The sequence below is a fragment of the Streptomyces canus 299MFChir4.1 genome, from assembly GCF_000383615.1.
In the GTDB taxonomy this organism is placed as follows: Bacteria; Actinomycetota; Actinomycetes; order Streptomycetales; family Streptomycetaceae; genus Streptomyces; species Streptomyces canus_C.
Window position 1 is genome coordinate 1 of sequence record NZ_KB911616.1, and the last position, 55,426, is coordinate 55,426.

General features: G+C 71.2%; 53 protein-coding genes and 6 pseudogenes. 23 read left to right on the forward strand and 36 right to left on the reverse strand.

Features of this window, described 5'->3' with window-relative positions; genetic code table 11:
* Positions 1–380 precede the first annotated feature (380 nt).
* Positions 381–881 (forward strand): helicase associated domain-containing protein, encoded by a 501-nt coding sequence (locus H293_RS0139895; protein WP_020123378.1) that lies wholly within the window; start codon positions 381–383, stop codon positions 879–881.
* Positions 882–933: 52 nt separating this feature from the next.
* Here the strand turns inward: H293_RS0139895 and H293_RS0139900 are convergent, their stop codons facing one another.
* Positions 934–1,278, reverse strand: a complete 345-nt coding sequence (locus tag H293_RS0139900) for a hypothetical protein (protein ID WP_020123379.1) — start codon at positions 1,276–1,278, stop codon at positions 934–936.
* A 216-nt stretch (positions 1,279–1,494) separates the two neighbouring features.
* Complete coding sequence (locus H293_RS58690; RefSeq protein ID WP_158694502.1) at positions 1,495–1,800, reverse strand: hypothetical protein; 306 nt, start codon at positions 1,798–1,800, stop codon at positions 1,495–1,497.
* 235 nt (positions 1,801–2,035) lie between these two features.
* Between H293_RS58690 and H293_RS0139910 the strand changes: the two genes are divergently transcribed.
* Complete coding sequence (locus H293_RS0139910; protein ID WP_020123381.1) at positions 2,036–2,227, forward strand: hypothetical protein; 192 nt, start codon at positions 2,036–2,038, stop codon at positions 2,225–2,227.
* Between the two features lie 265 nt (positions 2,228–2,492).
* Here H293_RS0139910 and H293_RS0139915 read toward each other — a convergent pair whose 3' ends face one another.
* Positions 2,493–3,044, reverse strand: coding sequence for an RICIN domain-containing protein (locus H293_RS0139915; RefSeq protein ID WP_020123382.1), 552 nt, complete (start codon positions 3,042–3,044; stop codon positions 2,493–2,495).
* Between the two features lie 630 nt (positions 3,045–3,674).
* Positions 3,675–4,364 (reverse strand): annotated as a pseudogene (locus tag H293_RS50950) (IS256 family transposase); the annotation flags it as partial.
* Between the two features lie 203 nt (positions 4,365–4,567).
* Between H293_RS50950 and H293_RS55775 the strand changes: the two are divergent.
* A pseudogene (locus H293_RS55775) lies at positions 4,568–5,045 on the forward strand (transposase); the annotation flags it as partial.
* A 226-nt stretch (positions 5,046–5,271) separates the two neighbouring features.
* Here H293_RS55775 and H293_RS0139925 read toward each other — a convergent pair.
* The gene (locus H293_RS0139925) at positions 5,272–6,072 is read right to left on the reverse strand and encodes a phosphotransferase (RefSeq protein ID WP_033416227.1); all 801 of its coding nucleotides are present in this window, start codon (positions 6,070–6,072) and stop codon (positions 5,272–5,274) included.
* Between the two features lie 58 nt (positions 6,073–6,130).
* Positions 6,131–6,805: a formylglycine-generating enzyme family protein gene (locus tag H293_RS0139930; protein ID WP_020123385.1), complete on the reverse strand. Its 675-nt coding sequence runs from the start codon at positions 6,803–6,805 to the stop codon at positions 6,131–6,133.
* 87 nt (positions 6,806–6,892) lie between these two features.
* Between H293_RS0139930 and H293_RS0139935 the strand changes: the two are divergent.
* From H293_RS0139935 to H293_RS0139945, 3 genes and pseudogenes are all read left to right on the forward strand, one after another.
* Positions 6,893–7,218, forward strand: a pseudogene (locus H293_RS0139935) (IS3-like element ISMyma3 family transposase); the annotation flags it as partial.
* 219 nt (positions 7,219–7,437) lie between these two features.
* Positions 7,438–7,911, forward strand: a complete 474-nt coding sequence (locus tag H293_RS53130; protein ID WP_028808604.1) for a hypothetical protein — start codon at positions 7,438–7,440, stop codon at positions 7,909–7,911.
* Between the two features lie 77 nt (positions 7,912–7,988).
* On the forward strand, positions 7,989–8,639 hold the full coding sequence (locus H293_RS0139945; RefSeq protein WP_020123387.1) for a hypothetical protein: 651 nt from the start codon (positions 7,989–7,991) through the stop codon (positions 8,637–8,639).
* A 175-nt stretch (positions 8,640–8,814) separates the two neighbouring features.
* On the opposite strand, the gene H293_RS0139950 is transcribed toward H293_RS0139945, so the two are convergent.
* A complete protein-coding gene (locus H293_RS0139950) occupies positions 8,815–9,246 on the reverse strand; it encodes a hypothetical protein (RefSeq protein ID WP_028808605.1) in 432 nt (143 codons plus the stop codon).
* Positions 9,247–9,748: 502 nt separating this feature from the next.
* On the opposite strand from H293_RS0139950, the gene H293_RS0139955 reads away from it, so the two are divergent.
* Positions 9,749–10,267, forward strand: coding sequence for a DUF2231 domain-containing protein (locus H293_RS0139955; RefSeq protein WP_020123389.1), 519 nt, complete (start codon positions 9,749–9,751; stop codon positions 10,265–10,267).
* Between the two features lie 32 nt (positions 10,268–10,299).
* On the opposite strand, the gene H293_RS55780 is transcribed toward H293_RS0139955, so the two are convergent.
* The 9 genes and pseudogenes from H293_RS55780 to H293_RS53135 form a co-directional block, all read right to left on the reverse strand.
* A complete protein-coding gene (locus tag H293_RS55780; protein ID WP_259294638.1) occupies positions 10,300–10,518 on the reverse strand; it encodes a ferredoxin in 219 nt (72 codons plus the stop codon).
* Positions 10,431–11,855 carry an NADH-ubiquinone oxidoreductase-F iron-sulfur binding region domain-containing protein gene (locus H293_RS0139960; RefSeq protein WP_020123390.1) on the reverse strand — a complete coding sequence of 475 codons (1,425 nt, stop codon included), beginning with the start codon at positions 11,853–11,855 and terminating at the stop codon, positions 10,431–10,433. Before H293_RS0139960 ends, H293_RS55780 begins: the two co-directional genes overlap by 88 nt.
* Positions 11,852–12,538: a ferric reductase-like transmembrane domain-containing protein gene (locus tag H293_RS0139965; RefSeq protein ID WP_020123391.1), complete on the reverse strand. Its 687-nt coding sequence runs from the start codon at positions 12,536–12,538 to the stop codon at positions 11,852–11,854. Before H293_RS0139965 ends, H293_RS0139960 begins: the two co-directional genes overlap by 4 nt.
* Positions 12,535–13,524, reverse strand: a complete 990-nt coding sequence (locus H293_RS0139970) for an FAD:protein FMN transferase (RefSeq protein ID WP_020123392.1) — start codon at positions 13,522–13,524, stop codon at positions 12,535–12,537. The genes H293_RS0139965 and H293_RS0139970 overlap by 4 nt, the downstream gene beginning before the upstream one ends.
* A complete protein-coding gene (locus tag H293_RS0139975; protein WP_020123393.1) occupies positions 13,521–13,916 on the reverse strand; it encodes a hypothetical protein in 396 nt (131 codons plus the stop codon). Before H293_RS0139975 ends, H293_RS0139970 begins: the two co-directional genes overlap by 4 nt.
* Before the next feature lie 79 nt (positions 13,917–13,995).
* Positions 13,996–15,396, reverse strand: coding sequence for a sensor histidine kinase (locus tag H293_RS0139980; RefSeq protein ID WP_020123394.1), 1,401 nt, complete (start codon positions 15,394–15,396; stop codon positions 13,996–13,998).
* Positions 15,393–16,097 carry a response regulator transcription factor gene (locus tag H293_RS0139985; RefSeq protein WP_020123395.1) on the reverse strand — a complete coding sequence of 235 codons (705 nt, stop codon included), beginning with the start codon at positions 16,095–16,097 and terminating at the stop codon, positions 15,393–15,395. Before H293_RS0139985 ends, H293_RS0139980 begins: the two co-directional genes overlap by 4 nt.
* Positions 16,098–16,200: 103 nt before the next feature.
* Positions 16,201–18,888 carry a pyruvate, phosphate dikinase gene (gene ppdK / locus H293_RS0139990; RefSeq protein WP_020123396.1) on the reverse strand — a complete coding sequence of 896 codons (2,688 nt, stop codon included), beginning with the start codon at positions 18,886–18,888 and terminating at the stop codon, positions 16,201–16,203.
* A gap of 30 nt (positions 18,889–18,918) precedes the next feature.
* Positions 18,919–19,807: pseudogene (locus H293_RS53135) on the reverse strand (universal stress protein).
* A gap of 213 nt (positions 19,808–20,020) precedes the next feature.
* Between H293_RS53135 and H293_RS0140000 the strand changes: the two are divergent.
* The 11 genes from H293_RS0140000 (at position 20,021) to hypE (ending at position 30,479) form a co-directional block, all read left to right on the forward strand.
* A complete protein-coding gene (locus H293_RS0140000; protein ID WP_020123397.1) occupies positions 20,021–20,527 on the forward strand; it encodes a hydrogenase maturation protease in 507 nt (168 codons plus the stop codon).
* A complete protein-coding gene (gene hypF, locus H293_RS0140005) occupies positions 20,524–22,809 on the forward strand; it encodes a carbamoyltransferase HypF (RefSeq protein WP_020123398.1) in 2,286 nt (761 codons plus the stop codon). The genes H293_RS0140000 and hypF overlap by 4 nt, the downstream gene beginning before the upstream one ends.
* A gap of 6 nt (positions 22,810–22,815) precedes the next feature.
* A complete protein-coding gene (locus H293_RS0140010) occupies positions 22,816–23,109 on the forward strand; it encodes a HypC/HybG/HupF family hydrogenase formation chaperone (protein WP_020123399.1) in 294 nt (97 codons plus the stop codon).
* A gap of 118 nt (positions 23,110–23,227) precedes the next feature.
* Positions 23,228–24,361 carry a 4Fe-4S dicluster domain-containing protein gene (locus tag H293_RS0140015; protein ID WP_020123400.1) on the forward strand — a complete coding sequence of 378 codons (1,134 nt, stop codon included), beginning with the start codon at positions 23,228–23,230 and terminating at the stop codon, positions 24,359–24,361.
* Positions 24,362–24,364: 3 nt separating this feature from the next.
* Positions 24,365–24,829 (forward strand): Crp/Fnr family transcriptional regulator, encoded by a 465-nt coding sequence (locus H293_RS0140020; RefSeq protein WP_020123401.1) that lies wholly within the window; start codon positions 24,365–24,367, stop codon positions 24,827–24,829.
* The gene (locus H293_RS0140025; protein ID WP_020123402.1) at positions 24,826–25,632 is read left to right on the forward strand and encodes an FAD/NAD(P)-binding protein; all 807 of its coding nucleotides are present in this window, start codon (positions 24,826–24,828) and stop codon (positions 25,630–25,632) included. The genes H293_RS0140020 and H293_RS0140025 overlap by 4 nt, the downstream gene beginning before the upstream one ends.
* A 1-nt stretch (position 25,633) precedes the next feature.
* On the forward strand, positions 25,634–26,392 hold the full coding sequence (locus tag H293_RS0140030) for an NADH-quinone oxidoreductase subunit B family protein (protein ID WP_020123403.1): 759 nt from the start codon (positions 25,634–25,636) through the stop codon (positions 26,390–26,392).
* On the forward strand, positions 26,389–27,738 hold the full coding sequence (locus tag H293_RS0140035) for a Ni/Fe hydrogenase subunit alpha (protein WP_020123404.1): 1,350 nt from the start codon (positions 26,389–26,391) through the stop codon (positions 27,736–27,738). The genes H293_RS0140030 and H293_RS0140035 overlap by 4 nt, the downstream gene beginning before the upstream one ends.
* Positions 27,731–28,354 (forward strand): CBS domain-containing protein, encoded by a 624-nt coding sequence (locus tag H293_RS0140040; protein WP_020123405.1) that lies wholly within the window; start codon positions 27,731–27,733, stop codon positions 28,352–28,354. The genes H293_RS0140035 and H293_RS0140040 overlap by 8 nt, the downstream gene beginning before the upstream one ends.
* On the forward strand, positions 28,351–29,448 hold the full coding sequence (gene hypD / locus H293_RS0140045) for a hydrogenase formation protein HypD (RefSeq protein WP_020123406.1): 1,098 nt from the start codon (positions 28,351–28,353) through the stop codon (positions 29,446–29,448). Before H293_RS0140040 ends, hypD begins: the two co-directional genes overlap by 4 nt.
* Positions 29,445–30,479: a hydrogenase expression/formation protein HypE gene (hypE, locus tag H293_RS0140050; protein ID WP_020123407.1), complete on the forward strand. Its 1,035-nt coding sequence runs from the start codon at positions 29,445–29,447 to the stop codon at positions 30,477–30,479. Before hypD ends, hypE begins: the two co-directional genes overlap by 4 nt.
* A gap of 18 nt (positions 30,480–30,497) precedes the next feature.
* On the opposite strand, the gene H293_RS0140055 is transcribed toward hypE, so the two are convergent.
* From H293_RS0140055 to H293_RS0140080, 6 genes are all read right to left on the reverse strand, one after another.
* Complete coding sequence (locus tag H293_RS0140055; RefSeq protein WP_020123408.1) at positions 30,498–31,358, reverse strand: nitroreductase family protein; 861 nt, start codon at positions 31,356–31,358, stop codon at positions 30,498–30,500.
* A 275-nt stretch (positions 31,359–31,633) separates the two neighbouring features.
* Positions 31,634–32,140 (reverse strand): flavodoxin domain-containing protein, encoded by a 507-nt coding sequence (locus H293_RS0140060; protein WP_020123409.1) that lies wholly within the window; start codon positions 32,138–32,140, stop codon positions 31,634–31,636.
* A 13-nt stretch (positions 32,141–32,153) separates the two neighbouring features.
* Positions 32,154–32,885 carry a CBS domain-containing protein gene (locus H293_RS0140065; protein WP_020123410.1) on the reverse strand — a complete coding sequence of 244 codons (732 nt, stop codon included), beginning with the start codon at positions 32,883–32,885 and terminating at the stop codon, positions 32,154–32,156.
* Between the two features lie 13 nt (positions 32,886–32,898).
* Entirely contained in the window at positions 32,899–35,592 is a 2,694-nt protein-coding gene (locus H293_RS0140070) for a bifunctional acetate--CoA ligase family protein/GNAT family N-acetyltransferase (RefSeq protein ID WP_020123411.1), read from the reverse strand.
* Positions 35,593–35,837: 245 nt separating this feature from the next.
* Positions 35,838–36,743, reverse strand: coding sequence for a universal stress protein (locus H293_RS0140075; RefSeq protein WP_020123412.1), 906 nt, complete (start codon positions 36,741–36,743; stop codon positions 35,838–35,840).
* Between the two features lie 150 nt (positions 36,744–36,893).
* A complete protein-coding gene (locus H293_RS0140080) occupies positions 36,894–37,505 on the reverse strand; it encodes a membrane protein (RefSeq protein ID WP_028808606.1) in 612 nt (203 codons plus the stop codon).
* A gap of 538 nt (positions 37,506–38,043) precedes the next feature.
* Between H293_RS0140080 and H293_RS0140085 the strand changes: the two genes are divergently transcribed.
* On the forward strand, positions 38,044–38,901 hold the full coding sequence (locus H293_RS0140085) for a universal stress protein (RefSeq protein WP_020123414.1): 858 nt from the start codon (positions 38,044–38,046) through the stop codon (positions 38,899–38,901).
* A gap of 22 nt (positions 38,902–38,923) precedes the next feature.
* The gene (locus H293_RS55785; RefSeq protein ID WP_078612819.1) at positions 38,924–39,157 is read left to right on the forward strand and encodes a hypothetical protein; all 234 of its coding nucleotides are present in this window, start codon (positions 38,924–38,926) and stop codon (positions 39,155–39,157) included.
* A gap of 492 nt (positions 39,158–39,649) precedes the next feature.
* Here H293_RS55785 and H293_RS0140095 read toward each other — a convergent pair whose 3' ends face one another.
* From H293_RS0140095 to H293_RS0140140, 10 genes and pseudogenes are all read right to left on the reverse strand, one after another.
* Entirely contained in the window at positions 39,650–40,576 is a 927-nt protein-coding gene (locus H293_RS0140095; RefSeq protein ID WP_020123416.1) for a carbamate kinase, read from the reverse strand.
* A 33-nt stretch (positions 40,577–40,609) separates the two neighbouring features.
* A pseudogene (locus tag H293_RS57745) lies at positions 40,610–40,708 on the reverse strand (universal stress protein); the annotation flags it as partial.
* A gap of 104 nt (positions 40,709–40,812) precedes the next feature.
* Entirely contained in the window at positions 40,813–43,188 is a 2,376-nt protein-coding gene (locus H293_RS0140105) for a glycoside hydrolase family 65 protein (protein ID WP_020123418.1), read from the reverse strand.
* A 211-nt stretch (positions 43,189–43,399) separates the two neighbouring features.
* The gene (locus tag H293_RS0140110; protein ID WP_078612820.1) at positions 43,400–44,311 is read right to left on the reverse strand and encodes a universal stress protein; all 912 of its coding nucleotides are present in this window, start codon (positions 44,309–44,311) and stop codon (positions 43,400–43,402) included.
* Between the two features lie 504 nt (positions 44,312–44,815).
* Positions 44,816–45,037, reverse strand: a complete 222-nt coding sequence (locus tag H293_RS53940) for a hypothetical protein (RefSeq protein WP_020123420.1) — start codon at positions 45,035–45,037, stop codon at positions 44,816–44,818.
* Between the two features lie 259 nt (positions 45,038–45,296).
* On the reverse strand, positions 45,297–46,127 hold the full coding sequence (locus H293_RS0140120; RefSeq protein WP_199790248.1) for a universal stress protein: 831 nt from the start codon (positions 46,125–46,127) through the stop codon (positions 45,297–45,299).
* A gap of 472 nt (positions 46,128–46,599) precedes the next feature.
* Complete coding sequence (locus H293_RS0140125; protein ID WP_020123422.1) at positions 46,600–47,274, reverse strand: helix-turn-helix domain-containing protein; 675 nt, start codon at positions 47,272–47,274, stop codon at positions 46,600–46,602.
* 46 nt (positions 47,275–47,320) lie between these two features.
* Positions 47,321–48,391 (reverse strand): zinc-dependent alcohol dehydrogenase family protein, encoded by a 1,071-nt coding sequence (locus tag H293_RS0140130; RefSeq protein ID WP_020123423.1) that lies wholly within the window; start codon positions 48,389–48,391, stop codon positions 47,321–47,323.
* Positions 48,392–48,532: 141 nt separating this feature from the next.
* Positions 48,533–49,282 carry an SDR family oxidoreductase gene (locus tag H293_RS0140135; RefSeq protein WP_020123424.1) on the reverse strand — a complete coding sequence of 250 codons (750 nt, stop codon included), beginning with the start codon at positions 49,280–49,282 and terminating at the stop codon, positions 48,533–48,535.
* 159 nt (positions 49,283–49,441) lie between these two features.
* The gene (locus tag H293_RS0140140) at positions 49,442–50,347 is read right to left on the reverse strand and encodes an AraC family transcriptional regulator (RefSeq protein WP_020123425.1); all 906 of its coding nucleotides are present in this window, start codon (positions 50,345–50,347) and stop codon (positions 49,442–49,444) included.
* Positions 50,348–50,496: 149 nt separating this feature from the next.
* Between H293_RS0140140 and H293_RS0140145 the strand changes: the two genes are divergently transcribed.
* Together H293_RS0140145 and H293_RS0140150 are read left to right on the forward strand one after the other, a co-directional pair.
* Positions 50,497–50,814 (forward strand): putative quinol monooxygenase, encoded by a 318-nt coding sequence (locus H293_RS0140145; protein ID WP_020123426.1) that lies wholly within the window; start codon positions 50,497–50,499, stop codon positions 50,812–50,814.
* A 104-nt stretch (positions 50,815–50,918) separates the two neighbouring features.
* Positions 50,919–51,887, forward strand: a complete 969-nt coding sequence (locus H293_RS0140150) for an alpha/beta hydrolase (RefSeq protein ID WP_020123427.1) — start codon at positions 50,919–50,921, stop codon at positions 51,885–51,887.
* Between the two features lie 144 nt (positions 51,888–52,031).
* Here the strand turns inward: H293_RS0140150 and istB are convergent.
* The 3 genes and pseudogenes from istB to H293_RS60660 all read right to left on the reverse strand — a co-directional run bounded on the left by istB (position 52,032) and on the right by H293_RS60660 (position 53,666).
* A pseudogene (gene istB / locus H293_RS53145) lies at positions 52,032–52,804 on the reverse strand (IS21-like element helper ATPase IstB).
* On the reverse strand, positions 52,801–53,148 hold the full coding sequence (locus H293_RS60655) for a hypothetical protein (protein ID WP_063746963.1): 348 nt from the start codon (positions 53,146–53,148) through the stop codon (positions 52,801–52,803). The pseudogene istB and the gene H293_RS60655 overlap by 4 nt, the downstream one beginning before the upstream one ends.
* 179 nt (positions 53,149–53,327) lie before the next feature.
* Positions 53,328–53,666 (reverse strand): hypothetical protein, encoded by a 339-nt coding sequence (locus H293_RS60660; protein WP_259294635.1) that lies wholly within the window; start codon positions 53,664–53,666, stop codon positions 53,328–53,330.
* Between the two features lie 202 nt (positions 53,667–53,868).
* Here H293_RS60660 and H293_RS0140170 point away from each other — a divergent pair, with 202 nt between their 5' ends.
* Positions 53,869–54,624 (forward strand): class I SAM-dependent methyltransferase, encoded by a 756-nt coding sequence (locus H293_RS0140170; RefSeq protein ID WP_020123428.1) that lies wholly within the window; start codon positions 53,869–53,871, stop codon positions 54,622–54,624.
* Positions 54,625–54,977: 353 nt separating this feature from the next.
* Here the strand turns inward: H293_RS0140170 and H293_RS0140175 are convergent, their stop codons facing one another.
* Positions 54,978–55,172 (reverse strand): hypothetical protein, encoded by a 195-nt coding sequence (locus H293_RS0140175; protein ID WP_020123429.1) that lies wholly within the window; start codon positions 55,170–55,172, stop codon positions 54,978–54,980.
* Positions 55,173–55,426: the final 254 nt, after the last annotated feature.

Genomic DNA, 55,426 nt, shown 5'->3' on the forward strand with positions numbered 1-55,426 from the left:
TCATCCTGGCCCTACACGAAACCGATCTTGATCCGCAGGCCGGCACCACCAGCGAAGAGTAAGCACACAAGCACAGCCGACAGATCCGCCCCCGACAACCTCACCAACCCCCAGACCGTCTGACCGGCCCTGCCAAGTAGCAGCCCACTGAAACCGCACCCTGCTCGATCAACCTGCACACACCCACGCACGCGCAGGCCAGACGGCCACTACCCGCCCAACCCCACACTCCGGACACCCCCAGGCATCGCGAACACCACCCAGAGGAACTGAGAAGCCCCAGCTCACAGCCACAGCAACACTCAGAAAGACCGAGTGACGACAGCCGCGCGAACGGGGAAACGGGCCTGTCGTATGCCGGGGAGCTGTCAGAAGAGCGTGTGGAGGCGCTGAGTGATGTAGATCCGGGGTGGTGCCCGGAATGGGAGATCAGCTGGCAGCGTTGCTGTCGGCTCGCCCGCGCCCACGTGAAGGCCGGCGGCGCGCTCCCGGTCCGGGCGGGCGAGGTGATCGTGCAGGGCGAGGACCTGGCGGTGTGGGTGGCCGCGCAGCGAGCCGGATGGGATCGGCTGATGCCGGCGCAGCAGTACCTGCTGCAGACCATCGGCATCGAACCCGCAGCCGAAAGCGAGGCTGTGCGTCCGGTGCGGCGGTCCCAAGACGAGCTGTGGGAGCGGAACATGGCCGCAGCACGGCAGTTCCACACCCGCGAGGGGCACCTCCGCGTCCCGAGAAAGCATGTCGAGGAGTTGGCCGGTGAGGACGGGGAAAGGAGTACGGCCGTCCGGCTTGGGGGATGGCTCGACAACACTCGACGACGGGCAGACAAGTTTGCAGCGGAGCGTCGTGCGGAACTCGATGAGTTGGGCATGCGCTGGTAGGGCTGTTACGGAGGGGCAGCGCTTGGTGGATCGCTTCGGTTCGTGGAACCTGTCAGCTGGATGCCACGTTGGCGGTTGGTCGGTCTCCGAGTGCGAACTGCTTTTGCGGGGCGCACCATCGGCAGTCGGTGTGGGTGCGGGAGTTGATGAGGTCTGGTGTGCGGGGGCGGGGGCGGTGCAGGACGCTGGCGTGGTCGAGGTCGTCGTCGTGAAGGCAGCTCACGGCGTGCATGGAGTGGCTGACGGCTTCGGCGGCGGCGAGGGCGTTGAGGGGGAGGACGCTGGCGGTCGGCGTGCCGGGGACGTAGTGTGCGGCGGCTCTGTCGGCGGGGGCATGCGTGTCGATGGCGAGGTCGGTGGGGTTGATCAGTCCGTCGCGCCCCCAGGCATCGCGCACACCCAGAAAATCTGAGAAGCCCCAGCTCGCAGCAACAGCGACAGCTCAGAAGGACTGGGAGGCGACATCAGACCACCTAACCTGCTGGTCGCAACACCCCAGTGTTCGGCCAGGCCTGGCCGACGGTCTACAGGCGTTTCGCCCGGTGGAGCCGGGACCGGGTGTGGGCCAGGCTCCACCGCATCCTTCTGGACGAGTCGGCGCCCGCGCGACCTCTTAGACGAAGACAGTGCCGATGTCGCCGCCGAAGTACCCGCTGCCAGCCCATGCCCACGAGGTGTTCGGGGCGCTGACGATGTTTCCGCCGACTGTGGTGCAGCCGCCAGCGCTGCAGGCCGTGCCGACGACGTAGTAGCGCCCGGTGTTGCAACTAACCCCGACGTACTTGCCGTCGTCGCTTCGGTAGGTGCTGCAGGTGGCGTTGGCCTGGTTCGGCTGGGCGGTGGCCGGAGCCGCCAGACCAATCGTGGCCGCAACGGCCGCGGTGCAAAGGGTCGCCACAAAACGTGCCCGAGTCTTCATGATGGCTGCTGCCTCTCGTAGATGTGATGAGTTTCCGGCTGGTCTTGTCAGCAGTTCTTGACCCAGTGCACCCCATACCAGGGAGCGTCCGGGTCCTGCGAGAAGGCGCCTTTGTCGTGCCACTTCGAGACGCCAAAGTCGTGCAGGAAATTTGCGGCCGTACCCGTTGACTGTTTATTGATCCAGGGAAACCGTTTTCCAGTCATGGAATGCGAAGGTTGCAGGAGGTGCCCACATGGTGGTCTTGTCGCCCGTGTACCAGGTGTTCTTCCGCGCGCACATGGTGTTGCCGGGACAGAGCTCGGATGTGGGCCTTCTGGGCGCGTTCGCTCCGGACAGTGCTCTCGCCCGGCAGATCGAGCAAAATCTCCCCGCGACCCCCGAGACGGATCTTGTTCACGGGCACATGTGTGCCACCCGTCTGTGACAGGTAGGAGTCCACGCGTCTCTGCAGTCCTTGCGCCTGCGCGCTGGTCAGCCCTAGTCTCTGCCTGTACAGCGAAGTCGGTCCTGGCCGCCCTGTTCACGGCGGTGGCTGCTCCCGTCGTGGTCGCGAGCGTGCAGAGTGCCAGTGCAACGGCCGTGACCGCACCGCTTTTTAACCAGTCTCGCCGCGCCACCAAATTGTCCCTCCAGGAGAGCAGCGGCGTTAAAAGTCGATGCCGCCGCTCAGGACCTCGTGCTCGTGTGAGTTACCAGCTACCGGTCATCCACCATCGCTGATCCTGGTAGCTGGTGTTGTAGTTGCAAGGCTCCATGGTGATCGGGCCGCCATTGACGTTGGAGCTGTCCATGCACAGGTTGTTGGAATTGCGGAAGTGACGCGGCTGATTGTCAACCGGGTACCATTTCTGGCTGAGATAGCTATCCTCGTAGTGGCAGGGCGCCATGATCACGTGTGCGCCCACCGCGTTACTGCGCAGGTCCATACACAGGCCGTTGGCGTTCTGGATGTTGTACACCCAGCTGGCATCGAGCGTGCGATACCACTTCTGGCTCGAGTAGGTGTCCTCGTAATGGCACGGGTAGTGGAGCACGACTTCCGCGCCCGGCTGGTTGGACCCTAGGTCCCAGCATCGTCCGGTGTTGGCCACGTTGGCAGGCCCGCTGAGAGTGAGAATGCCCGTGTCGGTCGCCGAGCTGGTGCCCGGGGCGCCGAGAAGCAACGCGGCCGCGGCAGACAGCCCGAGGGCTGACCGGCCGAGAATGCGGCTGCCAATCGCGATTGTGATGGTTTTAGCCATGGAGTCCCCTCTGAGATTGGTTCAATTCCACCGCAAAGGGGTTGAGGCCCACAGGGCGGCGGATCGAGTGGTGCGGAGGGGTGCCGCTTCACCGCGCGGAATCCGTATCGCGTGGGCTGCACCCCGGCATGACGCGATCCAGCTTCGCCGCGCTGTCGGCATCGGGGCAATCGTTTCGATCCTCGTCGAAACTCACAGGTCGCCCAAGGACGGGGCGGGCCATGCGCCATCATCGGAGAGAAGGCTGGCGGCTGGCTCCCCCGCTTCCGGGCCTGACCCGGCCATGCCGCGGCTGAAGTTGCGGGCCGGCCAAGGCGGTCCTGGGTACGCCCGCGTTATCGGTGGCAGCTGCAACGCTGATCAGATGAACGGCGATGAGCAGCGGCTGAAGGGACGCGTCTACGGCGCGGACCACAACGCCCCAACCCCCGGGCCGCTCCCGCACAGGACCTACACCGCACTCGACGGCCTGCTCCTGGACATCCACGGGCGGCGGAGCGAGGATGTCGACGATCACCGGACCCGGGTGTGGGCTGCCGTTGAGGGGATCCTCACGATTGGTCATGGTTCAAATCCCGGCACGTCTTCGCCGAAGAAGTCGGGTAGACAACGGCTACTCAACTACCTCATGACGAGCTGGACGCCGGACAGGCCGCGGGCGAGGAGCGAGCGCAGGAAGGCGAGCCAGCCGGCGCCGTCCTCGGCGGTCGCGACGTCGAGGCCGAGGATCTCGCGGTTGCCGTCGGCATTCACGCCGACCGCGATCAGCACATGGGCGTTGATGATGCGGCCGCCCTCAGGGACCTTCTGGGTCAGGGCATCCACCCAGACCAATGCGTAAGGGCCTTGGTCCAAGGGCCGGTTGCGGAACGCGGCGACCTGCTCGTCCAGGTGCTTGGCCATCGCGCTCACCTGGGGCTTCGACAGCTGGGTGACGCCCAGGGACTCGGCGAGCTTCTCCACCCGGCGCGTACTGACACCGAGCAGGTAGGCGGTGGCGACCACCGAGATGAGGGCCTGTTCGGCCCGGCGGCGCCGCTCCAGGAGCCACTGCGGGAAGTAACTGCCCTGCCTCAGCTTGGGGATGGACAGCTCCACGGTCCCGGCGCGGGTGTCCCACTCGCGCGGCCGGTATCCGTTGCGATGGTTGACGGGTTCGTCGCTGACCTGCCCGTATTCGGCGTTGCAGAGAGTATCCGCCTCCGCGGACATGAGTGCGTCGGCGAACGTCTTGACCATCGCGCGCAGCAGATCCGGACTCACCGCGGCAAGGTTGTCTTCCACGAGGGCGTGCAGGGGCAGACTGTCTGGTGCGGTCATCGTGCTGATCTCCTTCGAGGCTTCACCACTTCGAAGACCAGCCGGTCGCCGTTCATCTACGCGGGCACCATCCCGATGCCGAAGCAAACCCCCGGATCAGGCCGAACCCGTACACCACTTCCCTCGACGCAACCGGGTACTCGGCCAGAAGGCGACTCCCGCACTCACCTCGAAACGACTCCCGCTCCCGCTAACAAAGCCACTACCACCACGGCCTGCCCTCCGGCGACTTCGTGCCCGCCACTCGAGCAGCCCCTCGGCTCCTCGGCGGGCCTCTCCCAGGCCACGGTCACCCGCCTGACCGCGCAGTGGCAGGCCGACCACGCCGCCTTCAACGAGCGCGACCTGTCCACCAGTGATTACGTCTACGTCTGGGCCGACGGCATCCATCTGAAGATCGGCCTGGAGCAGGCCCAGGCCGGTCCTGGTGCTGGTGGGCATGCGCGCGGACGGCACCAAGGAACTCATCGCCATAACCGACGGTTACCGCGAATCATCCGAGTCCGGGCCAACCTGCTGCGCGATGCCGCCCAGCGCGGGATACGCGCCCCCGTCCTCGCGGTGGGCGACGGCGCTCTCTGCTTCTGGAACGCGGTCAACGAGGTGTTCCCCTCAACTCGGCATCAGGGATGCTGGATGCGCAAAGCCGCGAGTGCGCTGGACAGCCTTCCGAAATCGGCCCAGGACGAAGAGGGCGAGGAGTGAGCGCGAGGGTGCTGCTCGACGGTTACGCGGTGCCCTCGATCTCGGCCCGCAGTTGGGCGGCGGGGTCACAGGGCCGGACGTGCTCCCAGCGTGGCCGCAGGCTGATCCAGACCGGAACCGACTTCTACCGGTTGCAGCTCACTGAGGACGAACGCGGCCCGAAGAAACACCCGGTGAGTTTTTCCTCGGACGTCCGGGCCGGTCAGTTCAGCAGGGCAGCCGTGAACGTCTTGCGGTGGTCCACCAGCCAGGTCTGCACCCGGTCCCAGCGTTCCCATCCACCACGCTCGGCCAGCGCCTGGAGATAGAGGGGGTCTCCGCTGGCTACGCGGCAGGCGACGAAGGCCCGGCAGACCTCCGTGGCCTGCTCGATCACACCGGGTAACTCTGCGCGGCCCCCTGCCGAGAGGCCGTAGCCGTCGGCAAGGATCCGCAGCCGTGCGGCCGCATCCAGCCCGTGGGGATGGAGAGCAGCCGCTGACTCGGGATCAAGCATGGGCACCCAATAACGGGCGGTCATGGCGATGTCCCAGAGGGCACGGCCCGGGGCCGCCAAGTCGAAATCGATCAGGGCCATGGCACGACCGTCGCGGAAGACGACGTTTTCCGGGCACACATCGTTGTGACACAACATTCTTCCCCCCTCCGGATCGGCGAGGTCCGAGGGCCACTCGGCACTGGTGTCCACCGCGACGACCGCGCTGGTCTCGTGCAGACGCCGCAGCAGGCTCCCCACCGATTCGAGGGCAGAACTTGTCATCGCCCAGTCCGGGAACGGCGGCAGAGCCACGTCGCCAGGGATGAAGGTCAGCTGCTCACGGCCATCCCCGGTGAGACCGACAGGGGTCGGTGCCGCGTCGAAGCCGTGCTCCTTCAGCGCGAGGAGATAGGCATGCAGGGCGCGCGCGTTGCGCGGTGCCGGTCGCTCCACCACCTTCCCCCGGCGGAAGACCGCCCCCGCGTTCACCATCCCGCCGACCAGCGCCTCGTCTTCAGCCGTCATGAGGATCACGCTATCGCCCGATCCACCCTCGTGCGGAGCGGCCGGCGCACGATGTGGATCAACGCACGACGGAACGCGCGACGCGGAATCCCACGTGGTCGACCTGGAAAGTCGGGTGGCTGCGGCGCCGCGCGGAGGCCCGGCAGCTCCAGTGCTCATCGAACCAACCACCGCCACGGAGCACCCTGTAGACGCCATAGACCTCGGCGTCGTAGACGTCCCAGCACCAGTCCCAGACGTTGCCGAGCATGTCGTGAAGCCCCCACGGGTTGGGGCGTTTGCCGCCCACGTCGTGGATGCGCTCGTGCGAGTTTCCGCGGTACCAGCCGATCTCGTCGAGCTCCCCGTAGCGCGGCCCGGTCGTCCCGGCACGGCAGGCGTGCTCCCACTCGGCTTCGGTCGGCAGTCGATATCCGTCGGCGGACGCGTCCCACTCGATGACTTCATCCTCGGCACGGATGTGGTACGCGGGCGTGAGGCCTTCGCACTGGGACAGGGCGTTGCAGAACCGCGCCGCGTCCCACCAGGAGACGCACTCGACGGGCAACTGGTCCCCCAGGGTGGTACTCGGCCGCTGGCCTGTGATCTGTGCGTACAACGCCTGGGTGACCGGGAATGTCGCGAGCTGGTAGGGCGCAAGCTCGACCGACCAACTGCGCTGTGTCCGCCGGTCCGACAGCGTCACCCGCCCCGGCGGGATGTCGACCATCTTGTTCCCCATCATCACGTCCATGATCAGGAGATCCTAACGAGACCCTGTCAGTGCAAAATGAACCGCTCCGGGTCTAATGGAGGCTCGATTCCCTCAGAGGATCGAGTCATGGCACGTCCGTCTCCCTACCCTGCTGAGCTTCGTGAGCGTGCGGTGCGCATGCTCGCGGGGATCCGCCCGAACTACCCGACCGAGTGGTCCGCTATGAAGGCGGTCGCCGCGATGCTGCGAATTGGTGCGACGGAAACGGTGCGGCCCTGGCTCCGCACGGCAGAGGTCGATGCCGGCCAGCGCCCGGCCGTGACCTCTGACGAGACTGCTGAGATCAAGCGTCTGAAGGTCGAGAACGCCGAGTTGCGGCGGGCAAACGAGATCCTCAAGGCGGCGTCGGCTTTCTTTGCGGCCGAGCTCGACCGGCCGCCGAAGCGCTCGTAGCGACGCCGCTGTCCACGCTTTGCTGGCCGCCGGCCACACCGCCGCGCGATCCAACGCCAGCTCGGCATGACCTACCGCACGGTCAAACTCCTGGCCGACGCCACTACCCCGGAGGACCTCTTTCACGGCCAGTGGCGGGGCCGCCCCTCCGTTCCCGACGAGTACGGGCCCTGCCCGGACGACCGCTGGAACCAGGGCCGCACCAGCGCCTGGAAGGCGTGGGAGGAGATCGTGCCACTCGCTACACCGGCAGCCACCAGCGAGTTCGCGCCTGCTTCCGCACCAAGCACCTCTCAGCCGACCCGGTCACCGCACCCCCGTGCTCGCCCTCGCCCCGCGCGGTCGCCGGCTGGATCCTCCGGCACCCCGAGTCCCTCTCCGAGGGCGAACAGCGCCGGATGAAGGCCGTCTTGGCCCACTGCCCCGAACTGGAAGCCCTCACCAGACACGCCCGTTCGTTCGCTCAGATCCTCACCGAGCGACACGGCCAACGGCCGCCCGAGTGGCTCGATGCCGTCCGCCAGGACGACCTGCCCGGTCTCCACCCACGCCGCGGGCATCAACCGCGACCGTGGCGCCGTCGTCGCCGGCCTCACCCTGCCTGGAGCTCCGGAGTCGTAGAAAGGCACGTCAACCTCATCAAGATGCTCAAGCGCCAGATGTTCGGCCGCGCCGGCTTCAACCTCCTCTGAAAGCGCGTTCTCTTGGCGTGATGAGCCCCGGGAGAAATTGCGAAGCGGGCTGAACCGCCCCAGGTGACAATGACGCGGTGTTGATCGTGAATGCCGTCCTGGAAACCCCAGACACCGTTGACTTCTCTTTCTGGCCGGTGGCTGGTCTGCCTCCGTCCCAGTTCATGGCTCTGTCGAGCAGTATGTCCCCGCTCGACGTCGGCAGCGCGCTGGCCATGCTGGCTGACTACAACTCGCGGACAGGGGAAGGCGATCGCCCCTTGACGGACGCCAGCGAGGCGATTCGCCGCCTGCTGGAGACAGACAAAGTCATCGCGCCAGGAGGGCTGCACGTCCACGACACCCGTACTAACGTCACCGTCCAGCCAGGATGTTGTAGTGGGCTGGAGGACTGGCGCGAGTGGCTCGACGTCGCAGACGGAGAGACCCTGTGGCTCGGCCACGACCCTTCACCAAGGCTTGAGCACGCCGGCGAGGTCGTGCAGCTGTGGCCGGACAGCGCAGACGGTCAAGAAACTCCTTCCGGGCAGCCCATCGAGATCGTGGCGGGAGACCTACCGGGCATCCTGCATACCGTGCAGGAGGGACTGCAAGGCTTTCTCTCTCTGACCAAGCAGTGGGCCACTCGCCATGTTCCGACTCTCGCCGAGGACCTGGCAGCCAGACTCGACGAAGATCTCGCCATCAGCGCACCACTGCCGACTACCAGTGGCCCACACGCACCGTAACCGAACACGAAATCCCTGCCAGGGCCCGATCTCGTGAACCTCGAACACGAGGCACTACCGACCGGCGCCTCCCAGACTCGGTCGGCCTTCGCGGGCGGTGTCCGGTCCGACCACCCACCTGCGGATCACGCTGGACCACCTCGGATGTCCTGCGCGGAAGACCGAGTGAGACCGCTCAGCCGGTCAGTGGGGTGCAGTGCACGTTGTCCGCTCCGCCGCCCTGGCCGGAGATCCGTCCCCAGTAGCTCACGCAGTGGCCGGGGTGGCCTATGTACACCGGACCGGCGTAGGTCGTGTACTGGCCGTCATCGAACTCGGGGTCGACGTCCTGGGCGTCCGTGACCGCTGCCAGCATGGACACGGCGGTGCCGGGACGGGCGCGCACCGTGACCACGCAGTCCTGTCCCGTGGAGGGGTTGTACGTCAGGTAGACCGTGCCCGCCGTACCGACCGGCGCCGAGTCGACCACCGTATAACCCGCCCCGCAGACACCGTTGTACTTCGCCAGGGGCGTCGCCGCCCCTGCCTGCGATGCGACGGCCCCCATGGCGCCGACCACGGCGGCTGTGACCGCTCCGACCGCTGCGGCACGCTGAATGATGTTCATGGCAATCCCCCGTTTCGTCGACAGCCCCAACAGCTTGTCGACCTCGAAGGGATTGACCGTCGTCACCCGACCAGCGTTGTAGGCCACCGGCACCGGTTACGGAACCCGTACACGGAGTGAACGGATCCGTGGCCGTTTCTCCTCAACAGACCAACTGGCAGGGCGCTTCGACGAACCACCCGCCTCTCGCACCCGGCGCCGAACAGGTCCTGCTCCAGGGCGAGGATCTTTCCGGCCTCGTCCAAGGGCGACACCGCGACGGCGTGCTGGAGGTCCAGTTCGCCACCAAGTCGCCCCAGGCCGCCTGCCCTTCCACGGCTTTGAGCCCCTCGACGAGCAGCTCCACAGCCCCGCCCTGGACGACCGACCCCACGTGGAGGCACAGCACGGCAGGCGGGCGGGTTGGGTCGGCTCGGGAGCTCAGAGGAAGTTGAGAACTTCCTGTGCGAGGCTGGCGCGCCTTCGACCCATCCTGTGTGACCAACCTACTGGAGGAACACCTATGAGCCTGATCAACGGCCTGCCCGCACACGTCCTGCTCGTGCATTTCGTCATCGTGCTCGTTCCCCTGACCGCGCTGGCCCTCACGGTCTGCGCGCTCCGGCCGAGCGCGGCGCAGCGCATGGGCGTCGTGCTGCCGCTGCTGGCCCTGGTCACCCTCGTGAGTGTTCCGCTGGCCACGCAGGCCGGGGAGTGGCTGGAGGAACACGTCGACAGCGATGCCCTGGTGCGCCGGCACGCCGCCCTCGGCGACGGCCTGCTGCCCTGGGCCGGGGGCCTGTTCCTTCTGGCGGTCTCCGTCTGGTGGGCGGGCCGCCGCACCACCGCGTCCGGCTCCGAGACGTCGCCCGGCATACGCCGGTCCGCGGCGCCGGTGCGTATCGCGGTTGCCGTTCTGTCGCTCGTCGTGGCCGTGGGAGCCGCCGTGGACGTCTACCGCATCGGTGATTCGGGGGCGAAGGCCGCGTGGCACGACGGCTACTCCAAGGCGGCCTCGGGCGGTGACGGGGACGATCACTGACCCGCATCCGCTAGCCCCGGCTCGAGTGCCTGTCACACGGGAGCGTCGTCGGCGTGGAGGGCCAGACGGGGGCAGGCGCCGACGGCGCGGCGGGTGTGGGTGCGCAGATGGTCGGGGACGGCTCGGTCCTTGATGACGGGGTAGCCCCATTCGTCGAGGCCGATCAGCTCGGGGAGCAGTTCGCCGCACAGTCCCCGGCCCGTGCAGGCGATGCGGTCGATGCGCAGGGTCTTGGTGGGGGTAATCGCCAGGTCTCCGGGGGTTCGGCGGGCGGCACGGGGATCCGGGCCGGCCGGTGGGCGGCGGCGCAGGCGCCGTGGGTGAGGTGCTGATCGACGTCGTCGGCGAAGGCACGCAGCGCGGAGGCAGCCAGGCGAGCAGCGCCGTCGGGATGACGGCAGGCACCGCGGCCCGGCAGCAGAGCGGTCCGGCGGTGCAGCCGGGACAACAGGTCCCGGTCGCCGCGTCCGGCGGCCAGCGCGGTGAAGTCCTCGGCCACGGCGGGCAGCCCGAAGTGGCAGGGGCCGCACTGGTGGGCGCTTTGGGCCGCCAGGTAGGTGAGCATCCGGGCCGTCTCGCTGAGCCCGCAGGCCGAGGGCGGGAGTACGACGAGAACGCCCGCGCCGGGTGTGGCCCCCAAGGGGGCCAGGTCACGCCGGGTGAGAGGGGTGCGCACGTCCTGCGCCGGGAGCCAGGTGCCGGCGAAGCCACCGAGCAGGACCGCGGGCAGAGCTTCGGTGGGCCTGCCGGCAGCGTCGATGATCGTGGCGAGCGGCGTACCGATGGCGACCTCCTGGACGCCCGGGTCGGTGACGGCGCCAGAGACGGTGATGAGTGTGGTGCCGGGCTCGTCCGGGGTTCCCGCACGACGGAACCACTCGGGTCCCCGGCGGGCTATGAGGGCGAGATGGGCGAGGGTCTCGGCGTTGTGCACGAGGGTGGGGCGGCGGGCGACACCGCGTTCATGGGTGCGCGGCGGGTTTCCCTGAGGGCGGGCCGGGCCCCCGTTGAGCCAGCTCACCAGCGAGGTCGACTCGCTGGAGACGTACGCGTGCGGAAGCGCGTGCAGACGCAACCGCACCGGGTCGAGGCGGGCGTGCCTGCGGTCGTTCAAGGCGGCGCTGAGCTGCGCGTACTGGACGGCGCGGGTGCGGGGCAGGCACACGTGGACGGTGTCGGCGCCGATCACGGTCGCGGCCAGGACGGCGCCGTCGAGGACCAGGTGGGGTGCGACGGCAAGCAGGAACTGGTCCTTGCGGCTGGCCGGTTCGCTCTCCATGGCATTGACGACCATCACGGTCCGGCCACCCCTTTCCGCCACGGCGCGCAGCTTGCGGGCGGTGTGGAATCCGGCACCGCCGCGCCCGGTCAGCCCGGCCCGCTCTACGGCCTCCACCAGCGGCATCGACGTACGGCCGTCGGGGACCGGCGCGGCGGGCACCACCGGTCCATGGCGCAGGAGGTGATCGGCGAGGGTGGCCGGCGCCCCGGTGGCATACCAAGGGGCCAGCAGCCGGGCCGCAGTGGGGTCGTCCGGCTGGGGCACGCGGTACTGGGGCGCGAGGGGCGCCGCGGCGGAGGAGTTCATCGTCCGCCTCCGAGCAGTACCGTCGTCATGGCGGCACGCTGCGCCCAGCCCGGCTGCAGTGGTCCCACAGCCAGGAACTCGGCCAGCACGACGGGTACGGCGACGGCGGCCACGGCGGCCACCAGGCGTCCGACGACCCGCCCCGGACCCGCCTTCGCCAGCCGCCAACACACCGCGCCGACCACCGACACCAGGCAGGACGCGTACAGCCACAGCTGGAGCGGGAGCCGGGTATCGGTGCCGGTTCCGGCGCTGTGGAAGAGGGCGAACGGCCAGGCCGCGTACGCCAGCCAGTGCACTGCCTTCCAGCGCCGCACCCCGCTGCGGCGCCGCAGCGCGCTGGTGACCAGCACCGCGAGCAGCAGATCGAGCGCGACCGTCCCCAGTCCCAGCCAGAGCGGCCGGTAGGAGGCCACGAACGGCATGACGGACACCGCCCAGCTCAGGTGCACGTACGGATCGAGCACCGCCGTCACCACGTGGACGACGAGGAACACCAAGGTGAGCAGGGACAGGTTGCGGTGCAGCAGCCCAACCTCGAAACGGCCGATCCGCCGCGCCGCGGTGCGTCCGCCGGAGGCGATGCCGAGCACCACCGTGGCGGTGAGCAGGATCAGGGCGAGGGTGCCGCCCACGCGGCTGGCGTACCACAGGGGGCTGCCGGTCAGGGCGAGTGTCGTCATCGCGGGCCTCCGGGGGCCGTGCCGCGGAGGTCCGCGGGCGCGGGAGCGTGGGAGTCGGCCGGCCAGCCGCCCAGGCGCAGGACGGTGCCGTCGAGGCCGGTCAGGCGGGCCGGGAGGGCGTTGGCCCGTAGCCAGTCCGGGGCCCGGGCGCCGAGCACGATCGCCGCGGTGCCGGCGGCATTGGCGTCCACGCAGGTGGCGGCCGCGACCGTGACCGTGCGCCACACGGGTGCGGCGGGCTCTCCGGTGGCCGGATCGACGATGTGGTGCAGGACCCGTCCGCCGCGCCGCCAGGTACGCACCCGGATACCGGAGGTCGCCAGCGCCCCGCCGGTCACCGTCACGGCGGGACCGCCCTGGGGGGCGGGTTGGGCGTGGTCGTCGGCGAGGGCTATCCGCCAGCCGCCCTGGGGCGCCGGTCCGGCGGTCGCCAGGTCACCGCCCAGGTTCACCAGGACCCCGCAGCCGGTCACCGCGGCGGCCTGCCGGGCGGCGCGGTCGGCGGCCAGGGCCTTGGCGGTGGCGCCCAGGTCGAGGCGGGTGCCCGGGGGCAGGCGCAGCCGGCGGGTACGCGGGTCGTAGGCGATCCGCCGCCAGCCGGACGCCGGCCGGGACACGGGCACGGGGCGGGCGTCCTCGGGCGCGAGCGAGGCGAAAGTGCGGTCGTAGCCGAGCGCGATCACCGCACTGCCCACCGTCGGGTCCACGACGCCGCCGGTGAGGCGGGCGGCGCGCAGGGCGGCCTGCAGGGCCTCGGCGAAGTAGGCGCTGACTGTCGTCGTGACACCCGCGCCGACGTTCACGCGCGTGAGCTCGGAGTCGGGCCGGAAGCGGCTGCAGCCGCGGTCGACGGCGGCCAGCTCGGCGCGCAACACGGCTTCCGCGGCGGGCAGCGCGACCGGGTCCGTGACCAGCATGGCGGCCGTCGTGCCCAGGGCCGGGAAGACGACCTGGCAACGGAAGCGGTCCGGGGTGCGCGTGGTCATGACGCCCCCGTCGTGGTCTGCGGCTGCTGCTGGGTCGCGGCAGGCGGCTGCGCCGGGGGCTGCGGAGCCGGTTGCGCCGCGGGAGCCGCGCCCTGCTCGCCGTCCTCCTCGTCGGCCTCGTGACCGTTCGGCTTCTCCCTCCCGCCGTCGTCCTTGCCCGCGGGGGTGGCGGCATGCGACGTGGCGGGCTGGTGCACCGGTGCTGGCGCGGGGGCGGCCGGACCGCCCGGAATCAGATGCGTGTAGACGCCGCCGAGAGCCGCCGCACCGGCCGCGGCCGTGGCCGCGATCCACACGGTGGTGCGGCGGCTGCGCCGCAGACCGCGGTCGCGTGCGTGCGCGGAGAAGGCGGGACCGGGCGTCGGCCGGAACTCGTCGGGCGAGGGGGACATGGCAGCGCTCCTGGAGAATCGGCGGCCCGGATCGGCTGCGTGCAACTCCAGGCTGTGCTCACGGCACCCTGGAACCTCCTCACGTCTCCTTCGGAACGGGTAAAGATCTCGCCGCCCCGCCCCGCTCGGGCCCGCTCTTCGCCCACAGCGGCAGATCCAGTACGACGGTCAGCCCACCGCCGAGGGTGTCCTCCAGCCGCGCCGTACCGCCGTTGACGGTGACCAGCCGGTGCACGATGGCCAGCCCCAGGCCCGCACCACGGGCCTCCGGGTTGCCGAACCGGCGGAAGGCGACCGCCTTCGCCTCGTCCGTCATCCCGGGACCGTCGTCGCGTACGCACAGCCGGCCCGCGTCCCTCACCGTGCCAAGGTCAAGAGTGATGCTTCCGCCTTCGGGCACGGCATCCACGGCGTTGGCGATCAGGTTGTCGAGGATCTGCTCCAGATGCCCCGCGCCCAGCGCGACGGTCGGCCCCGGCCCTTCGGAAGCGGCCCTCAGCCGGACGCCGCGTTCCTCGCCGACGGGCGACCAGGCGGCCACCCGCTCGGCCACCACCTCCTCGACCCGCACCGCGGTGCGACGTGGCGTCGTCTGCTCGGCGCGCGCTACCGCCAGCAGCCCGTCGACCAGCCGGGACAACCGCGCGATCTCCTCCTGCGCGGCGCCCAGCTCCGCGGCGGTCTCGGCCTCGGCACCGGCGGCCAGGACGTCGAGCCGCAGCCGCAGCGCGGTCAACGGGGTGCGCAGCTGATGGGACACATCGGCGATCACGGCCCGGTGGCCGTGGACGAGCGCTTCCATACGAGCAGCCATGGTGTTGAAGGTGGCCGCCAGCCGCCGTACTTCCGGCGGACCGGCCCCGACGTCGGCCCGCTCGTCGAGCGCACCCTTGCCCAGTCGCCGGGCGCTGACGTCCAGCGTCGACAACGGACGGCCGACCCAGCCGGCCAGGCGCACGGACAGCAGCGCGGACGCGGCCAGCCCCGCGGCACCGATGGCAGCGGACCAGCCCCAGATCGCCGCGATACGGGCGTCCAGCGGGCCGGCGGAGCGGGCCAGGACCACGGCTCCGGCGGGTCGGTGCACCTCCCCGGCCGGTTCCGCGGCCAGCAGCCGTCCCTCGTTCTCCGGTGGCTCCGGCTCCTGTCCGGCCAGCACGCCCTTCACCAGTTCCGCCGCCTCCTCGCCCTGAGCGGCCGCACAGGGCGTACTGGTCACCAGGCGCCCGGAGCGGTCGTACACCGCGGCGCAGTCCCCCGCCCGCGCAGCGGCATCCAGCTCCTGGCGCATGACGGTCGGCGGTTTGTCGTCCGAGAGGTGTTCCTCGGCCGCCGCCGCGATCACCCGTGTGGCCGCCCGTTGGCTGTCGCGGTGGGCGACCCGCTCACGCGCCGTCAGCGACACCGCCAGCGGCACGACCGCCAGGACCAGCAGCACGGACGTCAGGACCAGGAGCGTCCACGTGATCCGACGCTTCACGACCGCTCCCGCGAGTCCTGGACCGCCCCGAGCCGGAACCCCTGCCCGTAGACCGTCTCGATCAGCCCGGGCACGCCGAGCTTGCGGCGCAGCGCCGCCACATGCACATCCAGCACCTTCGTGGGCCCGTACCAGTGGGCGTCCCACGCCCGCTCCAGGATCTGCTGCCGGGTCACCGCCCGGCCCGGGTCCGCGGCCAGGCACTCCAGGATGCCGAACTCCTTCGGCGTCAAGGCGACCTCACGGCCGTCGAGGAGGACCTGCCGGGTGCGCAGGTCCAGCGCCAGCGGCCCGTGCCGCAGGATCTCCGGCCCGGCCGGGCGGCGACGGCGCAGCACGGCCCGTATCCGCGCAAGCAGCTCGGCGAGCCCGAAAGGCTTGACGAGGTAGTCGTCGGCACCCTCGTCCAGGGCGACCACCCGGTCGGCCTCCTCGCCCCGCGCGGTCACCGCGATGATCGCGGCGTCCGACCGGGCACGCAGCCTCCGGCACACCTCGACACTGTCGATGTCCGGCAGACCCAGATCCAGCAGGACGACGTCGGGGGTGGGCGCCGACAGGGCCGCCCGCCCGGTCCGGACGCCTTCGGCTCCGTATCCGGCCTGCCGCAGGCCGCGCACCAAGGATTCCGCGATGCCGCGGTCGTCCTCCACGACCAGCACCCGGGTCTCCTCGGCAACACCCCTGGTCTGGGCGTTCATACCTCTGCCCGCCTTCCGGGTGAGGGCGACCGCTGCCCTGACTCCCCCAGGGTGCGTCGGCGCCCTTGCTGACGGTATGGGCCAGGCGTTCCCCGTCGAGGGATCACCTCGTCTCGCTGGTAGCCGTGGTGTCGACGAGAGCCGCCCGGCCGGCCTCCAGACGCGCCGCCGGGATACGGAACGGCGAGCAGGAGACGTAGTCCAGGCCGGCCCGGTGGAAGAAGTGGATGGACTGCGGGTCGCCGCCGTGCTCGCCGCACACGCCCGTCTCCAGACCCGGATCGACCTCGTGCGCCGCCGCGACCGCCAGCTCCACCAGGCTGCCCACTCCCTCCTGGTCGATCGTCTCGAACGGCGACACCGCGAAGATGCCCTTCTCCAGATAGAGCGGGAAGAAGGACGCCTCGGCGTCGTCCCGGGACAGGCCCCAGGTCGTCTGGGTGAGGTCGTTGGTGCCGAAGGAGAAGAAGTCGGCGAGCTCGGCGATGCGTCCCGCGGTGAGCGCGGCTCGTGGCAGCTCGATCATCGTGCCGATCGGGCAGTCCAGCGGCGTGCCGGTCTCGGCGGCGACCTGCGTGAGGACGCGTTCCGTCTCAGCGCGGGCCAGGCGGAGCTCCTCGACCGTGCCGACCAGCGGAATCATGATCTCGGCACGGGGCCGGCCACCGTCACGCAACCGCCGTACGACTGCTTCCGCGATGGCGCGCACCTGCATGGCCATGAGTCCGGGCACGGCCAGGCCCAGGCGCACTCCGCGCAGGCCCAGCATGGGGTTCTGCTCGTGCATCCGCTCGACGGCGTCCAGGAGTTCGCGGTCGTGGACGTCCGGGTGGACCGCACCGGCCAGGCGAACGGCGAGTTCGGTGCGGTCGGGCAGGAACTCGTGCAGCGGCGGGTCGATGAGCCGGATCGTCACGGGCAGGCCGTCCATCGCCTCCAGGATGGCGGTGAAGTCCGCGCGCTGGAGCGGCAGGAGCGCGTCCAGGGCCGCTGCGCGCGCGGTGTCGTCGCGGGCCAGGATCATCGCCTCGACCAACGCCCTGCGCTCGCCGAGGAACATGTGCTCGGTGCGGCACAGTCCGATGCCCTGGGCGCCCAACGCCCTCGCCCGTACGGCGTCCTCGGGTGTGTCGGCGTTGGCGCGCACCTCAAGTCGGCGTACCGAGTCCGCGTGCGCGAGTGCGCCGAGCACCGCCTCGGTGAGCGCTCCCGTGCCCGTGCCCGACTCCAGTGCGCGGCCGACGTCGGACGCCGTCAGCGGCAGGGCGCCGAGGTGGACGGTGCCCGCGGTGCCGTCCACGGAGACCGTGTCACCCTCATGGACCACCGTGCCCGAAGGGGTCGTGAACCGGCGGGCGACGGGGTCGACGGCGAGTGCCTCGGCGCCGCACACGCACACCTTGCCCATGCCGCGTGCGACGACGGCCGCGTGGCTGGTCTTGCCGCCCCGGCTGGTGAGGACCGCCTGGGCGGCGATCATGCCGGGCAGGTCGTCGGGGGTGGTCTCACGGCGGACCAGGACCACCTGCTCGCCGGCTGCCGCACGGCGCACGGCCTCGGCGGAGTCGAAGACGACGACACCGACGGCGGCCCCCGGCGAGGCGGGCACACCGTGGCCGAGGGGCTCGTCGGTGGCCTTGGTGTCGAAGCGGGGGAACATCAGGCGGGTGAGTTCCGCGCCGTCGACGCGGATCAGGGCCTCGTCGGCCGTGACGGTGCCCTCCTCGCGCAGATCGTGGGCGATACGGAAGGCGGCTTCGGCGGTGCGCTTGCCGACGCGGGTCTGCAGGATCCACAGCCGGCCGCGTTCGACGGTGAACTCCACGTCGCACAGGTCCCGGTAGTGGCCCTCCAACGTCCGCAGGTGGTCGCCCAGTTCGAGGTAGGCGCGCGGGTCGAGCTTCTTCAGTTCGCCCAGCGGCAGTGCGTCACGGACACCCGCGACGACGTCCTCGCCCTGGGCGTCCGGCAGGTAGTCGCCGTACAGGCCGCGCTCGCCGGTGGCAGGGTCGCGGGTGAAGGCGACACCGGTGCCGGAGTCCGGGCCGAGGTTGCCGAAGACCATGGCCTGCACGTTGACGGCCGTGCCCAGGTCCTCGGGGATGTACTCGCGGTGGCGGTAGACGCGGGCGCGCTCTCCGTTCCAGGAGTCGAAGACGGCGCGCAGGGCGCGGGCGAGCTGCTCAGCCGGGTCCTGGGGGAACTCCGCACCGGTCTCCTTGCGGATCAGTTCCTTGAACTCCCCTACCAGGGTGACCAGTTCGGCGGTGCCGAGTTCGTGGTCGGTCGCCACGCCGAGTGCCGCCCGGTGCGCGGCGATGGCCTCCTGGAAGAGGTCGCCGTCCACGCCCATCACCGTGTGACCGAACATCTGCACGAGGCGACGGTAGGAGTCCCAGGCGGAGCGTTCGTCGCCCGTCGCCTTGGCGAACCCGGCGACGGACTCGTCGTTCAGTCCGATGTCGAGGATCGTCTCCATCATGCCGGGCATCGAGAAGCGGGCACCCGAACGGACGGACACCAGCAGCGGGTCGGCGGCGGCTCCGAGGGTGCGGCCCATGGCGCGTTCCAGGCCGGCCAGGGCACGGGCCGCCTCCACACCCAGCTCGGGCGGCTCCTCACCTGTGGCCAGGTAGACCTTGCAGGCCTCGGTCGTGACGGTGAATCCGGGGGGCACGGGGAGTCCCAGCCGGGTCATCTCGGCCAGTCCGGCGCCCTTGCCGCCCAGCAGGCCGGCCATCTCCCGGCTGCCCTCGGCGAACGTGTACACGTACTTGGTCGGCGTGCTCATCACGGCTCCAGACCTCCCACTCATGGGATCTCACTCATGCGGCACGACGGCCACGGGGCAGCCGGCGTGGTGGATGACTGCGTGTACGACGCGGCCGGTGCGAGCGAGCACCGGGCCCTGAGTGATCCGGCGGCCCACGACGAGCAGGTCCGCCCCGGAGGCCGCGCGGATCAGGGGAGCGGCGGCCCGGCCCTCGGTGAGGGTCTCGACGACCTCGACGCCGGGGTACTTCGCGCGCCAGGGTTCCAGGACGGCGGGCCATGAAGCCCCGCCACTCGTCGGCGCGCCGCGGCCTCTCGATCAGAGCGATCTCCCCGGGCCCGAGCGGGAACGGGGCGGGCGACTGCCAGGCGTGGACCGCCCGCAGCCGGCCCTCGCCGCACGGTGCGGCCTCCAAGGCGAACTCGATGACCTCGTCGCACGGGTCCGCCAGGTCCAGCCCCAGCACCACGTCCCGTCCGCCGCCCGGCTCGGGCAGGGCGGGCATGTACGCGCCCGCGGTCTCCCCGTCCGCCCGCACGAGGACGACGGGCCGGCCGGCCCGCGCGACGACGCCCAGGGCGACCGAGCCCACCAGAAAACCCGTGAAACCGCTCAGGCCTCGCGAACCCAGCACCAGCACGTCGGCCTGTTCGGCCGCCCGCAACAGGGCCGCGGTGGCGGGACCCTCGACCTGCTCCTCCTCGAAACGGATCTCCGGGCAGGCACGGCCGATGCGCTCCCCGGCCTGCCGCAGGGCCCGGAGTGCCACCAGGCGCTGAGCCGGGGTGGCGGGCTCACCGTCCTGGCGGGGATGCCGGCTCCAGGCGTGCACCAGCAGCAGCGACCGCTTCCGCCGTACGGTCTCACGGGCGGCCCACTCGGCCGCCGCGAGGCTCTCGGCCGAACCGTCCACCGCGGCGATGACGGGCAGGGGCATGGCGCGCACCTCCAGCGCTCGGTCCGCTCCTCGCTTCCAGCGTCGCTCCGGCGCCCGTGCGCGGGTATGGGCCGCCAGGGCTGGGGCCGGGTCCGTTCGGCCCTCTTCCCGGCCGGTCGCCGTGATCGGTCACCAGGCCGGAGGAGACCCAGCCCTCCGGCACGGGCCGTTCGGCCCCTGTCGGAACGGTTCGCGACGACGCACGGTGAGCGCATGAGGGTGTGCACACGGATCACCGTCGTCGGCGTCGGCAATGAGTTCCGGCGCGACGACGGCGTGGGCTGGGCCGTCGTGGCCCGGCTGCGGGAGCGGGCCGCGCGGCAGCAGTGTCCGCCGGACATCGTGCTCGCCACCTGCGACGGGGATCCCGCACGGCTGATCGCCCTGTGGGAGGACGTGGATCTGGCCGTCGTGGTGGACGCGGCCCACGCCCATCCGGGCACGCCCGGCCGCGTGCACCGCCTGGCACTCCAGGACGCCCGCCTGTCCGCACCGACGTCCACCAGTTCGCACGGACTGGGACTCGGTGAAGCCGTGGAACTCGCGCGCGTGCTCGGACTCCTGCCGCGGGAACTCGTCGTCTACGCCGTGGAGGTCGCCGACAGCGACTTCGGCACCGGCCTCTCCCCCGCCGTGGCCGCCGCCGTGGACCCGCTCGCCGAAGCCGTCGAGAACGACCTCGCCCGTCACCCGCACCCGGCGTTCGGGAGCCGGCCGTGAACGCGCGACGCTTCGAGGTGTACGGCACCGTCCAGGGCGTCGGGTTCCGTCCCTTCGTGTACCGCACCGCGGCCGAACTCGGCCTGACCGGCTGGGTGGCCAACGTCAACGGTCACGTGGAGGGCGAGGTCGCCGGACCCGCCGGGCGCATCGAGGCGTTCGCGGCCCGGCTGCGGTCCGCCGCGCCGGCCCTGGCCCAGGTGCGCCGGGTCCGGCTGGCCGAGGGCGCCCGGCCGTCGTACGGCGAAGGCTTCCACGTGCGCCACAGCGCGCCCGCCGACCCGGACCCGGCCGCGCGCGAGGTCCCGCCCGATGCCGCGATCTGCGATGCCTGTCTGGGCGAACTGCACGACCCCTGCGACCGCAGACACCGCTATCCGTTCGTCAACTGCACGGACTGCGGCCCCCGCGCCACGATCATCGAGGACCTGCCCTACGACCGGATCCGCACCACGATGCGGAAGTTCGCGCTGTGCCCCGACTGCACCGCCGAGTACGCCGACCCGGCCGACCGGCGCTTCCACGCCGAACCTGTCGCCTGCCCCGTCTGCGGCCCCCGGCTCGCGTGGCAGGACCTGCGTGGCGAGCAGGCGCTGGAGGCGGCGGTCGCGACGATCGCCGACGGCGGGATCGTCGCCCTGAAGGGCCTGGGCGGCTACCAGCTGGTGTGCGACGCCGCCGATCCGCGCGCCGTGGCGGAGCTGAGGCGCCGCAAGCACCGTCCGGCGAAGCCCTTCGCGGTGATGGTCGACGGGCTGCGCACGGCGTCGCGCCTGGCCATGATCGGCGCGACGGAGGAGCGCGCCCTGACGTCGCCGGAGCGTCCCGTGGTCCTGCTGGCCCGCCGCCGGTGGCGCGGGACGCCACCGCTCGCCCCCGAGGTGCATCCCGGTCTCGCGCGCGTCGGCCTGTTCCTGCCGACCACGGGCCTGCACCACCTCCTCCTCGACGACTTGGCCCGGCCCCTCGTGGTCACCAGCGGCAACCTGAGCGACGAGCCCATCGCCGTGGACGACGCCGAGGCCCGCCATGCCCTGTCAGGGGTGGCGGACGGGTTCCTCACCCACGACCGCCCGATCCGGGCCCGCTACGACGACTCGGTGGTGCAGTTCACCGGCCGGACCCGCATCACCGTCCGCCGCGCCCGCGGCCTCGCCCCCGCGCCACTGCCCCTGCGCGTGCGTGAGCCGGTCGCCGGGGCCGGGGCCCAGCTCAAGCACACCTTCACGCTCGCCGCGGACGGCCGTGCCGTGCTCGGTCCGCACACCGGTGACCTGTCCGACCTGGCGTCCCACGAGGCGTTCCAGGCGTCGTACGGCCATCTGCGGCACCTCACCGGCATCGAGCCGCGCGTCCTGGCGCACGACCTCCACCCCGGCTACCTGTCCACGCGGTGGGCCCAGGCACAGCCCCTGCGCCGCGTCGCGGTGCAGCACCACCACGCGCACGTGGCCGCCTGCGCGGCCGAGCACCAGGTGCGCGGTCCGTTCCTCGGCATCGCCTACGACGGTCTCGGGCTCGGGGACGACGGCACCCTGTGGGGCGGCGAGATCCTCGTCGCCGACCTGACCGGCTACCGCCGCGTGGGCAGGTTCGCCACCGCGCCCCTGCCCGGCGGCGACGCGGCGGTACACCACCCCTCCCGCACCGCCCTCGGCCAGCTGCTCGGCGGGGAGACGCTGGGCTCGCCGCGGCCGTACCCGTGGCTGACCCGCCCCTTCACCGACCGGCTCGACCCGCGCGAGGTCAGCGTCGTCACCGCCATGGTCGCCAGGAACGTCAACTGCCCCCGCGCCTCCAGCGCCGGACGGCTCTTCGACACGGTCGCCTCCCTGCTCGGCCTCGCCGACCGCGTCGGCTACGAGGGCGAAGCGGCCGTCCTGCTCGAAGCGGCGGCGGGAGACACACACGCCGTACCGCTCGACCACCGGCTGGTGCGGGCCGACGGGCTGTGGGTGTACGACCCGGCCCCGACCCTCACCGACCTGCTGGCGCGACAGCTCGACGGGGAGCCGGTGGCCCAGCTGGCCGCGGCCTTCCACCTGACGCTGGCGATCGTCACCGCGGACCTGGCCGCCCACGTGGTCGCCGAGGGCGCCCCGCACACGGTGTGCCTGGGCGGGGGCTGCTTCGTCAACCGGCGGCTGCTGACCGAGGTCCGGCGCCGGCTGCGCGCGCAGGGGCTGCGGGTGCTGGTCGGCGGACAGGTGCCCGTCGGGGACGGCGGCATCAGTTACGGCCAGGCGGCGGTCGCGGCCGGACGGCTGGCCGGGAGGGAGTGAGGGCGTATGTGTCTGGGGATCCCGGGGCGGGTGCTGGAGGTGCACGACGACGCGGGGCTGCGGATGGCGACCGTGGATTTCGGGGGGATACGGCGCGAGGTGTGCCTGAGCTGCACGCCGGAGGCGGATGTCGGGTCGTACGTGATCGTGCATGTGGGGTTCGCCATCACCCGGGTCGACGAGGTGGAGGCCCGGCGCACGCTGGAGGTGTTGCGGGCGATGGCGGGGGCGGTGGAGGGGGAACTGGGCGAGCCGTTGCCGGCCGTGGAGGTGCCGTCCGTGAGCGATCCGGTCGGCTGAACGGCACAAGCGGGCCCGGGGGCCTGACGGCCCCATGAGGGGACGGTCGGCCCATGCCCCGCACCCCGGTCCGGGTCGCACGCTGGTAGTGGAGTTGTCCGAGGCGAGGAGGACCGTCATGACCGCCGCCGTCGACACCGCCGTACTGGACCGCGACGGGCTCGGTTCTCTGGTCGACGCTCTCGTCGGCGACGGCCGGACCGTCGTCGGGCCGACCGTCCGGGACGGGGCCGTCGTGCTCGCCGAGCTGGCTTCCGCCGAAGAACTGCCGTACGGGTGGGGCGTCGAGCTGGACGCCGGGCGGTATCGGCTGGTCCCCCGTGACGACGGGGCCGTCTTCGCGCACAGTGCGGGGCCGCAGTCCTGGAAGTCGTATCTGCATCCGGCGCGGGAGCGGCTGTGGAGTGCCGACCGAAGACCGGGGGGCGACGTGTCCTTCGAGCGGCACGAGCCCGAAGCGCCGGCCTACGCGTTCCTCGGGGTGCGGCCCTGCGACCTTCGGGCCATCGCGATCCAGGACCGTGTCCTGACGGGTGGCCGGTACGCGGACGACGGTTACGGAGCCCGCAGGCGGGGCGCGCTGCTCATAGCCGCCGAGTGCACCGAGCCCGGCGCGACCTGCTTCTGCGTCTCCATGGGCGGCGGCCCCGCGGCCGGTCCCGGATACGACCTCGCCCTCACCGAGGTCGTCGACGACGACGGCCACCGGTTCTTCGTGCGGGTCGGCAGCGAGGAAGGCGCACGGCTGCTGGAGCAGGTGCCCCACCACGGCGCCGACATGGTCACCGAGGCCGTCGCACGCGGCTCGGTCGATGCCGCCCGTGACCGCATGGGGCGGGCGGTGCCGCCGGTCGACCTGCGCACGCTGCTGGGCGCGAGCCTGGAGGCCGAACGCTGGGACGACGTCGCCGCGCGCTGTCTGACCTGCGGCAACTGCACCATGGTGTGCCCCACCTGCTTCTGCACCACGACCGAGGAGGTCACCGACCTCACCGGGGACCACACCGAGCGCCGGCAGCGCTGGGACTCCTGCTTCGACCTGGACTTCTCGTTCCTGCACGAGGGCCCGGTGCGCCCCTCCGGGCGGGCCCGCTACCGGCAGTGGCTCACCCACAAACTCTCCACCTGGTACGACCAGTTCGGCAGCTCCGGATGCGTCGGCTGCGGCCGCTGCATCGCCTGGTGCCCGGTCGGCATCGACATCACGGAGGAAGTCGCCGCCCTGCACGCCGAGTCCGAGACGGAGGCATGAACCATGGCCCCCTCGATCGCCCTGCGCCTGACCCACGCCCTGTCCCCCGCCCACCGTGAGCAACTCCTGCGCATGGCCCGTGAAGTGGACCTCCCGCCGGGCACCCGGCTGTTCGACGAGGGCGGACGCGCCGACCGCTTCTGGATCGTCCGCGACGGCACCGTCGCCCTCGACCTGCATGTGCCCGGCCACCGCACCCCCGTCATCGAGACCGTCGGCACCGGCGACCTCGTGGGCTGGTCGTGGCTGTTCGCGCCGTACGTGTGGCAGCTGGGCGCGTACACGGTCACGCGGGTGACGGCCTACAAGTTCGACGCCGTGGCCGTGCGGCTGCTGTGCGAGGACGACGCCGAGTTCGGCCGGGCCGTGGCCGTGTGGCTCGGCCGGGTGCTGTCCCAGCGGCTGAGCGCGGCCCGGGTCCGGCTGGTCGACCTGTACGGCGCCCCGGCGGGCGGTGAGGGGCGATGACGGCCGTACCCGTCCCGTACCTCGTGGTCGAACGCCGACGGGAGACCTCGAAGTCGGTCACCCTGTGGGTCGAACCGCTCGACGAGACGCTGGACGACTTCGCGCCGGGCCAGTTCGCGATGGTGCACTGCTTCGGACGCGGGGAGATTCCGCTGTCCGTGAGCTCCGTCCAGGCCACGGGCGGGCTCGCCCACACGGTCCGCAGCGTCGGCGCGGTCTCCGCGGGACTGTGCGAGGCCCGCACTGGGGACGTACTCGGGCTGCGCGGACCGTACGGCACCAGCTGGGACCTCGAACAGGCCCGCGGCCGGGACCTGTTGGTCGTCGCCGGCGGCATCGGGCTCGCCCCGCTGCGGCCGCTGATCCTGAGCGCGCTGGCCGAGCCCGGGGCGTACGGCCGGATCAGCGTGCTGATCGGGGCCCGCACTCCGGCCGACCTGATCGCCCGCGAGGAACCGAAGCTCTGGCGCACCGCCTACACCGGGGTGACCGTCGACTGGCCCGACGCCGACTGGCGGGGCGACGTCGGCGTGGTCACCCAGCTCCTGGACCGGGCGCCCTTCGAACCGGCGGACACCACCGCGTTCGTGTGCGGCCCCGAGCCGATGATCCGTGCCACCGCCCGCGACCTGGCCCGGCTCGGTGTCCCCCGGGAGCACGTCCGGGTCTCGCTGGAGCGGAACATGCGCTGCGCGACCGGACACTGCGGGCACTGCCAGCTCGGTCCGCTGCTGGTGTGCCGGGACGGCCCGGTCGTCGGCTGGGACAAGGCCGAACCCCTTCTCTCGGTAAGGGAGTTGTGACATGGGCGCCCCGACCCTCGCCGTGTTCAAACTGGCCTCCTGCGACGGCTGCCAGCTCACCCTGCTGGACTGCGAGGACCAACTCCTGGCGCTGGCGGGCGGGGTGCGCATCGCCCACTTCCTGGAGGCCTCCAGCGCGGTGGAGCCCGGACCGTACGACCTGACGCTCGTCGAGGGCTCGATCACCACACCCGAGGACGCGGAACGGATCCGCGCGATCCGCGCGGCCTCACGTCATCTGGTGACGATCGGCGCGTGCGCGACGGCGGGCGGCATCCAGGCCCTCCGGAACTTCGCGGACGTGGACGAGTTCCGGCGGGTGGTCTACGCCCACCCCGAGTACATCTCCACGCTCGCCACCTCAACCCCCGTCTCCGACCATGTGGACGTCGACTTCGAACTGCGCGGCTGCCCCATAGACCGGCGCCAGCTGCTCGAAGTGATCACCGCGTTCCTCGCCGGACGTGCACCGGACATCCCGAACCACAGCGTGTGCTTCGAGTGCAAGCGGCGCGACACGGTGTGCGTCACCGTCGCGCACGGCACACCCTGCTTCGGGCCGGTCACCCATGCCGGCTGCGGAGCCCTGTGCCCGGCCTACCGGCGCGGCTGCTTCGGCTGCTTCGGACCCTCCGGGTCGGTCAACCTGCCCGCGCTGATCCCGCTGCTGCGCCGCGACGGTCTCGACGAGGACGCCGTGGAGCGCTTCCTGCACACCTTCAACGCGGCAGCTTTCGACAAGGAGTTGAGGTCGTCGTGACGCACCGTGGATCCCGTGTCCTGCATGTCGGCTCGCTCTCCCGGGTCGAGGGCGAGGGCGCGCTGCGCCTGCGGGTCGAGGGCCGCACGGTCACCGAGGCGCATCTGGAGATCTACGAACCGCCGCGGTTCTTCGAGGCGTTCCTGCGCGGCCGTTCCTACACGGAGCCTCCGGACATCACCGCCCGGGTGTGCGGGATCTGCCCGGTGGCGTACCAGATGAGCGCCTGCGCGGCGATCGAGGACGCCTGCGGGGTGAGCGTCGATCCGGTGATCCGCGATCTGCGGCGGCTGTTGTACTGCGGGGAGTGGATCGAGAGCCAGGCCCTGCACCTCTATCTGCTGCACGCCCCGGACTTCCTGGGCCGGGCGAGCGCGATCGAACTGGCGCGGACGCACCGGGCCGAGGTCGAGCGGGGGCTGCGGCTGAAGAAGGCCGGCAACTCCCTGATGGAGGTGCTCGGCGGGCGGGCCATCCATCCCGTCAACGTGCGCCTCGGCGGCTTCCACCGGGCGCCTGCCCGCGCCGAACTCCGTACCCTGTCAGAGGAGTTGAAGCGGGCGCTCGACGATGCCTGGGCCACCGTGCGCTGGGTGGCCGGTTTCGAGTTCCCGGACGCGCACACGGACGCCGTGCTGCTCGCACTCGCCTCCCCGGACACCTACGCCATCGAGAGCGGCACCCCGACCCTCCTGCGTGCGGACGGCACCGGCGACTCCTTCCCGGTGCGGGACTTCACCGAGCGGGTCCGCGAGAGCCATGTCCCGCACTCCACCGCACTGCACTCCCGGCTCGACGGACACCTGCACCTGACCGGTTCCCTCGCCCGCTTCGCCGTCGGCGGCCGCCGGCTGTCGCCGGTCGCGATCCAGGCGGCGGTCGAGGCCGGACTGGGCGATCCACGCGAAGGGGCCGTGTGCCGCAATCCGTACCGGTCCATCCTGGTGCGGGCGGTGGAGATCGTGTACGCCGTCGGCGAGGCGCTGCGGATCGTCGAGGCGTACGAGCCTCCCGAGCGCTCCTTCGTCGAGGTGCCGCCGCTCGCGGGCACCGGCCACGGCGCCACCGAGGCGCCCCGCGGAATCCTCTACCACCGCTACGAGCTGGCCCCGGACGGGACAGTGACGGACGCCCTGCTGGTACCGCCCACCGCTCAGAACCAGGGGGCGATCGAGCACGACCTGCTCCGGCTGACCCAACGGGCCCTCACCGAACACGACCCGGGAGACGAGGAGTTGACGGCCCTGTGCGAGCGGGCCATCCGCAACCACGACCCGTGCATCTCCTGCTCCACCCACTTCCTCGACCTGACGGTCGTCCGCACCCCGGGAGGCTCTCATGCCTGAATCGCCGTACACCGTGAGCGACGTGATGACCCACACCGTCATCGCCGTCGGACGCGGCGCCCCGTTCAAGGAGATCGTCGAGCTCATCGACCAGTGGAAGGTCAGCGCCCTGCCCGTCCTGGAGGGCGAAGGGCGCGTGATCGGGGTCGTCTCGGAGGCCGATCTGCTGCCCAAGGAGGAGTTCCGCGACACCGACGAGGGAGACCTGGCGGAGCGGGCCAAGGCCGGCGGGCTGATCGCGGACGAGCTGATGAGCACCCCGGCCGTGACCGTGCACGCAAACGCCTCGCTCGCCGAGGCCGCCCGGATCATGGCCCGGCGGCACGTCAAGCGACTGCCCGTCGTGGACGACGTGGGCATGCTCCAGGGGGTGGTCGGCCGCGGTGACCTGCTGAAGGTCTTCCTGCGCGGGGACGAGGAGATCGCCGAGGAGATACGCCACGCCGTGCTGTCCCGGCTCCCGGTCACCACCGACTCCCTGACCGTGACCGTGGCCGACGGAGTCGTCACGCTGAGCGGCTCGCTGCCCGAAAGGACGCTGGCGCCCGTGGTGGCCCGCGCGGTGCGGGCGGTCGAGGGGGTCGTCGACGTCCAGCTGGACCTGACGCACCGATGAAGTACCTCGACGAGTACCGGGACCCCGTGCTCGCCCGGCGCCTGCTGGCGGAGCTGCGGGAGACCGCCACGCGCCCGTGGCGGATCATGGAGGTGTGCGGCGGGCAGACCCACACCCTGGTCCGCCAGGGCATCGACGAACTGCTGCCCGCCGGCATGCGCATGATCCACGGCCCCGGCTGCCCGGTCTGCGTCACCCCGCTGGAGACCCTGGACCGGGCCATGGCCGTCGCCGCCCGCCCCGGCGTGATCTTCACCAGCTTCGGCGACATGCTGCGCGTCCCCGGCACCGATACCGACCTGCTGTCCCTGCGGGCCCGGGGCGCGGACGTGCGCGTGGTGTACGCCCCGATGGACGCCGTACGCCTGGCCGCAGATCATCCCGACCGCGAGGTGGTCTTCCTCGCCGTCGGGTTCGAGACGACGGCCCCCGCCAACGCCATGGCCGTGCTGCACGCGGCCCGCCTGGGCCTGACCAACTTCTCGATGCTGGTCAGCCATGTCCTGGTGCCGCCCGCGATGACCGCGCTGCTCGACGACCCGGACTGCGAGGTCCAGGCGTTCCTGGCGGCCGGGCATGTGTGCGCGGTGATGGGCTGGCGCGAGTACGAGCCGATCGCCGACCGCCACCGGGTGCCCATCGTGGTCACCGGCTTCGAGCCGCTGGACCTGCTGGAGGGCATCCTGATGGCCGTACGGCAGCTGGAGGCGGGCCGGCACGAGGTGGAGAACCAGTACGTGCGGGCCGTGCGGCGGTCCGGCAACGCCGCCGCCCAGGACGCGGTCCGTGAGGTGTTCCGCGTCACCGACCGGTCCTGGCGCGGCATCGGGGCACTGCCCGCCAGTGGCCTCGAACTCGCCGACGCCTATGCCCGGTTCGACGCCGCCGGCCGCTTCGACGTGGGCGGCCTGTGTCCCGTCGAGGACGCCGAGTGCATCGCCGGGACCATCCTCACCGGGGCGAAGCTGCCCACCGACTGCTCCGCGTACGGCACCCGCTGCACGCCCCGTCATCCGCTCGGCGCGCCGATGGTGTCGTCCGAGGGCACCTGTGCCGCGTTCTTCGCGGCCGGACGTACCAGGAGTGCGCCATGACCGTCGAATGCCCCACCGCGAACCACGAGGACGAGGTCGTGCTGCTGGGCCACGGAGCCGGCGGCCGGCTGACGTCGGAGCTGCTCGACGAGATCGTCCTGCCGTCCCTGCGGGATGCTCGGGGCCCTCTGGAGGACGCTGCGCTGTTGCCCGGCCACCGGGAGCTGGTGATCAGTACCGACAGTTTCGTCGTCAGTCCGCTGTTCTTCCCCGGCGGCGACATCGGCTCACTCGCCGTGCACGGCACGGTCAACGACCTCGCCATGCGCGGGGCGTGGCCCATCGCCCTGTCGGTCTCCCTCATCATCGAGGAGGGGCTGCCGCTGGCCGAACTCCGTTCCGTCATGGACTCCTTGGGCAAGGCCGCCCAGGAGGCCGGCGTGCCGGTGGTCACCGGGGACACCAAGGTCGTGGGCCGGGGCGCGGCGGACAAACTGTTCGTCAACACCACCGGCGTCGGCCAGCGGCACGGCTCGCTGCACCCGTCCGCCGCGCTGGCCCGGCCCGGGGACGCGGTCCTGCTGTCCGGTCCGGTCGGACTGCACGGCACGACCGTGCTCAGCACCCGCGAGGGGCTGGGTTTCGAGGGCGACATCGCCTCCGACAGCCGGCCGCTGCACCGGCTGGTCCGCACCCTGGCACCGCTGGGTGCCGCGGTGCACGTGCTGCGCGATCCGACCCGGGGCGGCCTCGCCGCCGCCCTCAACGAGATCGCACACGACTCGTCCGTGGCCGTCGAGATCGAGGAGAGCGCCGTGCCCGTACCCGGGCCGGTCGCCGCCGCCTGCGACCTGCTCGGCCTGGATCCGCTGGTCGTCGCCAACGAGGGCTGTCTGGTCGCCTTCGTCGACGCGGGCGCCGCCGAGGAGGCGCTGGCCACGCTGCGGTCACTGCCCGAGGGCGCCGGGGCCGTACGGTTCGGCGAGGTGCTGTCCGAGGGCCCGTCCGGGCGGGTGACCCTGCGCACCCTGGTCGGTGCCCGGCGCATCGTGGACATGCCGTTGGGTGAGCAACTCCCCCGTATCTGCTGACGTGTCCGATGATCCCGGTCATCGGACGAGCGGGACCGGAGCGCGTGTGAGCACCTGCCTGAGCGGGCGCCGCAGCGTGGGGCGGACATGCGGAGGGCGGCCCAGGCGCAGCGCCATCTGCGGATGGCGGCCCGCCGTGACCCACCGGCGCATCTCCTCACGCAGGTCGGGTCGTTCGAGGGACTGGGTGTGGAAGCCGGCCATGACTGCGTGCCCGGCCGTACAGAGCAGGACGCGCTGGAGCGCCTGTCCCGCGAGGAGCCAGTCGGCGCAGTGGTCGTAGGGCGTGCACAGGACGGCGACGATTCCCGTTCCGGCGCCGCGGCGGCGTTCCGGAACGGTGTACCGGCGGGACAGGCCAAGGTAGTCGCGGCCCGCGAGCAGGGTGAGGTCGGGGTGGGCACGGCAGGCCGCGACCGGCACCCCGGTCGGTCCCACCCCGTGTGCCGGCTCGACGGCACGCCAGAGGTCCGCACGGACCGCCCGCTCCGCGGTGTGCACCAGCCGGGCGAGCATCCCCACCATCTCCGGGACGTCGAGCATCTGGAGGATCACGCCCTCGGACCGGGCCTGGTCGCGGAGGTCCGAGAGCAGTTCCTCCGTCACCGGCTCGGGCCCGAACGGCCCCCGGTGAGTGTGCCGCAGGGGCATGGCCTGCGCCGGCGACTCCTCCTCTTGGGTGGCCGCGGCAACCATTTCCCGGGCGTCCGGGTCGGTCAGGGCCATCCGGCGCCCGGGGTCCGCCTGCACTTCGAAACCCCCGTCATGGCCTTCCTCGACGAAGAACCAGGGCTGGCTGTTGTGCGCCGAGGGAGCGAAGGATGCGGCGCGCGCGAGATGGAGCGCCGCGCGACCGGGTGTCCCGCCTGTGAAGGTCATCGTGGTTACCGCCCTTCGTGAGGCATGCGCTCTCGGCCTCGTGTGCCGTGGCCCGCGCCGGGACGCGCCCTTCGGCCCTCGCACTCCCTGCCGTCGGGGCCGCGGGCCGGGACCTCATGACTCCGGAGGCGGTGCGCGGCAAGCGCTTTGCCGGAGGTGTCGCAGAAGAACCGTGCCGCCGGCCGTCGAGCATCGACGCCGGCTCGCGACGCGGAGATACCCCGGCGCAGGCCCCGTGCGCCGGGGATCGTCCACGCATCGGCGTCATCGGACGGTCAGTCCTCCCGCACCCCGGCCAGATCCTGGGCGACCTGTGCCGCCCACTGCTCGATCAGGGTGAAGTCGCGGAAGTCGCCGCCCTTTCCGCTGCGCAGGATCATGCCCGCGATGAATCCCTTCGCGCCCTCCTCCAGGCAGCCGCCGAAGGTGACATGCCCCCGGACGTCAAGCCGGGTCATGGCCCGCCGGACCGCCGCGACGGGTGGGATGTCCCGCTCGGAGGCCGAGGCGTCGAGCGGGCCGCTGCTGAAGAGCCACACGGGGCGTCCGATGAGAGCGTGGCGGTGCCGGCGCAAGAAGCGGCGGGCGTCCTTGTGCCAACGACCGGCGTACAAGGCGCCGCCGACCACGACGGCGTCGTAGGGGCCGAGATCGTCAACGGAAGCGGCCGGGCGCGCCCAGGCCGTGAGCCCCTCCTTGTTCAGTACCTCGGCCACGGTCTCGGCGATCTGTGCGGTGGATCCGTTCGTGGTGCCGTAGGCGACCAGCACGTCGGTGGTCATGGCCCGCCTCCTCTCAGGTGCGGCGCAGCCAGTCGTCGGCCACACCGTGCAAGGCCTGTTCGTCGGGCTGGATCCGGGCATCGTCCAGCCGGTAGGTGAGCTTGTCGACGACCGCGACCACTCCGTCGACCCGGACGGTCATGGCGGCCGCGATCCCGGTCTCGCTCTTGCGTTCCATCTGGCCGGTCAGGGTGACCACCCCGTCGGTCACGGAGACATCCACACTGCGCGGCGCCAGCCACAGCGCCCGCACCAGCACCTCGTCGATCACTTCCCTGCGGATCTCCGCGTCCGGCCGCAGGAACACCTTCAGCAGGTCGCGCCGGGTGACGATGCCGACCAGTCGGCCCTCCTCGTCCAGTACGGGCAGTCTCTCGACACGGTTCTCGGCCATCGTGCGGGCCGCCTGGACGATCGTGTTGTCGGCCTGGACCGTGATGGGCGGCTCACTCATCAGCCGTCCGGCGGTGCGCGCGCGGGCCTTCGCCGCCTGCCTGCGCCCGGTGCGTGTCAGGTCGGCGAGCCGGAAGCGCCGCTTCGGTTCATACGGTTCGGGCAGCTGAGCCTGATGGGTCATCAGGTCCGTTTCGGAAATGACCCCGATGACCTTGTCGTCCTCGTCGACCACCGGCAGTCCGCTGATGCGGTTCTCACGGAGCAGACGTGCCACTTCCTTGAACGTGGTGCCGTACGTGGCGCGGACGACCTCCATGGTCATCACGGAGCCCACTTTGCTGTGCATCATGGCTGTCTCCTCCTCAACGAAGCCGGCGAAGGTAGGGGTCCTGCTGTCGGCGCGGCAACAGCCGAAGGCGCGCGTCGAGGACGGTCACTCCGCCCGGCGCGGCGAGTACGGGGTTGAAGTCCGCCTCGGCGAGTTGCGCCAGGTCGCTCGCCATCCGGGAGAGCCTGTGCAGCACCTGTTCGAGACCCGGCAGGTCGACCGGTCCGCCACCGCCGGCGCCGAAGAGCAGGGGGGCGCAGCGCGGGGACGTGATCAGGTCGTGCACGTCGTGGTCGGTGAGCGGGGCCAGGCGTGCGGCGTGGTCGGCGAGGATCTCGGTGGCCGTGCCGCCGAGGCCGAACAGGACGAGCGGTCCGAAGACCTCGTCCTGGACGACTCCGGCGAACAGCTCGGTGCCGCGGGCCGCGAGCGGCTGGACCACCACGCCGGTCAGCAGGCCGGCGAACCGCGTCCCCAGGTCGCGGAAGGCTGCGCGCACCTGGCTGTCGCCGCGCAGGTCGAGGTGGACCGCGTGCTGTGCGCTCTTGTGGAGCAGACCGGGCCAGTGGGCCTTCATGACCACCCGGCCGTCGGCGCCGCGCATCCGGTCGGCGGCCAGGACGGCCTCGTCCTCGGTCGTGGCCCAGGCCCACGGCAGCTGCGGAATGCCGTAGCAGTCGAGCAGTTCGGCGCAGGTGCGCGGGTCGAGCCAGCCCCCGTCGGGGTGAATCTCCAGGTAGGTCTCGACGCGGGCGTGGGCGCGAGCCGTGTCGATGCCGTCGAGATCGGGGAACGTACCGGCGGGCCGGGCGAGCCAGGCGGCTCGGCCCGCCGCGTGCGCCAACGCCCGGGCCGCTGCCTGCGGTTCGGCGTACGCGGGCACGGTGCCTCCGCCGGCGCGGGGCAGCAGCTCCACGGGCAGGGCCTGTTCCAGACGTACGACGACGACCGGCTTCGGCCGGTGGCCCGACCTGCCGGTGACGGCTTTGACGAGGTCGTCGCCCGTGGCGGATGCGACCGCGGTGGGAACGAGGGCCACCAGGACGGCGTCGACCCCCGGATGCCGCATGATCCGGTCCACGCAGTCACCGAGTTGTTCCTCCGACACGGCGGCCGTGGCGTCCACGGGGTTGCCGATCGCGGCGCCCGCGGGCAGCACCGCCAGCATGTCGTCGACGAGTGCCGGAGTGGGTGCCGGCAGGGCGAGCCCGGCCTCCGCGCATGCGTCGGCACTGAGCACTCCGGCACCGCCCGCGTTGGTGACGATCGCCACCCGGGATCCCGCCGGAAGCGGCTGGGAGTGCAGCAGGGCGGCTGTTGCGAGGAGTTCACCGACCGAGTGGGCGGCGGTGATGCCGGCTTGGGTGAACAGGGCCTGGCGGGTCATGGTGCGGGTGGCGGCCGCCGCGGTGTGCGAGGCGGCGGCGCGGCGCCCCGCGTCGGTGCGCCCGGCGTCGACGGTGAGCACCGGCATGCGCCGGGTCACCCGGCGGGCGGTGCGGGAGAAGGCGCGCGGGTTGCCGAACGACTCGAGGTGCAGCAGGGCGAGATCGGTGCGTGTGTCGCTCTCCCACCACTGGAGCATGTCGTTGCCGCTGACGTCGTACTTGTCGCCGAGCGAGACGAACGAGGACACGCCGATGCCCTGCCGGGACAGACCGTCGAGGACAGCGATGCCGACTCCGCCGGACTGTACGGCCACTCCCGCGGTGCCGGGGCGCGGGTGGTTCGCAGCGAAGGTCGCGTCGAGGCACAGCTGGGGGTCGGTGTTAGAGACACCCAGGCAGTTGGGTCCCACCATCCGCATGCCGTAGGTGCGGCATGCCGTCCGGAGGGCCTGCGCCTGCTCGGCGTCCAGCCCGGCGGTGACGACGAGCAGAGCGCGCACGCCTGCCTTGCCGCATTCCTCGGCGGTGGCGGGAACGGCGGCGGCGGGTACGGCGACCACCACGAGGTCGGGAGTCCTGGGCAGGGCGCTGACGCTCGCATGCGACGGCACGCCGAGGACCGACGTCGCCGCGGGGTTCACCGCCCACAGACGCCCGGTGTAGCCACCGGCCTTCAGTTGGTGCAGGATCGCCCGGCCCACGGAACCCGGCTTGCGGCCGGCGCCGACCACGGCGACCGCGGTCGGCCGCAGCAGGGGCCGCAGGCTCTCGACGTCGGCGGCCCGGCCGCGCTCCTCCACCGCTGTCAGATAGGCGTCGTCCTCGTCGAGCGCGATGGTGCAGCGCACTTCGGGTCCCTCGAAGCGACGGGCCGTGCGCAGGCCGAGGTCGGCGAAGAGGCGCAGGATCTCCTGGTTCTCGCTCAGGGCGTCGGCGGTGAAGGAGGTGACGCCGTCCGCGCGGGCCGCGGAGACGAGGTGCTCGACCAGGAGTGTGCCCACCCCCCGGTGGTGGAGTCCGTCTGCGACTGCGATGGAGATCTCGGCCTCGGTGTTGCTGTCGCCGGTCTCGTACTCGGCGAGGCCGATCACCTGTCCGGTCCGCTCGGCCAGCAGGGCCCGGTAGCCGGGGTGCGGCGGGGCACAGGCGCGGTCGGCGGCCATCTGGGCGGAGCGCCGGCTCGCGGCGAAGAACCTCAGTCGCAGGTTCTCCGGGGACATCTCCTCGTACAGGCCCTGCAGTTGCTCGTGGTCGCTCGCCGCCACGGGGCGGATGCGCACGGTGGTGCCGTCCGCGAGCAGGGCGTGCGTCCGGGGACCGCTGAGCGTTTCGTCCTTCATCGCGGTTCTCCTCCAGGTCTTGGTGCACTTCGAGCGTCCAGCGGGACGGCACCGGGGCCCATGGGCTGACCGGGGGCGGGGTGAGGGCCGTTCGGCCCTCGGTGGCCGCGCCGCACGGACGGGCGGGGCGTGGCCTGCTCCGGGTCGTGGTCGCGCGGGTCCGTGGCACGCCGGTGGCCATGGCTGCTCGCAGGGCGCCGCTCGGCCTCTGCGGGACGGCCGGGCGAGGCTCTCCCCGACCGGGGTCAGCGGTGCGGGAGCACGGCGACCGGGACGGCGGAGTGGTGCAGGACGGCGTGGGTGACGGGTCCGATGTGGGCACCGTACGGCCTGCGCCGGACCCGGCGGCCCACGACGACCAGCGAGGCGTCGTGGGACGCGTCGACCAGCTGGCGGCCGGGACTGTCGGAGCGGGAGACCTCGTCGACCTCCACCGTCGGGTACTTCTGCCGCCAGGGACGCAGGATCTCGGTCAGCTCGGCGGCCTTCCGACGGGCGAGCTCGTCGTGCAGCAGCGGGTCGAGGGAGAGGCCGTAGACGTAGTAGGGCGGCAGGTTCCAGCCGGACACGGCCCGTAGGGCGCTCTCGCGGCGGGTGGCCACCTCGAAGGCGAACCCGATCAGCGAGTCGTCGGGCTCGCTCGGGTCGAGGCCCAGCACGACGGGGCGGAACGGGGTGCCCGCCGAGGGGACACCGGCCGGGTCCGGCCGGTGCTCGTCGACGGCCTGTTCCCCGGCACGGACCAGGACGACCGGTCGTTCGGCATGCGCCACGACCCCCAGTCCCACGGAACCGAGCAGGAATCCGCCGATCCCGCTCAGCCTGCCCGAGCCGAGGACCATCAGTTCGGCGTCCTTGGTCGCCTCCGCCAGGACGTCGGCGGGCCGGCCCGGGGCATGCTCCACCTCGACCTCGAGACCGGGGTGCCGCTGCCGAACGCCGTCCGCCGCGTCCTGCGGGAACTTCTCGCTCCAGTACTGCAGGGTTTCACCGCCGAGAAGGGGGGCGTGAGCCATCGGCTCGGGCACGGGCTCCCAGACATGGAGCAGCTTCAACGGCAGGCCACGCGAGACGGCTTCGCGAGCCGCCCATTCGGCTGCCGCCCGGCTTTCGGCGGAGCCGTCGAGACCTGCGACAACAGTGCGGACCATGGTTCTGCCTCCTGATCTGGATGTCTGTCTCCAGCGTGGTGCGGGCAGGCCCGATGGTGCAGGGGCCGCTGGTCCCGCACCGGGTCCGACCGGCCCCACCGAGCGTGACGCGGCGGGCCCCGTCGGGAGCCCGCCGTGCCGTTGCGGGGGTCACTGGAGCCAGCGGCTGCGGCTGACGAAGGGCAGGCGTGCCCACGCCCTGCCGAATCCCCAGACCGCGCCGGCGCCCACGGCCGCCAGGGCGATGAGGACAACGGCGTAGATGAGGTGGTAGTCGACGAACGGATTCGTCGACATGCTCGGCGTGCCGTCCGAGAGATGCTTGGCCGGCGGCCACTCCGCGATCCACATCAGCGCCATCATCGCGGTACCGGCAACGGCGGCGAGCCGCAGACCGATCCCCGCCATCAGTGCCAGACCGACGCCCAGCAGACCGAGCATGAACAGCCAGTCCGCCCAGGCGTCCCCTGCCCACGCGTGGAAGGTGGACTCCATCGGGCCGGCGGCCACACCGCTCAGGAAGCCCTTGGTAGGCGAACCGCCGTCGATCCAGCCCTTGCCGGACTGGGTCGCGTAGCCGAAGCCGAACGTCTTGTCCAGGAACGCCCACAGGAAGACGAACCCGGTCAGCAGCCGCAGTCCGGCGAACACGTACGCGCTGGTCGCCGTCGCCGTCCCGGCGGCCGCCTCGGCCGTTCCCGCCCGCCGCAGCGACGGGAACCGGAACCCTGCGTGTCGGTGCGGGTGATCGTGGACAGCCATGATCGTGATCCTCTCGGGAGTCGGTGCCGTTGACTCACTCCTTGCACCGCTCAATCTGCTCGCCACGGGGCGACCTCGCCGCAGGCCGAAGGTCGGGACCCGGTGGGCTGAACGGCCCCTTCCACGGGACCTGTCGGGCCGGGGGCGCACCCGTGACCCGTTCAAGGCCGGGACGCCGATCATGAGGATCAGCCGCCCGTGGGCGGGCACGGGGTCGCCCGCCTCCAGGCCGACGGCCCCGTCCGACGTCCACGGCCCGGTCACCTCAGTGGTCTCGGCGACCGGCTGGGACTCGCCGGTCAGGGCATCTTCGGCGGCCTCCACCGTCTCCGCGAGTGTTCATGAACACCGGGGCGGTCCGCTCGGCCGGCGGCACCGGGCCCGCACCCTCCGCTCGCCGGTGCGGCACCGCAAAGGGCCGGATGGTCCCGAGGAGCGCACCGTCCGGCCCTCCCCCGACGGCCGGGGGACCACGAACCTGGAGCTGGGAGGCAGATGCGCGCCAGCCCGCTGTCGCGCCGAGCACCGGAGGTGCGCCATGACCGGACCCGTCGTCGTCGGCCTCGACGGCTCCCCCTCAAGTGTCACGGCCACCTGGTGGGCGGCCCGGGCGGCCAGGGAACGGCGGCTCCCGGTACTGCTGCTGCACTCCTGGACCACTCAGCCGCTCAGTGTGCCCATCCCTCAGGAAGCCCTCGGCAGACAGCGCTACGGCGGTCGGGTGCTCCAGCGCATGGAGGCAGAACTGCGGCACCGTTACGGCGACCTGAGGCTGACCGCGGAACTGGTGTCGGCCCCCGCCTCGGAGGCCCTCGTGGACCTCGGCGACAGCGCCGCCATGCTGGTGCTCGGCTCTCGCGACCACGGCTCGGTCGCGAGCTTCCTGCTCGGCTCCGTCAGCCTGCACGTCCTGGGCGTCGCCCGGTGTCCCGCGGTGACGGTGCGTGCGGACGGCTCCGATGACGGAACCGACCGGTACGAGATCGTCGTAGGAGTGCAGGAGGCGGGAGCGACCTCGGATCCGCTGCTGGAGTTCGCCTTCAGCACGGCCGAGGCGCACGGAGCGCGGGTGCGCGCGGTGCGGGCACTGCCGCTGTCGTCCCTGGTGGCCTCCCCCCGCGGCGCGTACCACGACGAGGGTTACGAGGTGGACGAACAGGCCCGTCTCGCCGCCGCCGTGGCGCAGTGGCGGGAGAAGTTCCCCGCTGTCGCCGTCACCTACCAGGTGAGCAGGGGAACCGCGGCACAGGTCCTGCTGAGGGCCTCTGCGCACAGCGCGCTCACCGTGGTGGGCCGGCGGCGGCATCCGTCTCCCCTCTCGTGGAAGCTCGGCCCGGTCGCGCACGCGGCCCTGCACCACGTGGCGTGTCCCGTCGCCGTCGTCCCGCACGACTGAGCCCGGACGGGGGGGGACCGTCATGGCCCGAACCGCTCCGAGGAATGCGCTGCGTCGGCTGTCCTCATCACCGGGGCTCGAACCGAGCCTGCTCGCCGTCACTGCGGTCGCGCTTGCCGCGGGTGGCGTCTACCGACTCGTCGGCGCCGCCGAACTGGCCGATCTGTGCTGGGGTATCGGCACGGCCGTCGCCGTCGTCCCGGCCGTCGGCTGGGTGCTGAACGCCCTGCGGCGCGACAAGCGGGAGTCGACCTGATCGCGGTACTGGCGCTGGGCGGCAGCCTCGCCGTGCGCGAACATCTGGCGGGAGCGCTCATCGCGCTGATGCTCGCCACAGGCGACGACCTGCGGGTCGTCCTCGATGCCGTACGGGACGCTGCCGACCGGCTCTTCGACGGCGCCGGACCGAAGACCCCCGCCGCGGTTGCCGAGGTGCACCGGCTGCTCACCGGACGGCTGCTGCCGCACGAGTACGCCGAGGACCACCAGCTGTATCCCGCACCGGCCCCGACCCTCGGCGGTCCCGAGGCGACCGCCACGATGAGCGCGGCACACTCGCCCCGGAACAGCTCGACGACCTGCGCGCCTGTCTGTACGGGCTGCACACCGAGCTACGCCTGCACCTCACTCAGGAAGAAGAGAGCTACTTCTCACTCGCGCCATGAGGGTCTACGCACTGCGACACCGTCTGACCGTCGACTCGTGGACCGGACTGTCCGCCGTGCGAGGGCTCACAGCACGGTTCCGCTCAGCCGACGACGGGCAGATCCGGGCGGACCAGGGTGCCCGCCCGGCCGTGCAGCATCTCGTACGCGGCGTCCAGGGAACCGATCGCGGCGAGGCCACCGGTGCGTTCGACGAAGCGGGCTGCGGCTTCGGTCTTGGGGCCCATCGAGCCGGCGGCGAAGCGGCCGTGGCGCAGGGTGGTGGGGGTGGCGTCGTGCAGTGGGTGCTGGCGCGGCGTGCCGTATTCGGCATAGACGTGGGGGACGTCGGTGAGCACGAGGAGGAAGTCCGCCTTGAGGTCCTCGGCGAGGAGGGCGGCCGTGAGGTCCTTGTCGACGACGGCCTCCACGCCGGTGAGGGCACCGGTGTCGGGGTCGGCTACCACGGGAACGCCTCCGCCGCCGGCGCAGATGACGAGCGTGCCGCCGGACAGCAGTTCGTGGATCGTGTCCGTCTCCACGACCCTGTCCGGAGCCGGGGACGCAACGACACGGCGCCAGCCGGTGGTGTCCTCGGCGACCCGCCAGCCGTGCTTGCGGGCCAGCCGGCCGGCCGCCTCCCGCGAGTACGTCCGCCCCACGAACTTCGTGGGCCGCAGGAAGGCGGGGTCGCCGACCCGGACCAGGGTGTGGGTGACGAGCGCGGCGATCCGGTGCCCGGGCAGCGTGTCGTACAGGACACGCAGCAGCAACGAGCCGATCATGCCCTGAGTCTGCGCGCCCAGCAGGTCCAGCGGATAGGGGGCGCTGAGGGCCGGGTCGGTGGCGCTCTCCCCGGCGAGCAGTCCGATCTGGGGGCCGTTGCCGTGAGTGAGGACGACCTCATGGTCGATGGCGAGGGCGGCGATCGCCGTGGCCACCCGGTCGATGTTGGCGGTCTGGACGTCCGCGTCGGGGAGTTCGCCGCGGCGGAGCAGGGCGTTGCCGCCGAGGGCGACGACGATGCGCATGGGTCAGTCCTCCAGGGTGGCGTGGACCAGTCACAGCCTCCGGCCCCGGCGCTCCGCCTCACGGGCGGCCCATACGGCCGCGGCCAGGCTCTCGGCGGATCCGTCCACCCCTGCGATCACCGGTGCGAGCATGACGTACACCTCACCCTCACTCCGACTGCCTCTCACGCCCAGCTTCGCGCCCCGCCCCGCCCGCGGGTATGGGCTGCGCGGGCTGTTCATGGGGCCGTACGGCCCTAGAGTCGATCCGTGAGCACCAGCCGCCCCGTCTCCCCCGGCTGCACACAGACCGCGCGCCCCGGCAGCCGCACGTCGATGGGCGAGCGGTCGGACGAGGGTACGGCGATGTCCAACCGCCCGCGTTCCAGGTGCAGCCGGACGCCCCAGTGGCCCCGGTAGCGCAGCGCGAAGCCGTACGACGACAGCTCGGGCAGCGGTACCGGGTCGAGCCAGAGGGCACGCTCCCGGGTCTCGAGACCCGTCAGTCCACGCTGGACGAGGTCGAGCGTGCCGGCCATGGCACCGAGGTGGATGCCCTCGCCGGTGGTGCCGCCCTGTACGTCGGCGATGTCGCCCTGGAGCGCCTCCTGGCAGAACTTCCAGGCCTCGGCACGCCGGGCCCGGGCCAGGATCCAGCCATGGACCAGGCCGCTGAGGGTGGAGCCGTGGCTGGTGCGACGCAGATAGTGGTCGACGGTGCGGCGCCATGTTTCCTCATCGAGCCGGTACCCCAACCGGCGGAAGAGGGACTGGAGTTCGGCCGGCGCGAAGAGGTACCCCAGCATCAGGACGTCAGCCTGTTTGGAGGCCTGGTACCGATTGACGGTGTCGCCCTCCGCCTCCAGGATCCGGTCCAGACGCCGGATGTCCCCGTACTTCCCCCGATAGCCGTCCCAGTCGAGTTCGTCGAGGTCGCCGTACCCGTCGAACTGGCTGAGGACACCACCGTGGAAGGGCACGTGGAGGGTACGGGAGACGTCCTCCCAGAGTTCCAGTTCGCCTCCGTCCAGGCCGGCGCGTTCCACGAGTTCACGGCGGCGGGGCTCGGGCAGGCTCTCCAGCAGCTCCAGCGTTCGGGCGAGCACCCAGGCGGCGGTGACGTTGGTGTACGTGTTGTCGTCGAGGCCGGGCCGCGGAGCGCCGGGGTAGGCCTCGTGGTACTCGTCGGGTCCCACCACGCCCCTGATCCGATGCCGACCGAGGTCCGCGTCGTACACGGCGGAGTCGGCCCAGAAGCGCGCGATCTGCAGCAGCATCTCGGCGCCTTTGGTGTGCAGGAACTCCGTGTCGCCGCTGGCCTCGCAGTACTGCCACACGTTGTAGGCGATCGCCGAGCCGACATGGTGCTGGAGGTGGGAGTGATCCGGCAACCAGCGGCCCGAGCGGGGGTTGAGGTGCAGTTGCTGGGTCTCCTCGCGCCCGTCGCTGCCGCTCTGCCACGGGTACATGGCACCGCGGCGACCGGCTGCCCGGGCGGCGGTGCAGGCCTGTTCCAGGCGGCGGTGACGGTAGCGCAGCAGGGCCCGGGAGACCTCCGGGAAATGCAGGTTCAGATAGGGCAGGACGAACAGCTCGTCCCAGAAGACATGACCGCGGTAGGCCTCGCCGTGCAGTCCTCGCGCGGGGACTCCGACATCGAGGTCGGCGGTGTGCGGGGACAGTGTCTGGAGCACGTGGAACAGGTGCAGGCGCAGGATGCGGCCCGACTCCCCGGGGACATCGAGGTCCGCGCGGCGCCACAGCTGGTCCCACGCCGTCAGATGCGATTCGAACAGTTCCTCGAAGCCAGGTGCCTGTCCGACGCGGTCGACTGCTGCGTACAGCGGGTCGCTGATGGCCGGATCGCGCGAGGTGTGCAGGGCCACCGTCTTGTCGACGGTGACGGTACGGCCCTCCGACAACTCCAGACGTACCCGCTGGGCGGCACGCAGGTCGTCGTGCTCGGGCGTCACCTCGGCCCGGGCGGTCAGTCTGGCCGCCATCCCGATCCGGATGTCCGAGGTACGGGTGCGGCAGCGCAGCCACACGGTGTCCGGGGTGGCCGTACCGGCGTGCACATGGGTCAGGTGCCGGCCGTCGAGGTCGCGGTAGCGCGCCACCCCACCGTTGGTGACACCGCCATCGAGTGCCGACTCGACCTCGAGCACGCCGGAGAAGCCCGAGGCGGTGAACTCGGTACGCAGAGCGGCCAGATGTGGTTCCGCCATGTGCACCAGACGTTGCTGACGCACCAGCAGCTCACGCCCCGTGCCGAGCCCGTACCGTGTTCGCCGCTCCAGGAGTCCGGAGGCCAGGTGCAGGTCCATGCGGTGTTCGAGGACGGTGGTGGTGTCGGGCGTCAGCCACGCGCCCTGGGGCAGACGGAAGCGCAGGGGCAGCCAGTTCGGCACGTTGACCATGTCCTCGTTCTCGACCAGCCGGCCGGACACCTCGGAGGTGAGCCGGTTGTAGCAGCCCGCGACGTACGTCCCCGGGTAGTGCACCTCGTCCGCCACGCACTCGGGAAGCGCACCCCGGGTGGCGAGACGGCCGTTGCCCAGCGTGCACAACGACTCCCGCAGTCGTTCGTCCGTGGGAACGTAACCCTCGTACTCCCAGGTCCAGTCCGTCACATCGCACTCCTCGCACCAGCAGTTCCCCGAGATCCGGCACGACGACGTCGGCGCCGTGCCGCAACCCCGGGTCACCCCCGGACGCCCGGGTCCACACGTCCCCGCCTTCGAGGCCGCCCTCGCGGCGGTGGAGGCGAGCCGCCCTGACCTGCCTGCCCCGCCGTCGGCAGCGGGTCCGGCGTGTCACGGCAGTTCCTCGGGGACCGCACGCTCACACCGGCTGGGGCACGATCGCCACCGGGCACTGCGCGTGGTGCAGCAGCGTGTGGGCCACCCGGCCCAGCTGGAGGCCGGAGTGGCCGGTCCGGCGGCGCGCTCCGACGACCACCAGGTCCGCGGCGGCGGAACGGTTCAGCAGCACCTTGCGCGCCGGACCCTCCACGGTGCTGCGGCGCACCCGGACCCCCGGGTGATCGGCCACCGCGTCGTACAGCAGAGCGTCTAGCTGTGCGGACGCGCGCTCTTCGTGGAGGTGCACCGGATCCTCCGCCAGCCGGGGCTCGTCGGCGCCCTCGTGCGCGGGGCAGCGCCAGGAACGTACGACGTCGAGGACGCCACCGCGCGCCTCGGCCTCGCGGAAGGCGAACCGCACGGCCTCACCGGCGGACGCGGGCTCGCCCGCGCCGAGCACGATCCGTTCGTGCGTTCCCTCCACGCCGGCCCTGTCACCCCGAACCACAATCACCGGGCAGTGCGCCCGGGCCGCCACGGCAAGACCGACGGAACCGAGCAGCAGGCCCTTCAGCTCGCCGCGTCCCCGCGAACCCGTCACCAGCGCGGAAGCGTTGTGCCCCGCACGCAGTAGCGCGTCCACCGCCTCCTCGGGAACCACCTCCGCGGACACCTTGACCTCGGGGTTGCGCCGCTGGGCGCGCTCCGCCGCGGTGCCCACGATGTTCTCCGCCATCACCTGCTCGGACGGACGGCCGGGGTCTGCGGAGAGTGCGGCGTCCTCGTAGCGCTCCCACAGCGAGGCGTACACCAGCTGCAGCGGCATGCCTTGCCGGGCCGCTGCGTCCACCGCCCAGTCGAGCGCGACCAGGCTCGATTCCGATCCGTCGACTCCCACGACCAGGGGCAGCTCCACCGTCCCCACCACCTTTCGTCGGGCCGCACGGGGCATGCGGCGCGGGGCTCCACCCTCACCGTCGCACCGGTGCCCACCCGCTGCCAGGGGCCGTTCGGCCCCCGCGTGGGACACCGGGGAGCGAACCCCTGCTCACGAGCGCTGAGCGGCCCGGCGACCGGCCCGCTCAGCCCCGGGGCAGGTACGGGACCCGGCCCGACGCGGAAAGCAAAGGCAGTGAAGGCGCGCGGTGCCATGCTGCCGACCCTCAGTCTCAGCCGTCCCGACCAGGAACGACTGCTGCCCGCGGTCAGCCCCGTGGGCCGCGAGCGTCTTCGGCACTCCCGATTCCCGTCGTGGCGGTGCCCGCCTCCGACCGGTCCGCGACACTTCTGCGGGCCGTCGGGGCACGGGAGTTGCTCGCGTAGCCGACCAGCGAATCGAGTCACGCCGAAGGCCCGGGCCCGTCGGTCGTCGCGCCTTCGGGGACCGGGGGCCGACGGGTTGCTCAGTGGCTCGCGGGCGTCAGGCGAATGTCACCGCATGTGAGTACGTGCGAAGTCACCGCATATGAGTACGTGTGCGGCCGGACAGCTGTTCGGCCTCGGCCGGGGCGACCGGGGTCCGCACCAGATCGTCCCGGCGATCGATCCACACGGTGACCGCTGTACCCGTCGCGCCGTCCGGCCCGACCCGGGCCGCTCCCGTGCGGGTGGAGCCGTCGGGGCCCGTCCAGCGCACCTCCGCCCGCACCGTGCCACCGGTGCCGTCCCCCGTCAGCACGGGGTTTCCGTCCGCGTTCTCGCGTTCTCTGCGCGTGTCGCCGATAGGGCGTGCACGGCGGCTCGGCGGGCGGCGAGGCCGTCCTCCACGGCCGCGCTATCCGCCTGACCCTGGCCGGCAGCTGATCCGTCGCCGGCTGCCGACGACGCGCTCGGGGCGCAGGTCAGTCGTGGGCCACAGGTCCCGCTGTGCCGTCGGACGGCCCGATGTCACCAGGTGGTGCAGGCGGGCGTCCAGCGACCGCTCGTCCGTGCACTCCTCACCGGCTCGGCACGACGACCACGGGGCAGTGGGAGCGGTGCAGCAGCGTGTGCCCGACCGCACCCAGCCTCGGCTCGGCCCCGCGCCCGTGGCGGCGGGCCCCGATCACCACGAGCCCCGCCTCGCGTGTCGCCTCCAGCAGGGCATGCGCTGGGTCGGTGCGGACCGTCACGGTCTCGACGCCGACCCCGGTGTACCGCTGGCGCAGCGCGGCCACGTCGAAGGGGCCGACCGCATCCTCGCCCGCCTCGCGCCGGGCCGCCTCCCGCTGTCCCGGGCTCGTCCCCGGGATCAGCGACGGCAGCTCGGGCGCCTCGTGCCAGTGGGTCCAGGCGTGCAGCACCCTGAGGCGCACACCGCGCCGCTCCGCCTCCTGGAAGGCGTAGGCCGCCGCGTCCACGTCGGCGTCGCTCTCCAGGCCGAGCAGCACCTCACGCTCGCCGTCGCACCGGTGATCGCCTCGGACCACCAGGACCGGACCGTGGGTGTGCCCGACGAGCCGCAGACTCACGGATCCGAACAGCGTGCCGGTGGCCCGTCCGAGGCCCCGGGTGCCGACGACGGTGAGGTCGGCGCCCTCGCTCTCCCGTACGAGTGCCTTCACCGCGGTGTCCTCGGCTGCACCGGTCACGACGGACAGCTGCGGATGGTGATCGCGTATCCGGGCGGCGGCCGCCGACAGCACCGGTCCCGCCTCGTCGTGATCGGTCACGGCGTACAGGATGTGCAGGGTGGCGCCACGCCGCTCGGCTTCCTCGGCCGCCCAGTCCAGTGCTCGTACGGCGATCAGTGTGCCGTCCACTCCGACGACCACGCGCTGTGCAGTCATGTCCCTGTCCCCTTTCCATGCACGTCACCTCCCGGCAGTTCCTTCACCGGCCTCTCAACGATGCTCGTCGCCGTGCGAGGCGCGGGGTAGGGACCGGACGGGTCTACGCACGCGCCGTGCGGCCCTTGTGCCCCCTGCCGGTCGGGCCCTCGCGTGAGGCGGCCGGGGCCGGCGCTGACAGAGCCGGCTGCGCGCCGTACAGGGTGCGTCCGCCGACGGGCTGCCGACCCGTGATCGGCCGGACCCGGCACCGGCGCGCGTGCTCGACGGGGTGCGGTCACCACGCCGGCCGGCCGGTGACGACGACGCTCCATCCGGACCGGGCGGCCGCGTCGATCTCGTCGGTCTCCAAGGCCGTCGGACGCAGGCACTCCAGCCGGTCCGGTGCACGGGCACCGTCGTTCCGATCCCGTCTGAGGCCGGCCCGGAAAGCCGTCGGTACCGCCCCTCACCCACGACGGCCGACGACGGATCACCCGCCCGCCTGACGCTCCCTGATCAGCCTGCCTGTGATCTCGACCGGGTCGACGCGCACCCACAGGTCGCGGCGCCCGCCGGCCCACGGCTCGCTGTACGACTCCTCGGTCAGTCGGCGGACCGCGTCGGGTTGCGTCACCTCGCGGGCCCGGCCGCGTACCAGCACGCTCCAGCCCTGACGGAACACGTCGTCGATGCGGTCGGCCTCGAAGGCGACGCGCCTGCCGAGGACCTGGGAGGGGACGGAACCGGGGTCCGTTCTGAAGGCGATGGCTCCGTCGACGACGGTGTAGTTGACAGGCAGGATCGTCACGCCCTCGGCGGTGATCACCCCGAGCCTGCCCACACCGTGTGTCGACAGCCGCCGCCAGCACTCCTCGACGTCCAGCTCCACGAGCTCCGCGGTCCTGGAGGCCCGGCTCCGGCCGGGCGGCAGATCGACGTCGCCCCCGGTGAGGGCCGCCACGCTGGTGTGCAGCGCGTCTGCGAGCCGTGCGAGAGTACCGATGGCCGGCGCCACGGCCGGTGTCTCCTCCAGGTACCTGAGGTAGCCGGAGGCCATGCCCGCCCGGTCGGCCACCTGCCGCCGGGTCAGACCGAGTTCCACCCGTCGGCCGACGAGACGGCGTCCGAGGTCACCCGGTCCGGAACCGGTCAGTGCCTGCTTCATGGGAGCTGGTGTCCGTTCGGTCACGGCTCTCGCCTCCTCCACTTGATCAAGCCGCCGGAACGGCGAGGGTGTCGTGGCGCGGCTCGCCCAGCACGACCTTGAGCGCACCGGTCTCCGCAGCGCCGCCGAAGACGTCATATGCCTCCTCCATGTCGTCCAGCGGGAAGGTGTGGGTCACCATCGACGAGGTGGACAGTCGGCCGGCCGCCGCCATCCGCAGCAGCGTGGGCGTGGACGAGGTGTCGACCAGCCCGGTCGTCATGGTCACGTTCTTGATCCACAGGTCTTCCAGGTGCAGGGTGGCGGGCTTGCCGTGCACACCGACGTTCGCCACGTGCCCTCCGGGCCGCACCATGCGCGTGCACAGCTCGAAGCTCTCCGGGACGCCCACGGCCTCGATGACGACATCGGCGCCCAGGCCGTCGGTGAGGTCGGCGACCAGTTGCCCGGGGTCGTCACGAACGGCCACGACGGCATCGGCGCCGAACCGCTTGGCGGCGTCCAGCCGGGAGTCGGCGAGGTCCACGGCGATGATCCGCTCGGGGGTGTACAGCTGCGCGGTGCGGATCGCGGCCAGTCCGATGGGGCCGGCCCCGACGACGGCGACGGTGTCCCCGGGCCGTACGGCACCGTTGAGCACGCCCACCTCGTAGGCGGTCGGGAAGATGTCGGCGAAGAGGACAGCGTCCTGGGCGCCCAGCCCGCCGGGCAGCGGATGCACGGACAGATCGGCGTACGGCACGCGCACATACTCGGCCTGCGTGCCGTGGATCCGGTGCCCCAGGATCCAGCCCCCGCCGCCCAGGCACTGGCCGTACATGCCCTGCTTGCAGAAGCGGCAGCGGCCGCAGGCGGTGATGCAGGAGACCAGCACCTCGTCGCCCGGCCGGACGGTGCGCACGTCGTTTCCTGCCTCGACGATCTCACCGACCGCCTCGTGCCCCAGAATCGTGCCGGACTCCACCTCGGGCACGTCGCCCTTGAGGATGTGCAGATCCGTACCACAGATGGTGACGGCCTTGACCCGTACGACGGCGTCGGTGGGGTCCTGGACGCCCGGGTCCGGCACCTTTTCCCAGGCAGACTGTCCGGGGCCGTGGAAAACGAAGCCCTTCATGACCGTTCCTCCTTCGCTCCGGGGCACCGCGAGTACCCGTACCTCCAGCGTGGGCCGTGTGACCGGCATGCGCCCGACCCGGGGCGTGGGCGCGGGGCCGGCTCCTGATATCAGTGGGGCGTGACCTTGCCTGCTGGCTGATCACTTCGCCTGGGAGAGCGAGACCGCGTCGGGGCCGGCGGGGAATCGCAGCTGGCCGGTCGTGTCGTGCACGGCTCGCCAAACTGTCTCGGCGACGTCGCTCTCCTCGGTGAACAGGTCCTGGCCCGTGAAGTCGCCCATGGCCTTCTTCGCCCATGGTGCGTAGGGCGCCGGGACCAGCTCGTCCAGCGAGGCGCCCTTCGTCGCGTTGGCCGCGAAGTTCGTTGTCAGGCAGGCGCCCGGCTGGACCGTCTTCGCCTGTACACCGAAGGGCGCGAGCTCGAGCGCGAGGGATGCGGTGAACCCCTCGACGGCCATCTTGCTCGCCTTGTAGACGGCCGAGAGCGGCATGTGGCCCAGCACCACGCTCGAGGTCACGTTGACCACCACGCCGGAGCCACGCTCGCGGAATTGGGGCAGCACCGCCTGCGTCATCGCCATCACGCCGAACGTGTTGGTCTCGAAGACCTCTCGCACTCGGGCCATGGGGGTGCCCTCGAACACGCTGATCGAGGGCACGCCCGCGTTGTTGACCAGGACATCGATGGGGCCCGCGGCCTCGAACGCGGCGGTGATGCTCTCGGGCCTGGTCACGTCGAGCTCGATGACGCGGAGCCGGTCCGACTCAGGAAGGACGCCTGGACGCGGCGTCCGCATCGTGGCGATGACGTTCCACCCCTGCGAGTGGAAGTAGAGGGCGGTCACCCGCCCGTACCCGGACGAGGTACCAGTGATCAGAACTGTCTTCATGGTGTGCCCCTTTGCGATGTGGTGGGATCCATACGGGTGGGCAGGCATTTTCCTGCTCCATGGAAGAACCCGGTGATCCCATTGAATCGCTCTGACCAGCGGAGATAGTAGAACTATCCTCGCTACTCCTTGCACGATCCTCCAGTAAGCCCACCCAGCTCAGGGCAGGAGACCTGCTGGCGCACGCACGGCCTGACGCAGGCGGGCGGCGTCCAGGCTGGGGGGCGCGCCGAACTGGCGGCGGTACTCCCGGCTGAACTGCGACGGGTTGTCATAGCCGACGCGGTGGCCGACTCCGGTGACGTCTCCGGGGTGGGTGGCAAGCAGCAGCCGGGCCTCCTGGAGCCGGATCTGCTTCTGGAACTGGATGGGGCTCATCGCGGTCACCGCTTGGAAGTTGCGGTAGAAGGCGGAAACGCCCATGCCGGACTGCCGCGCCACGTCCTCGACCCGGAAGGGCTGCGCGTAGTGCTCGCGGATCCAGCGCACGGCCCGCGAGATGTGACTGAGGCTGCTGTCGGCCAGGCCGAGCTGGCGAACCGTCGCACCCTGCTCGCCGGTGATCAGACGCCACAGGATCTCGCGCTTGACCAGCGGGGCCAGTACGGCCCGGTCGCGGGGCTCGTCGAGCAGGCGCAACAACCGGACCACCGCGTCCAGCAGCGCGGCCGGAGCGTCACTGACGGCGATCCCCGACGGCGCGCCCCCACTGCTCCGGGGGGCGCCTCCGGGCCCGGCCTCAAGCAACAGCTCGGCAACGGCGGACGGTTCCAGGACGAGACCGAACCCCAGCGCCGGCTGCTCGGGGTCGGCCTGGGTGAACTGCCCTGTGACAGGCAGATCGACGGATGCGACCAGGTACTGCCCGGGCCCGTACTCGAACACCCTCTCACCCAGGGCGAGGCGTTTGGCGCCCTGCGCGATGACCGCCAGGAGCGTGCCGGACATAGAAGGCGCCGGCGGATCAGCGCGGTCGACCTTCGAGATGAGGACGCCGTCGACGGCGGTGGTCCAGTCGGGCCGCGCATGGCGGGCCAGCAGGGTGCGGAGTTCTTCGAGGTGCATGCGTCCATTGCAGCACCATTCCGCGCCGCAGTTCCCAAAGTCGCGAGGATCGTGCAAGTACGAACGAGTATCGGTCTAACGTTTTCGCAGTTCAAGCGCCTTATATGGAATCACCGCACTCCACCACCGAAGAGGAAGAGCAGGAATCCATGATTGCCGACTACGGCTTCAGCGCCACACTGACCGCCAGGCCCGGTTTGGGCGACCAGCTCGTCGACCTGCTGCTGACCGGACTGAACGAGGGCAGCCCCGGCGCGAGCGAACACTGCCTCGTCTACCTCGTCTCCCGCTCCGCGTCCGACCCCGACGTCGTCCACGTCGCCGAAGGCTGGACCAGCGAGGAGGACCACCACCGCGTCTTCGCCGGCAAGACCGCCCAGGCCATCGTGGCGCAGATCGACCCACTGCTCGCCAAGGACTCCGAGTACACCGACTACGTTCCGGTCGGCGGCAAATCCGCCCTCTGAACCGCCGAACACCCCACACCCCAGGCGCTGCCGCCTCGGTGCCCACCGAGGTGGCCCCCGTCCTCGCCCGACCGTCCCGCCACCACCCATGAGAGGCAACGACCATGACCACAGCACGCCCCTCCGTCGAACCCGAACTGCACGAACTCCTGGCCGACATGGCGCTGATGTCCCAGCTCAACCCGGAAGTGCTGGCGCAGGTACGCCCCTTCTCCTCGATGCCGGTCGAACCCCTCCTCGAAGGTCGCGCCGTCGACCGGCGCGAGGTCACCGTTGCGAGTCCGGACGGCACCCCGATCCCCTTGTCCGTCTTCAGCCCCGCGAACAGCGATCGCACCGCTGCCGCACCCTGCGTCTACTGGATGCACGGCGGCGGGATGGTCATGGGCGACCGCTTCTCACAGATCGACATCCCGCTGGAGTGGCTCGACGAGTTCGGCGCCGTCGTGGTCTCCGTCGACTACCGGCTCGCGCCCGAGTCCACCGGCACCATCCCGGTCGAGGACTGCTACCAGGGACTGCTCTGGATCGCCGACCACGCCGCCGAACTGGGCATCGACCCCGCCCGGATCATCGTCGCGGGCGCCAGCGCGGGCGGCGGCCTCGCCGCCGGCGTCACCCTGCTGGCCCGCGACCTCGGCACCCCGGCGATCGCCGCCCAAGTCCTGATCGGCCCCATGCTCGACCACCGCAACACCACCACCTCCAGCCTCCAGTACTCGAACGGGCCCGGCGTCTGGACCCGCGAGATGAACGGATTCGGATGGCACTGCCTCCTCGGCGACCTCACCGACGACGAGGTACCCGCATACGTCTCACCCGCCCTGGCCGACGACCTCGCGGGTCTGCCGACCACCTACATCGACACCGGCTCCGCCGAAGTCTTCCGCGACGAGGACACCGACTACGCCACCCGCATCTGGGCGGCCGGCGGCCAGGCCGAACTCCACGTCTGGGCAGGCGGCTTCCACGGATTCGACGCCCTGTACCCGCAGGCACACATCTCGGCCACAGCCCGCCGAACCCGCACCGACTGGCTCGCCCGGCTCCTGCGCACGAACCCCGCCGCATAGGTGAAGTCGACGAGCTCCGGTCGTACGTGGCTTTGACCGTGAATGCCGACGTCGTTTGGCCGTGAAAGTTGACGGCGGTTCGTGGCCTCGGGCCGGCTGGATGTTGGTGAATTCTGACGGCAGTCCGGATGGTGTGGGGATGGCTTAGCGGGCGAGTTCGCGGCTGTGAGCGAGGCGGTAGGACTCGGTACCGGTCTTGAGAATGTTGCCGCCGAAGGTGAGCCGGTCGACGATGGCGGCACAGAGTCTGGGGTCGGTGAAGGTCTTGCCCCAGCCGGCGAAGGAGTCGTTGGAGGCGTTGGCGACGGAGTTCTTCTCCTCGCGTTCGGGGAGGACCTGGAAGAGGAGTTCGGCGCCGCGGCGGTCGAGTTGCATGCAGCCGAGTTCGTCGATGCAGAGCAGGTCGACGCGGCCGTAGCGGGCGATGGTCTTGGCCAGGATCTTCTCGTCGGCGGCATCGACCGGCTCGTTGGCCAGCTTCGATGCCAGGGTACATTTCGCCCGGAAACCTGCCATCGCGGCTTCGGTGCCGAGCGCGATGAGCAGGTGAGACTTGCCGGTGCCGGAGTCACCGATCAGGCAGAGCGGCAGGCCCTTCTTCACCCGCTCACAGGTGGCCGGCGAGCCACGACGGCGGCGTCGATGTTCGGAGGGGCATCGAAGTCGAACTCGCGCAGCGATTTCTCCCGGGGGAACTGGGCGGCCTCGATCCGGCGTTCGGAGCGGCACCTGGCGCGGTCGTCGCACTCGGCCAGCAGCGGTTCGGCCAGGAACACCAGGTACGACATCTGGTCGTTGCCGGCCTTGGCCGCCAGGTCGGGAAACTGGTTGCTGATCGTGGGCAGTCGCAGGACCCGGCATGCCTGGTCGACGGCGGATTCGGCGGCTTGTTCACTCATCCGGCGGCGAGGGCTCATGGCGGCGGCTTCTTCCTGCTCGGCTTCTGGGTAGGTCTCGGGGCCGGCGCGCGCCCAGCGGCGGCCACGGCGGCTCGCCGGCTGGGAAGCAGCTGGTCGTAGATCGACACGTCAGGCATGGGGCGGGTGTCTTTGGGCAGTTGCGCCAGGCGTCGCTGGGTCAGCGAGGTGACGGTCGCTGCGACGGCCCGGTCTGCCGCGGTAGTGGCTCGGCGTCGTGGCTTGGCCGAGGTCGGGTCGTCGTTGTCGGCGATGCGGCGGGCTTCCAGCGCGGCCGCGTCCGGGGTGAGCGCTCCGACCTGGAGCGCGGCGGCCAGGCCGGCGACGACGTGGTCGTGCTGCATGTGCCGGTGCAGCAGCAGAACCTCGATCAGAGCGCGGGCGCCGGCGGTGTCGCCGTGGGCGATGCAGGCGGCTGTGCACCAGGCTTCGTGGATCGGGGGTGAAACACCTGCGCCGGGCCACGGCCGGCCTCGACCCGAATCTCCGGCTTCCGCTTGGCGACGTAGGCGCGCACGACCTGTTAGGACACGTCGTCCATCGCGTGCTCGTTGATCAACCGGCGACAGATCCGGACCACCGTGTGACGCTGCTTCCTCGGCGCATCCAGATCAGCCATCAGCATCCGGTCGATCACCTGCTTGAACGGATCCAGCTTGGAACGGCGAGGCGCGTACGGTTCCCGAGGTTGCGGCCACGCCGAACTCAGCGCCTTCTGAACAGTCCGCCAGCCCACCCGGGACTTGCGCTCCAGCGCCCGGTTCGACATACCCTCGCGAGCGTCACGCCGCAGCGCGGCACACAACTCGACCTTCGACTGACCAGGCGGCATCGGCGGTGCTCCTTCACTGAGCACATTCACCTTGCCACCTCAACCCCGCGAGTGACACTACTTCTCACGAGCAACTTCCCAGCTAACCAGCCGGTGACATCCACTCAGTCGGACAACTGACAACCGACAAACACCGTCAGATCCATCCTTGCGAAAACCATTGGTGCCCGCCTTGCTCCGCTGATGGACTGACGTCATACCGCGAGTCTGCCGCGTGACGGAGGTAGTGGCTGTGACAGGTTATGACGTGCTTGCCGAGGTGTACGAATGGCTCATCTCGGATGCGAAGTTGTCTCCAGCCGAGTTCGCTGCGTCGTTCGACGACGTCCTCAATCTCCTGCCGTCGAACGCTCACATCCTCGACTGTTCCTGCGGAACCGGACAGTTGGCGGTTGGCCTCGCCGGTCGTGGCATGCAGGTTGTCGCAACTGACGCCAGCGAGGCGATGGTTCGCCGGACTGCAGAGTTGTCTGAGGAGTTCGGTGCATCCGTCCGGGCCGTACGGGCGAACTGGGAAGAATTGCCTGACCATTTCCAGGACAACACGTTCGACATGGTGTTCTGCGTCGGAAACTCGCTTCACCATGCCACGGGCGCGACAGGCAGGGGTGCCGCTCTGGAGTCGATGTCACGGCTTCTGCGCCCCGGCGGGCGCTTGGTACTCACATCCCGCACTTGGGAACTCGTGAGGGCCAGAGGTTCCCGGCTGGAGATCAGAGACCGACTCGTCCGCCGGAACGGTCGCGATGCCGTCGTGGTCTACCGCTGGGAGATTGCGCCGCATTGGGAGGAGGAGCACCACATCGAGATTGCGATCGCGCAAGTCGATGCGACCGGGTTGGTCCTTGTCCGCTCGGAACTGCTGTCCTGCTGGCCCTACCGGTACGAGGAACTCGAAGTCGAGCTGCAGCGGGTCGGACTCCAGACGGAACTGAGCACGTTCGATCTTGAGGCCGAGAACTACATGGTGGTCGCGAGCAAGGTATAAACACCGGACTCTCAGTCCCTGGCCGCACCGCGCGGTTGCTCGCAGGACGCTTGCGCCCTCTCATCGGTGCGGGTTCAAGAGGTCAACGCGACGCCTCGGACGAGGAGTGCTACGGATCCAGCTTCGCCGGCCGCGCCGAAGCGGTTGTCGTACCTGGCTGCGGCCAAGCCGAGGTCAGGGCACATCCAGCTTGACACCGCAACCCCGATGGTGACGTCAGAATTCGCGAACATCTTTCTGGGCCCAGCACCTGGTGCCGTCAGCTTTCACGAACAACTGACGTCACCAACTACCGACAGAACCACGCCGGCTTCCTGGCCGGCGTCTCGCGGGAAGTGAGCATGCCGCGTCGGCTACAGAGAGGGCAGTGGGTCGACGGTGTCGTCAACTCCGAGGAGCAGGACGCGGTGTCCGGCGGCCTCCGTGGCGCCGTCGGTGACCCTTTCGACGTCCAGGCGCAGCCGGACGCGACCGGCGCGTTCACCGTGGGCCGCAAGCTCGCGCTCCAGATCTCCGTCGAGACGGGCCGCAGTCAGGTCCCCTGTCACGCGGACCCTTACGTCGGAAGCTGCAAGGTAACCGGACGTCCTCGGCCGGCCGAGATGTGCTCCGAGAGGGGCAACGGACCCGGGGTTCAACGTCTTACGACCGCATGTCGAACGCTGACATGTCGCCGTGCCCGTTTCCGTCCGACAACCCGCTCTGCCCTTTCCTACCGGGCGGGGACGCCCCCGTCATACCTGAGGCGTACCATCGGTCGCCGCCTGAGTGGTACCGCGGTACCACTCAGGCGGCGAAGTGT

Bases quoted from the DNA above. Each gene is read 5' to 3' on its own strand.
- H293_RS58690 (WP_158694502.1), bottom strand. From the start codon at position 1,800: ATGAAGACTCGGGCACGTTTTGTGGCGACCCTTTGCACCGCGGCCGTT.
- H293_RS0139910 (WP_020123381.1), top strand. From the start codon at position 2,036: ATGGTGGTCTTGTCGCCCGTGTACCAGGTGTTCTTCCGCGCGCACATG.
- H293_RS0139915 (WP_020123382.1), bottom strand. From the start codon at position 3,044: ATGGCTAAAACCATCACAATCGCGATTGGCAGCCGCATTCTCGGCCGG.
- H293_RS0139925 (WP_033416227.1), bottom strand. From the start codon at position 6,072: ATGACGGCTGAAGACGAGGCGCTGGTCGGCGGGATGGTGAACGCGGGG.
- H293_RS0139930 (WP_020123385.1), bottom strand. From the start codon at position 6,805: ATGGACGTGATGATGGGGAACAAGATGGTCGACATCCCGCCGGGGCGG.
- H293_RS0139950 (WP_028808605.1), bottom strand. From the start codon at position 9,246: ATGAACATCATTCAGCGTGCCGCAGCGGTCGGAGCGGTCACAGCCGCC.
- H293_RS0139955 (WP_020123389.1), top strand. From the start codon at position 9,749: ATGAGCCTGATCAACGGCCTGCCCGCACACGTCCTGCTCGTGCATTTC.
- H293_RS0139960 (WP_020123390.1), bottom strand. From the start codon at position 11,855: ATGAACTCCTCCGCCGCGGCGCCCCTCGCGCCCCAGTACCGCGTGCCC.
- H293_RS0139965 (WP_020123391.1), bottom strand. From the start codon at position 12,538: ATGACGACACTCGCCCTGACCGGCAGCCCCCTGTGGTACGCCAGCCGC.
- H293_RS0139970 (WP_020123392.1), bottom strand. From the start codon at position 13,524: ATGACCACGCGCACCCCGGACCGCTTCCGTTGCCAGGTCGTCTTCCCG.
- H293_RS0139975 (WP_020123393.1), bottom strand. From the start codon at position 13,916: ATGTCCCCCTCGCCCGACGAGTTCCGGCCGACGCCCGGTCCCGCCTTC.
- H293_RS0139985 (WP_020123395.1), bottom strand. From the start codon at position 16,097: ATGAACGCCCAGACCAGGGGTGTTGCCGAGGAGACCCGGGTGCTGGTC.
- ppdK (WP_020123396.1), bottom strand. From the start codon at position 18,888: ATGAGCACGCCGACCAAGTACGTGTACACGTTCGCCGAGGGCAGCCGG.
- H293_RS0140000 (WP_020123397.1), top strand. From the start codon at position 20,021: ATGAGGGTGTGCACACGGATCACCGTCGTCGGCGTCGGCAATGAGTTC.
- H293_RS0140010 (WP_020123399.1), top strand. From the start codon at position 22,816: ATGTGTCTGGGGATCCCGGGGCGGGTGCTGGAGGTGCACGACGACGCG.
- H293_RS0140015 (WP_020123400.1), top strand. From the start codon at position 23,228: ATGACCGCCGCCGTCGACACCGCCGTACTGGACCGCGACGGGCTCGGT.
- H293_RS0140020 (WP_020123401.1), top strand. From the start codon at position 24,365: ATGGCCCCCTCGATCGCCCTGCGCCTGACCCACGCCCTGTCCCCCGCC.
- H293_RS0140025 (WP_020123402.1), top strand. From the start codon at position 24,826: ATGACGGCCGTACCCGTCCCGTACCTCGTGGTCGAACGCCGACGGGAG.
- H293_RS0140030 (WP_020123403.1), top strand. From the start codon at position 25,634: ATGGGCGCCCCGACCCTCGCCGTGTTCAAACTGGCCTCCTGCGACGGC.
- H293_RS0140040 (WP_020123405.1), top strand. From the start codon at position 27,731: ATGCCTGAATCGCCGTACACCGTGAGCGACGTGATGACCCACACCGTC.
- hypD (WP_020123406.1), top strand. From the start codon at position 28,351: ATGAAGTACCTCGACGAGTACCGGGACCCCGTGCTCGCCCGGCGCCTG.
- hypE (WP_020123407.1), top strand. From the start codon at position 29,445: ATGACCGTCGAATGCCCCACCGCGAACCACGAGGACGAGGTCGTGCTG.
- H293_RS0140055 (WP_020123408.1), bottom strand. From the start codon at position 31,358: ATGACCTTCACAGGCGGGACACCCGGTCGCGCGGCGCTCCATCTCGCG.
- H293_RS0140060 (WP_020123409.1), bottom strand. From the start codon at position 32,140: ATGACCACCGACGTGCTGGTCGCCTACGGCACCACGAACGGATCCACC.
- H293_RS0140065 (WP_020123410.1), bottom strand. From the start codon at position 32,885: ATGATGCACAGCAAAGTGGGCTCCGTGATGACCATGGAGGTCGTCCGC.
- H293_RS0140070 (WP_020123411.1), bottom strand. From the start codon at position 35,592: ATGAAGGACGAAACGCTCAGCGGTCCCCGGACGCACGCCCTGCTCGCG.
- H293_RS0140075 (WP_020123412.1), bottom strand. From the start codon at position 36,743: ATGGTCCGCACTGTTGTCGCAGGTCTCGACGGCTCCGCCGAAAGCCGG.
- H293_RS0140080 (WP_028808606.1), bottom strand. From the start codon at position 37,505: ATGGCTGTCCACGATCACCCGCACCGACACGCAGGGTTCCGGTTCCCG.
- H293_RS0140085 (WP_020123414.1), top strand. From the start codon at position 38,044: ATGACCGGACCCGTCGTCGTCGGCCTCGACGGCTCCCCCTCAAGTGTC.
- H293_RS55785 (WP_078612819.1), top strand. From the start codon at position 38,924: ATGGCCCGAACCGCTCCGAGGAATGCGCTGCGTCGGCTGTCCTCATCA.
- H293_RS0140095 (WP_020123416.1), bottom strand. From the start codon at position 40,576: ATGCGCATCGTCGTCGCCCTCGGCGGCAACGCCCTGCTCCGCCGCGGC.
- H293_RS0140110 (WP_078612820.1), bottom strand. From the start codon at position 44,311: ATGCCCCGTGCGGCCCGACGAAAGGTGGTGGGGACGGTGGAGCTGCCC.
- H293_RS0140120 (WP_199790248.1), bottom strand. From the start codon at position 46,127: ATGACTGCACAGCGCGTGGTCGTCGGAGTGGACGGCACACTGATCGCC.
- H293_RS0140125 (WP_020123422.1), bottom strand. From the start codon at position 47,274: ATGAAGCAGGCACTGACCGGTTCCGGACCGGGTGACCTCGGACGCCGT.
- H293_RS0140130 (WP_020123423.1), bottom strand. From the start codon at position 48,391: ATGAAGGGCTTCGTTTTCCACGGCCCCGGACAGTCTGCCTGGGAAAAG.
- H293_RS0140135 (WP_020123424.1), bottom strand. From the start codon at position 49,282: ATGAAGACAGTTCTGATCACTGGTACCTCGTCCGGGTACGGGCGGGTG.
- H293_RS0140140 (WP_020123425.1), bottom strand. From the start codon at position 50,347: ATGCACCTCGAAGAACTCCGCACCCTGCTGGCCCGCCATGCGCGGCCC.
- H293_RS0140145 (WP_020123426.1), top strand. From the start codon at position 50,497: ATGATTGCCGACTACGGCTTCAGCGCCACACTGACCGCCAGGCCCGGT.
- H293_RS0140150 (WP_020123427.1), top strand. From the start codon at position 50,919: ATGACCACAGCACGCCCCTCCGTCGAACCCGAACTGCACGAACTCCTG.
- H293_RS60655 (WP_063746963.1), bottom strand. From the start codon at position 53,148: ATGCAGCACGACCACGTCGTCGCCGGCCTGGCCGCCGCGCTCCAGGTC.